The sequence below is a fragment of the Streptomyces cacaoi genome (assembly GCF_006539165.1).
Classification (GTDB): domain Bacteria; phylum Actinomycetota; class Actinomycetes; order Streptomycetales; family Streptomycetaceae; genus Streptomyces; species Streptomyces cacaoi.
This window is the reverse complement of the sequence record NZ_BJMM01000032.1, coordinates 1-57671: the sequence shown is the minus strand read 5'-3', so window position 1 is coordinate 57671 and position 57671 is coordinate 1. Positions and strand designations below refer to the sequence as shown.

The window sequence follows — 57671 nt, the reverse complement described above, 5'->3', positions numbered from 1 at the left end:
GGCCCGTCGTCGACCTCTTCCGCGGCCTCGGCGACGCCCTGCCCGCCCCGCTCAACCCGGTGTGCGGTGCGCTGCGCGCCCATGTGCCCGAGCTGGCCGCCGCGCTGCCGCCGGCACCGGAGCCGCCGACCGACCACCGTGCGGCCCAGCACCGGCTGTTCCGCGCCGTCCGCGCCCTGCTCGAAGCCCTCGGCGAGACCGTCGTCGTCGTGGAGGACGTGCACTGGGCGGACGACGGGACCCGCGATCTGCTGCGGTTCCTGGCCGACGCGCCGCCCCCGGGGCTGTCGCTGCTGCTGACCTACCGGCGCGAGGACCTGCCCGGCGACGGCGGACTGCCGCTGGGGCGGGCGCACCGGTGCCCGCCGGGCACCACCGAGGTCCGGGTGCCGCTGCTGCCGCTCGGTCCGGCCGCCGTCCGCGAGCTGGCGGCGGCGATGGCCGAAGGGGCGGACATCACGGACGAGTTGGCGGCCGAACTGCACCGCCGTACCGCGGGGATCCCGTTCGTCCTGGAGGAGACCGTCCGGGCGCTGGCCGCCCGCGGCGCGAGAGGCCGCGCCCTGGACACCGACACCCTGGAGGCCATGCCCGTGCCCGCCCTGCTCCAGGAGGCCACCGCCGACCGGCTCGCCCAGCTGTCCCCCGACGCGGCGGAGGCCGTCCGGGCCGCGGCGGTCCTGCGGGTGCCCGCCGAGGAGGAGTTGCTGGCCGCCATGCTGGACGACGCGCCGCACACGGATCCCCACCCGGACCCCCGCCCGGGTCCGCCGCGCGGTGCCGGCTGCGCACACCCGGCCGACGGCACGCCCGCGCCCGCCCGGGACCCCTCGCTCGGAAACGCCTCCCGCCCGGCCCTCCCCGGCGACGCCGCACCCCGGACACACCTCCCCCGCCCGGCCCTCCCCGGCCCCTCCCGCACGGACGGCTCCCGCACGGACGGCACCTTCGCGGACGACTCCCTCGCGGACCTCCTCGGCGCGGACGTCCTCGGCGCCGGTCCCGGGCATCCCTACCGTCCCGCCCCGGTCCGGGCCCTCGCGCCTTCCCGCACCGACCCGGGCACGGATCCGGCCTCCGGGCAGCAGCCGTCCCGGGGCCGAAGACCCGGCCCGGGGCGGAGCCCCCGCCCCGGCTCCCCCACGGGCACGGATCCGGACGCGGGCGCCGACGGGCCGGGGGTGCGCGGGCCCGGTGGCGGTGGGCGGGCCGTCGCCGCGGTCCGGGAGGCGCTGCTGGCGGGGATGCTGCACGAGCAGGACGAGGGGCGCTACGGGTTCCGGCACGCCCTCGCGCAGCAGGCGGTCTACGCGATGCTGCCCGGGCCCGACCGGCACCAGCTGCACCGCCGGGCGCTGACGGCGCTGGCCCGCAGGGATCCGCCGCCGCTGGTGCGGCTCGCCTACCACGCGCGGATGTCGGGCGACTGGCGCGCCTGGTACCGGCACTGCGAACAGGCCGCCGAGGCCGCCCACGACATGGGCGACACGGCGCTCGCCGTCGAGCTGCTGGAGGAGCTGCTCAGCGACGACCGGATGCCGGCGGACGAGCGGGGCCGGCTCGCGGCCCGGCTCAGCAGGGAGGCGGCCGTCGGGCTGGCGCACCGCCGCGCGACCGGGCTGCTGCGCCGGGTCCTGCGCGACGCCCGGCTGCCGGCGGGGCTGCGCGGCGAGATCCGGCTCAATCTGGGGCTGCTGCTGAACAATCAGGCCGGCCGGTACCAGGAGGGCAGGGCGGACACCGAGACGGCCGTCGCGGAGCTGCACGAGCGGCCCGCCCTCGCGGCGCGCGGCATGGCGGCGCTGGCCATGCCCGGCTGGGGCGATCAGCCCCGCAGCACGCACGAGAAGTGGATCGCGCGGGCCGAGGAGCTGGTGGCCGGGGAGACCGACGGCGCGCTGCGCCTCGCCGTGCGGGGCAACCACCTGGCGCTGTTGATGTCCTGTGGTTCGCCGGCGGTGTGGCGGCAGGCGGAGACGCTGCTGGCGCAGGGCGGGACGGTCGCCGAGCGCCGTCAGGTCGCGCGGGCCTGCGGCAATCTGGCCGATGCCGCCACCTGTCTCGGCCACTACGCCGCTGCCCGCCGCTACCGGCGCGAGGGGCGGCGGCTGGCCGTGGAGTACGGCGCCCCGTATCTGGAGAACATCGTCGAGGGCACGGCGCTGCGCCTGGCCTGGTACACCGGCCGCTGGGACGGCCTGGCGGAGCGGGCACGCGCCGCGCTCGGGGTGGTCCGGGGCGTCTCCAGTGTGGCGGCCGACGCCCATCTGGTGCTGGGGCTGCTGGCGTCGGCCCGGGGCGAGTGGGAGGAGGCCGAGGCGCGGCTGCGGGACGCGGGGCTCGCCGATCCGGCCAACGCGCCGGCCAACATCCTGGCCGCGGCGTCCGCCGCCATGGCGCGGCTGCGCACGGCGTGCGGGGATCCGGAGGCGGGGTGTGCGGAGGCGCTGCGTGCCGTGGCACGGATCCGCCGGAAGGACATCTGGACCTGGGCGGCGGATCTGGCGCCGATGGCGGTGGCGGCCCTGGTGCGCTGTTCCCGGCACGAGGAGGCGGAGGCGCTCACGGCGGAGTTCGGTGAGCAGCTCGCGGGCCGGGACGCCCCGCTGGCGGCCGCGGCGCATCTCGCCTGCCAGGGCGTGCTGGCCACGGCGGCGGGGCGCGGCGCCGAGGCGGCGGCCACGTTCACCGCCGCGCGTGCCGCCTACGCCGTGCTGCCCCAGCCGTACTCGGCCGCGCGGGCCGGTGAGGCGGCGGCACGCAACCGGCTGGCGTTCGGCGATGCGGCCGCCGCGGCCCAACTGGCGGCGGCGGCGGAGGAGTTCGGTGCGCTGGGTGCCGTGCGGGACGCGGCGCGCTGCCGCAGTGTGCTGCGCCGCAGCGGCACCGCGACGCCGTCCCGGCGCGGCCGGCGCGGATACGGCGGCCGTCTCTCGCCGCGCGAGGGCGAGGTGGCCCGGCTGGTCTCGCTGGGCCGCACGAACCGGGAGATCGCCGAGGTGCTGTTCCTCTCGCCGCGCACCGTCGAGCAGCATGTGGCCCGGGTGCTGCGCAAGCTCAATCTGACCTCGCGCTCGCAGGTCCCCGCGCACCATCCGGCGTTCGGTGCGGCGGGGCCGGCCGGGGACCATCCGGGCGCCTGAGCCGCGGCCCGCGCCCCGGCCGCCGCGCCGCGCGGCGGTGCACGGCGCCCGCCCGCCGTCGGCGTCCGCCGGTCTCAGCCGTTGACGACCGCGTCCAGGAGGCCGGGGAAGCGGGCGTCGAGGTCGTCGCGGCGGAGGGTGGTGCGCAGGCAACGGCCCTCGCGGCGCTGGTGGATGACGCCGCTCTCGCGCAGCACCTTCCAGTGGTGGCTGGCGCTGCTCTTGGTCATGTCCGGAAGGATGTCCCGGCAGGCCATCTCGCGGCCGTCGGCGAGCGTGCGCACGACGCGCAGCCGGACGGGGTGCCCGAGCGCGATCAGGACCTCGTCGATCCGCAGTGCCTCCCTGGCGGGCAGGCGTAGCTCCTCAGCCATGGCACCACCGTACCGCCGAGACAGTACGACTCCAAACGAACCGAGCTGATCAGCCGGTGTGCAGAGCCGGCGGAACGCGGTGTACGGTTCGAATCAACTCGAACCATCGAAGGGAGTCGTCATGACCACCGACGCCACCAAGCAGCACCTCGCGGACACCTTCCACGCCGCGCTCACCCACCGCGACTGGGACCGGCTCCGCGCGGTGCTCAGCGAGGACGTGACCTGGACGCTGCCCGGGGACAACGTGATCTCCGGCACCGCCACCGGCCCGGACGGCGTCGTCGAGCGCGCCGAGCTGATCGCCTCCTACGGGCTGACGTTCACCCTGGAACACGTGCTGATGAGCCGGGACAACATGGCGCTGGCCCTGCACAACACGGCCGCCCGCGAGGACGCCGTGCTCGACGAGCACCTGGCCACCGTGTGCCGGATCGCCGACGGCCGGATCGCCTCCATCGAGACGTACCTCTCCGACGTCCCGGGCATGAACCGGTTCTTCGTCCCGCTCCCGGCCGCCTGATCCCCGGGCCCGGGGCGGCGGAACACACCGACGGTGCCGAAGCCGAATACGTATACCTACCTATGCACTTCCGGATTGTTTTGGTCCGGACCCCCGCAGAGGGTGTGTGCCACATGACCGGGCGCGGGACGCCCGGTCCGACACCCCCACGACGGAGGAGCAGCATCCATGGGTACTCGTACGCGCACCAGACGCTTCGCCGCCCTGGGCATCGGAGCGCTGACCGCGACGGTGCTGGGGCTGGGCCAGGCCGCCACCGCCGGCGCGTCCACGCCCGACGCGCAGCAGGGCACCATCCGTAACGCCGACGCGCCCGGCGCGACGGCCGGCCGGTACATCGTGGCGCTGGACGGCGAGGCGTCGGCGTCCGGCACCGCGCGGGCGCAGGCCCGCACCGCCGCCGAGCGGCTCACCGACGCGCACGGCGGCAAGGTCGACCAGGTCTACTCGGCGGCCTTCCGCGGGTTCTCCCTGCGCGCGAGCGAGGAGCAGGCCGAGGAGCTGGCGAAGGCCCCCGGCGTGCGCTTCGTCGAGGCCGACGGCACGGCGCGGGTCAGCGGCACCCAGCCCAACCCGCCCTCCTGGGGCATCGACCGGATAGACGGCGCGCTCAACAGCTCCTACAGCTACCCCAACGACGGCTCCGGTGTGACGGCGTACATCGTCGACACGGGCGTCGACATGACCCACCCGGACTTCGGCGGACGCGCGCGCAGCGGCCGGGACTTCATCGACAACGACAACGACGCCAGCGACTGCCAGGGCCACGGCACCCACGTGGCCGGCACCGTCGGCGGCAAGACGTACGGCGTGGCCAAGAACGTCGACATCGTCTCCGTGCGGGTGCTCAACTGCTCGGGCTCCGGCCAGTGGTCGCAGGTGATCGGCGGCATCGACTGGGTGGCGCAGAACGCCGACGGCCCGTCCGTGGCCAACATGAGCCTCGGCGGCGCGGCCAGCTCCTCCGTGGACGCCGCCGTCCAGGGCGCCATCGACAAGGGCGTCAGCTTCGCCGTGGCCGCGGGCAACGACTCCAGCAACGCGTGCAACACCAGCCCCGCCCGGGTGCCGGCCGCCATCACCCTCGGCTCGACGGACCGCGGTGACGGGCGCTCGTACTTCTCCAACTACGGCCGCTGCCTGGACCTGTTCGCGCCCGGCGGCAGCATCACCTCCACCCGCAACGGTGGCGGCTCCACCACCATGAGCGGCACCTCCATGGCCTCCCCGCACGCGGCCGGCGCCGCCGCCCTCTACCTCTCCGCCCACCCCGGCGCCTCCCCGGCGCAGGTGCGCAACGCGCTGGTGAACTCCGCCCAGACCGGCGTCGTCGGCAACCCGGGCTCCGGTTCCCCCAACGCCCTGCTGAACGTCTCCTCCCTCGGCTGATCCCCGGCCGGACCGCCACCCACCCCGTGGGGCCGTCCCGCGACGGCCCCACGGGGCTGTGCACGCCCGGCCGGCGTCAGTCGGGGGCGGGTCCGGTGCCGACCGGCCGGGTGCGGCCGGCACCGCCCGACGCCGGCCCGGGTACGTCCCGGGGCGCACCGGAGGGGGCAGCCGGCTCGAAGTGGCGCCGCGCGGTGCGGTGCGCCTCCGGGCCGGCGCCGAGCGCGTCGAGGCCCAGCAGCGCGGCCCCCAGCACCGGACGGGCCCGCACCACGCGGGGCACGGCCAGCGGGGCACGCCGGGCGAGGAGCCCGGTGATGCGGTCGTCGAGCAGCGGATGGCCGGCGGCGAGGATGCTGCCGCCGAGGAGCACCGGCGCCGGCCGGCCGAGCAGATCGAGGCGGCGCAGCGCGACCACCGCCATGGTGACGACCTCCTCGGCCATCCGCGCCACCAGGGAGTCGGCGACGGCGTCGCCCTCGGCGGCCACCCGGAACAGCACGGGGGTCAGCTCCAGCCGCCGGGCGTAGGGGATGCGTCCCAGGTGGAGGGCCTCGATCAGCGCGTACATCGAGTCGAGTCCGAAGTGCGCGGGCAGCGCGGTGCGCAGCCGGGTGGGCTCGCCCCGGCCGTCCTCGGCGCGGGCCGCGTGCCACAGCGCCTCCTCGCTCAGGCCGCCCCCGCCGCCCCAGTCGCCGGAGAGCCGGCCGATGGCCGGGAACCTGGCGGTGCGGCCGTCGGGCAGCAGCCCGGCACAGTTGATCCCGGCGCCGCACACGACGGCGACGCCGCGCGGGGCGCCGTCGCCGTCGTCCTCGGTCAGCCCGGCGCGCAGGATCGCGAACGTGTCGTTCTGCACGGTGACCTCGTCGCCCCAGCCGCGCCCGGTCAGCGCCGCCGCCAACTGCTCCTCCTCGACGGGCAGGTCGGCGTTGGCCAGACACGCCATCACCTGCCGCACGGGCGGGAGGGCGCCGCCGGGCGCGGCCGCGTCCCCGGTCGCGTCCGCGTGGGCGCGGGCGACGGTCTCGGCCAGCGCGTCGACGGCCGCCGCCACGCCGACGACCGGCGGCCGGAAGCCGCCGCCGCGCGCGGCACCCAGCACGGTGCCGTCCGCGGCGAGCAGCGCCACATCGGTCTTGCTGTTGCCGGCGTCGACGGCGAGCACCGCCGGAACGCCGGGAGCCGGCCCGCCCGCGGGCGCGGCCGGCCGGGGTTCGCTCAGGCCCACGCGAGGTGCTCCTTGTTGTGCGCGAGGAGCAGATCGGTGAGCTGCTCGGCGTATGCGGTCTGGCCGACGAGGGGGTGGGCGAGGAGCGCGGCGAAGACCCGGTCGCGCCCGCCGTGCAGGGCGGCCCGCAGGGCGAGTTCCTCGTACGCGCTCACATGCGCGATCAGCCCGGTGAACTGCGGGTCGAGCGGGGGCACCGGCAGCGGGTGCGCGCCGTCCCGGTCGATGCGTGCCTGGGTCTCGATCACCGCGTCGTCGGGCAGGAAGGGCAGGGTGCCGTTGTTGCGGGTGTTGACCGCCTGGTGGCGGCTGCCGCCCTCGCGCAGCAGCGAGGCGGCCAGGTCGACGGCGGCCTCGGAGTAGTAGGCGCCGCCGCGGCGGGCCAGCAGCTCGGGCTTCTCGTCCAGCGCCGGGTCGGCGTACATGCCCAGCAACTCCTCTTCCAGCGCGGCCACTTCGGACGCCCGGGTGGGCTTCTCGCGCTGGGCGCCGACGACCTCGTCGTGTGCGTAGTAGTAGCGCAGGTAGTAGGAGGGGACGACGCCGAGCCGGTCGACGAGGGTGCGCGGCAGGTGCAGATCGTCGGCGACGGCGTCCCCGTGCTCGGTGAGCAGCTTCGGCAGCACGTCGGTGCCGTCCGGGCCGCCGAGGCGCACGCCCAGCTCCCAGGTGAGGTGGTTGAGCCCGACGTGGTCGAGGTGGACCTCGGCGGGGGCGACGTCCAGCAGCCGGGCGAACTTGCGCTGGAAGCCGATGGCGACGTTGCACAGGCCGACGGCCTTGTGCCCGGCGGACAGCAGCGCGCGGGTGACGATGCCGACGGGGTTGGTGAAGTCGATGATCCAGGCGTCCGGGTTGCTGCGGCGCACCCGCTCGGCGATGTCGAGGACGACCGGAACGGTGCGCAGCGCCTTGGCCAGGCCGCCCGCGCCGGTGGTCTCCTGGCCGACGCAGCCGCACTCCAGCGGCCAGGTCTCGTCCCGGTCGCGGGCCGCCTGCCCGCCGACGCGCAGCTGGAGGAGGACGGCGTCGGCGCCGTCCACCCCGGCGTCCAGGTCGGCGGTGGTGGTCACCGTGCCGGGGTGGCCCTGCTTGGCGAAGATGCGCCGGGCCAGGCCACCCACCAGCTCCAGGCGGTCGGCCGCGGGGTCGATCAGGACCAGCTCGTCGATGGGCAGCACGTCACTGAGCCGTGCGAATCCGTCGACGAGTTCGGGGGTGTAGGTCGAGCCTCCGCCGACCACTGCGAGCTTCATGTGTCTCAGCCCTTTACTCCGGTGAGGGTGACGCCTTCGACGAAGGCTTTCTGTGCGAAGAAGAAGACGAGGATGACCGGCGCCATGATCAACAGCGTGGCCGCCATCGTCAGGTTCCAGTCCACGCTGTGCGCGGACTTGAACGATTCGAGGCCGTAACTGAGCGTCCAGGCCCCGGGGTTCTGTGCCGCGTAGATCTGCGGGCCGAAGTAGTCGTTCCAGCAGTAGAAGAACTGGAAGAGCGCGACGGCCGCGATGCCCGGCTTCGCCATCGGGACGATGACGCGCAGCAGCGTGCGCAGCTCACCGCAGCCGTCGATCCGCGCCGACTCCATGTACTCCTTGGGGATCGTCAGCAGGAACTGCCGCAGCAGGAAGATGGAGTACGCGTCACCGAAGGCCATCGGGATGATCAGCGGCCACAGCGTGCCGGACAGATGGAACTGCTGCGCCCACACCAGGTACATGGGCACGACGACGACCTGCGGCGGCAGCATCATCGTGGAGATCACCAGCAGCATCGCCGTCCGCCGGCCGCGGAAGCGGAACTTGGCCAGCGCGTAGGCCACGGGCACCGACGAGCACACGGTGAACACGGTGCCGACCACCGCGTACATCAGCGAGTTGCGCCACCAGTCCAGGAAGCCGGGCGTGTGGAAGACCTTGCTGTAGTTCTCCCAGTGCCAGGACGCCGGCCACAGCTCGCCGCTCATGGCCTGCCCGTCGCTCATCACCGAGGTGAGGAACGCGAAGACGAACGGCAGCACGAAGGCCAGCGCCAGCGCGACGGCCACGGAGTGCACCGCGATCCAGTGCAGCACCCGGTTGCGGCGGGCCCGGCGCGCGGCGGCGGGCAGGGGCGCGGACGGGCCCGCGGCGGACCCGGCCCGGGCGGGGCGTACGGGGGCGACGGCGTCGGCCGCCGGGGAAGTGGGAGTCGTCATCGGTCAGTCCTCCGCCGACAGCAGGCCGCTCCTGCGGCGCATGAGCAGCATGGTGACGGCCATCGCGATCGCGAACAGCACGAGCGACAGCACGCACGCGGCACCGGTGTTGAAGTTCTGGAAGCCGAGCTGGTAGACGAGCTGCGGCACGGTGATCGTCGAGTGATCGGGGTAGCCGGGCTGGATGACCGTGCCGGGGCCGATCGTGACGCCCGAGGCCAGCTTCCCGGCGACGAGCGCCTGGGTGTAGTACTGCATCGTCTGCACCACACCGGTGACCACGGCGAACATCACGATCGGCGTGATGTTCGGCCAGGTGACGTACCGGAACCTGGCCAGCGGCCCGGCACCGTCCAACTCGGCCGCCTCGTACTGCTCCTTGGGGACGTCCAGCAGCGCGGCCATGAAGATGACCATCAGGTCCCCGATGCCCCACAGCGACAGCATCACCAGCGACGGCTTGGACCAGTCGGGGTCGTTGAACCAGTTCGGGCCGTCCAGGCCGATGGCGCCCAGCACCTCGTTGACGGGCCCCGTCGCCGGGTTGAGCAGGAAGACGAACGCGACCGTCGCGGCCACCGGCGGCGCCAGATAGGGCACGTAGAACGCGGTGCGGAAGAAGCCGACCCCGCTCTTGAGCTTCGTCACGAGCAGGCCGACGCCGATGCCGAACACCACCCGCAGCGCCACCATCACCACGACCAGCCACACCGTGTTCCACAGCGCCGGCCCGAACAGCGGCATCTGTGTGAACACGTACGACCAGTTCCGCAGCCCCACGAACTCCGGCTGCTTGATCTGGTTGTAGTGCATGAACGAGAAGTAGACGGTCGCGACCAGCGGATAGCCGAAGAAGACCGTGAAGCCCACGAGCCAGGGCGAGAGGAAGCCGATCGTGCGCAGCCGCTCCCGCCTGCGCCGGTGGCGCAGCGTGTGCGCACCGGGCGCCGGCCGGCCGGTCGAGCCCGTGCGGGCCCCGGATGTCAGGTCGAGTGCCATGGCCGGGCTCCTAGTTCTCCGCCTGAAGGGTGTCGGCATCGATCTGCCGGTCGAGTTCGCGCAACCCCTTGTCGAGGTCCTTCTCCCGGCCCGACTCGACGGAGTAGGAGAAGTCCTGGAAGGCCGTCACGTACTGGCCGCCGGTCGTCGACGGCGGCAGCGCCTGGCTGTGCGGGTTCTTCGCGATCCGCAGGAAGGTGCGGAAGGACGGATCGGCGTCCAGCCGGGGCGAGTCGAGCGCCGCCTTCGTGGACGGCACATTGTGGATCGCGTTCGCGAAGGCGACGACCTGGTCGGTGTCGGTGGTCAGGAACCGCAGCAGCTCCCAGGCGGCGTTCTGATGCCTGCTGCTGTGCGCGATGCCGGCGACCGTGCCGGTGAGATAGCCGCGCCCGTAGGTGTCCGCCTGGTCGTCGGGCACCGGCAGCGGCGCCACGCCCCAGTCGAAGTCGGGCTTCGCCTCCTTGAGCATCAGCCCGCGCCACTCCCCGTCGAGGTGCATCGCGAGCTTCCCCGTCATGAAGCCGGACTGCCGGGACATCTCGTCGCCGAAGCTCTGCCGCAGCCGCTCCAGCGCCCGGTAGCCGCCCTGCGCGTCGGCGAGCCGGCTCATCTCCCGGAAGAACTGCCGGGTGCGCGGCTCCTTCGCCAGGCGCGCCTTGCCGTCCTTGTCGAAGTAGCGCGGGCCCCACTGCGCGAACATCCGGTCCGGACTGTTCTGGTACAGCCGGAAGTTGGGCATGAACCCGGCCCGCTCCACCTGGCCGCCGTCCCGCCGCGTCAGCTTCTTCGCGTCCTCGCGGAACTCCGACATCGTGCGGGGCGGCCGGGTGATGCCGGCCTCGGCGAAGGCGTCCTTGTTGTAGTAGAGCCCGAACGCGTCGGCCAGCAGCGGCAGCGCGCACTGGGTGCCCTCGTACTGCGTGTACTCCAGCAGCGTGCGCGGGAAGACCTTCCGTTTGTCGATACCGCTCTTGCGCAGGAACGGATCGAGGTCGGCCCACATGCCCGAATCGCAGTACTGGCCCACGTTGTTGGTGGTGAAGGAGGACACCACATCGGGGGCCTTGTCGCCGCCGGCCCGCAGCGCCTGGTTGACGGTGGCGTCGCTGACGTTCCCCGTCGTCTTCACCTGGATGTTCGGGTGCAGCTTCTCGAAGCGCCGGATACTGGCGTCGATCGCCTTCACCTCGCCCGGCTCCGACCAGCCGTGCCAGAACTTCAGCGTGACGGGTGCTTTCGGATCGTCGTCGGCGCTGCCGACGCTCGGATTGGCGCAGCCGGACAGCAGCAGCCCGACGGCGAGCAGCACGGCCGGCCAGGCACGCGGACGCGGAGGCGACATGGCGGCTCCTTCACGAACAGGGATGGTTGGGAAGGGAGTTCGGACACGGACGGACACCACCCGGGCGGGACGCCGGGCGGCGCACGGCCACCGGCCGAGCGGCCGGACGGGCGAGGGCGGATGCCGCGGCGTCCGGCGCACACGGGGCACGGGCGGCACGGACCAGGACCGGAGGAGGGCAGCGAGGGCCGGGGGCCGGGGTCCGGTTCCAGGTTCGGGTTCGGTCGGGCGCGGGCCGTCAGGGCCCGGGGCGGGCGGGGCCCCGGCCCGGCACGGCCCGAGGGGGCAGGGGGCGGAGGAGCGGGGCTCGGGGCCGGGCTCAGGCGGTGTCGAAGACCTCGTTGCGCGCCTGGGCCAGGGCCGACAGCAGGGCTCCGCTCAGGATGGGATCGTCCTCGACCTCGCTGAGCCGCAGCAGCGGCCTGGGCAGCGCCAGCCCGGTCAACTCCCGCTCCACCAGGGCCCGTAGCTCCTCGCCGCCGGTGCGCGGCACCGCACCGGACAGCACGACCAGCTCCGGGTCGACGACCGCCACCACGGCGGCGATACCGCTGGCCAGCCGGCGCGCGACCTCCGCGCGCACCTGGGGATCGGCCAGCGCGTCGGCGAGCGGCTTGCCGCCCGCGAGGGCGCGCACCGCCGCGACGGAGACGAGGCTCTGGAAGCCGCCCCCGCCGTCCTCCGCCGCGTAGGCGCCGGGACCGCCGCGGGCCAGCGGGGCGCCCGGCAGCGGCATGTAGCCGATCTCCCCGGCGCCGCCGGTGGCCCCGCGCAGCAGCGTGCCGTCCACGACGACGGCGGCGCCGGTGCCGTCGTCCACCCATACGAGGGCGAAGTTGTCGTGGTCCTGGGCCGCGCCCTCGTGCTGCTCGGCCACGGCGGCGAGGTTCACGTCGTTGTCGATCGTCACGGTGGTGCCCAGCACCTCGGCCAGCTCGGCGCGGAGCGTACGGGAGTGCCAGCCGGGCAGGTGCGGCGCGTACCGCAGTTCGCCGGTGCGCGGGTCGATCGCGCCGGGCGTGCCGATGACCGTGGTGTGCGGCTCCCGCGCGGCGGGCGCGGCCTGCCGCAGGGCGCCGCCGACGGCCTCCTCGACCAGCCGGGCCGTGCGGTGGGGCACGTCCTCGGGGACGGACTCCGCCTCCACGCGGGCGCGGCCGACGACCGTGCCGGTGATGTCGGCGACCGCGGCGGAGATGCCGTGCGGGTCGGCCGACAGCGCGGCCACATGCGCGGCGGACGGCTCGATCTCGTAGAGCAGGGCGCTCGGCCCCGGCTTGCCGCGCACCTTGCTGCGGGCCCGGACGAGGCCCATCTCCTCCAGCCTGCCCAGGAGTTGGGAAGCGGTGGGTTTGGACAGGCCGGTCAGCTCGCTGAGCCGGGTGCGGGTGAGCGGTCCGTGTGCCGCGAGCAGGTCGAGTGCGGCGCGGTCGTTCATCGCGCGCAGCACCCGGGGGGTGCCCGGTGTTCCCGGTATCCCGCCGGAGTCGGCGTGTGTGGCCATGGCGTGACCCACCTTCGAGATCTGTCCGGCCCGCCCGGGCGACGGTGCACGGGCGCGCTTGATAGGAAACTTTCCTACCGATGCCGGGAACCTAGGTCTCCACGCCCGGGTACGTCAATGGGCGGGCACGCACCGGAAAAAGACGGGCCCGCTCGGGCGGACGAGCGGGCGGGCCGCGCGGAGGATCCGGGTCCGGATGCCGATGGGGCAACTGGCGCTGAAGTGGCGGGAGTTGATTGCTGAGCGATCGCTCGCGTGCCTATAGTGAACGCCGCGTATTCACGGTTCACGGCACCTCCACATCCGCCCACAGGCGCACGAAGGTGATCGACCTGCGCCCCGACCGAAGGGCACGCCATGGCAGCCTCCGCGCGGCCACCGCGGGAGTCCGGCAGCCCGGACGAACCGCCCGGCCCGGATGATTCCGGCCTCCCCGCCTACCCGTCGGCCCGGCAGTGCCCCTTCCACCCGCCCGCCGAGTACGGGCGGCTGCGGGAGACGCAGCCCGTCGCCCGGGTGCGGTTCCAGGAGCAGCCGCTGTGGCTGGTCACCTCTCACGAGGCCGCCAAGGCCGTGCTGCGCGACCCGCGGTTCAGCACCGACCCCGCCCGCGAGGGCTTCCCCACCGGATCGACCGCGCCGCGCCCCGCGCCGGACCCGGAACGCCGGCGTGCCCGCTCCTTCCTCACCATGGACGAGCCGGAACACGGCCGCTACCGGCGCATGCTCATCCCCGCCTTCGGCGCCCGCCGCACCGAGGACTTCCGCCCCCGGATCGAGGCCGTCGCCGACGACCTCATCGACCGCCTCACGGCCGGCGGCCGGAACCGGGCCGACTTCGTCGCGGAGTTCGCGCTGCCGCTGCCGTCCCGGGTGATCTGCTCGGTCCTCGGCATCGGCGACGAGGGCGCGGCCGTCTTCCAGGAGAAGAGCGCCGTCGCCATGGACCCGGCACGGACACCCGACGAACGCCTCGGCGCCGCGGCGGAGTTCACGTCCTACCTGGCCGACGTCATCGCCGACCGGCACCGCAGCCCCGGGGACGATCTGCTGAGCCGGCTCGTGGCCGAACAGGTCGACACCGGGCAGCTCGACGACGAGCAGCTGGGCGCGACCGCGATGGCCCTGCTCATCGCCGCCTCCGAGACCACCACCCACACCCTCGCGCTGGGACTCCTCACGGTCACCGGACGGTCCGGCCTGCTGGCCCGGATCCGCGAGGAGCCAACGGCCGCCGGCCCGGTCGTCGAAGAGGTGCTGCGGATGTGGACGGTGCCGCACCGCGGCCTGTACCGGGCGGCCGTCGAGGACGTCGAGGTGGGGGGCCGGACGATCCGGGCCGGCGAGGGCGTCGTCGTGTCCGTCGCCGCCGCCGACCGCGACCCCGCCGTCTTCGACGACCCCGACACCTTCGACCCCGACCGCACACCCCGGCCGCACCTCGCCTTCGGCCACGGGGCGCACCGCTGCCTCGGCGAACCCCTGGCCCGGCTGGAGCTGACCGTCGCGCTGCGCCGGCTCGCCGAACGGCTGCCCGGACTGCGCCCGGCCGTCCCCGCCGACGAACTCTCCTTCCGCGAGGACCACTTCATCTACGGGCTGGACCGGCTCCCCCTCATCTGGTGACGGCGCCCCGGGCCCCTCCCCGGCACCGCGCACCGCCCCGCCGTCTCCACCGCCCCGGTGCCCCGGCTCCCGGCTCCCGCCGGTCCGGCACCACGCCCCACCCCGGCCCCACCGGGCCCTGCCATGCACCTGTCGTCCCTCTCGTACCCGTCGTCCCTGTCCCTGTTCCACCCTGCCCACCCGGGCCCAGCCCTCTGGAGGTCGTGTGCACACGGTCGGCGTCGCGGCGCCCCCCACGTTTTCCGGACTCCTCCGCCGTCAGGTGCGCAGGGACCCGGACGCCGAGGCGGTCCGCTCCCCGGAGGAGAGCCTCAGCTACGCCGGGCTGGCCGAGCGTGCCGGCCGGCTCGCCGAGCGGCTGACGGCGGCCGGCGCGGGCGAGGGACGCATCGTGGCCGTCGCGCTGCCGCGCTCGACGGACCTGGTGGTGGCGCTCGTCGCGACCGAACTCGCGGGCGCCGCCTATCTGGCGCTCGACCCGGGGTACCCCGTCGAGCGGCTGCGCACCATGGTGGACGACGCCCGCCCCGTCTGCCTCGTCACCGAGGACGGCGGCCCCCTGCCCGCCGTCCCCTACGACGGCCCCCGGCTCGCCCCCGCGGACACGGCAGGAGCGGACGGCGCGGACGGGCCGAACCGCCCCGGCGGAAGCGGCAGTCGGGGCATCAGGCCGGACGGCGGCCGTACCGCGCCGGGCAGCGAGGGTTCCGGACGGCCGGGCGGCGGGATGCCGGGCGAGGGTGTCGACCCGCGTTCCACCGCGTACGTCATCTACACCTCGGGCTCCACGGGCCGCCCCAAGGGCGTCGAGGTGACCCACACCGGGATCGCCCCGCTGGCCGCCGCGCACCGGCGCGAGCTGGGTGCGGGACCCGGCGCCCGGGTGCTCCAGTTCGCCTCGCCCAGCTTCGACGCGGCGTTCTGGGAGCTGTGCCAGTCCCTGCTCACCGGCGGCACCCTGGTCGTGGCGCCGGAGAGCGCGCTGCTGCCCGGTCCCCCGCTGGCCGCCACCGTCGCGGAGCTGGGCGTCACCCATCTGACGCTGCCGCCCAGCGCCCTCGCCGCGCTGCCGGGGGACGCGCTGCCGCCCGGCACCACCCTGGTCGTCGCCGGTGAGCCCTGCGCTCCGGCGCTGGCCGCCCACTGGGCGGGCCGGGTACGGATGTTCAACGCGTACGGGCCGACCGAGACCACGGTGTGCGCGACCCTCTCCGCGCCGCTGACCGGCACCGGCACACCCCCGCTCGGGCACCCCTGCGCGGAGACCGGCGTGTACGTGCTGGACGCCGCGCTGCGCCCGGTCGGCCCGGGCGGCACCGGCGAGCTGTACCTCGCGGGCCCCGGCCTCGCCCGCGGCTACCTCGGCCGGGCCGGGCTCACCTGCGCACGCTTCGTCGCCGACCCGTTCGGCCCGGCCGGCGGCCGGATGTACCGCACCGGCGACCGGGTGCGGGTACGCGCCGACGGCGCCTGGGAGTTCGCCGGGCGCGCCGACGACCAGATCAAGGTGCGCGGCCACCGGGTGGAGCCGGGCGAGGTCGAGGCCGCGCTGGGCGCGCACGAGCAGGTGGCGCAGGCCGCCGTGGCCGTCCACGGGGACGCGCTCGTCGGCTACGTCGTCCCGCACGAGGAGGCACTCGCCGGGGCGGAGCCGGACGCCGCCGAGCAGATCGCCGCCTGGCAGCGGCTGTCCGACACCGTGTACACGGCGGGCGACTTCGAACTCTCCGGCTGGACCAGCACCTACGACGGCCGGCCCCTGCCCGAGGCGCAGATGCGCGAGTGGCAGCGCGGCACCGTGCGCCGGATCCGGGCCCTGCGTCCGCGCCGTGTGCTGGAGATCGGCGCCGGTACCGGGCTCGTGCTGGGCGGGATCGCCCCGGAGTGCGCGGAGTACTGGGCGACCGACGTGTCGGAGGCGGCCGTCGAGGCGCTGCGCCGGCGCACCGCGGACGACCCGCGGCTGGCCGGGAAGGTGCGGCTGTCGGCGCGGCCCGCGCACGACGTCGCCGGGCTGCCCGCCGGGCACTTCGACACCGTCGTGCTCAACTCCGTCGTCCAGTACTTCCCCGGGGCCGGGTACCTCGGCGAGGTGCTCGACGCCGCCTTCGGGCTGCTCGCGCCCGGCGGCCGGATCTTCGTCGGCGACGTGCGCCACCTCGGCCTGCTCGGCGCGCTGCGCACCGCCGTCGAGCTGGGCCGGGCCGACGACGGCGCCGGGCCGGAGCGGGTGCGCTCGGCGGTGGCCCGGGCGGTGCGCGAGGAGACCGAACTCCTGGTGGATCCGGGGTACTTCGCGACGGTGCCCGGCTGCGCGGGCGTGGACGTACGGCTGAAACCGGGCGCAGCGCACAACGAGCTGACCCGGCACCGCTACGACGTCGTCCTCCACAAGGCTCCGCTCTCCGGCCGGGACGTGGCCGCGCTGCCCACCCTGGTCTGGGGCGAGGAGGTGGACCGCCTCGACGGGCTCGCCCGGCGGGCGCCCGTCCGCGTCACCGGGGTGCCCAACGCGCGCCTCACCGGGGAGGTCCATGCCGCGCGCGCCCTCGCCCGCGGCGCCTCCGTCCCCGAGCTGCGCCGGGCGCTGCGGCGGCCCTGCCCGGAGGCGCTGGACCCGGACGAGGTCGAGGCGTGGGCGCGGCGCGCCGGGGTGCGGGCGCTGTGCACCTGGTCGCCGGACGACGAGGAGCAGTTCGAGGTGGTCCTGCTCCCCGACACCCCGGAACTCCGTCTCCCCCCGACGGGCGTCCACCGCGCCCCGACCGCCCCGGCCACCCGCACCGCGGCCGACCACGCCCCCGCGTCCGCCCGCCCGCGCCGGGACCCCGGCACCGGCGGCCGCCCCGCCCACTCCGCCGACCCCGCCGCCGGGCCCGCCACGGGCGCCCGGCCCGGGAGCGGCGCCGGGACCACCCCGCTCGTCAGCGATCCCGCGCGGGCCCGTGCGGTGCGCGCGCTGCCGGGCGCGGTACGGGAACGGCTCGCCGCGACGCTGCCGGGGTATCTGGTGCCGTCGGCCGTGGTGGTCGTGAACGCGCTGCCGCTCACCCCGGCGGGCAAGGTCGACCGCCGCGCGCTGCCCGCGCCCGCCACCGACGACGACCGCGGCCGGGAGCCGGCCACCGAGGGCGAACGGGCGGTGTGCGCGGCCTTCGCCGAGGTGCTGGGGCTGCGCCGGGTGGCGGCCGACGCCGACTTCTTCGCGCACGGCGGGCACTCGCTGCTCGCACCGCGCCTCGTCGAGAGCCTGCGCCGCACGACCGGCGCCGACCTGCCGTTGAGCGCGCTCTTCGACCACCCCACCCCGGCCGGGCTCGCCCCGCTGCTCACCGCGCCGGGGCCGGACTCCGGCGCGGACGGCGGCGCGGACTCCGGCTCCGCCCGCGGCCCGGCCGCGCCGCGTCCGCCGCTGGTCGCCGTCGAGCGGCCCGCGCGGGTCCCGCTGTCCCCCGCGCAGCACCGGCTGTGGTTCCTGTACCGGCTGGACGCGCAGGCGGCGTCCGCCTACCACGTGCCGCTCGCCTTCCGGCTGGAGGGCACCGTGGACACCGCCGCGCTGGAGGCGGCGCTGCGGGATGTGGCGGCCCGGCACGAGAGCCTGCGCACCGCGCTGCCCGAGGCCGCCGACGGCACGCCGTACCAACGGCTGCTGCCCCCGGAGGCGATACGGCTGTCCGTCGAGGACGCCGGCCCGGACGGGCCCGACCCCGACCGGTGGCTGCGCGAGGCCGCCCGGGCGCCCTTCGATCTGGCCGCCGAACCCCCGCTGCGCGCCCGCCTGTTGCGGGACGCGGACGGGCCCGGGGCGCATCTGCTGGCGCTCGTGCTGCACCATGTCGCCGCCGACGCCTGGTCGTGGCCGCTGCTCACCGACGACCTCGCCACCGCGTACCCGGCCCGGCTGGCGGGCACGGCCCCCTGCCTGCCCGAACTGCCCCTCGGCTACGCCGACTACGCGCTGTGGCAGCGGGCCGCGCCCGCCGACGGGCCCGGACTCGCCCACTGGCGGGAGGCGCTGCGCGGTGTGCCCGAGCGGCTGCCGCTGCCCTGCGACCGGCCCGAGCCCGCACACGCCGACCACCGTGGCGACCGCGTCGCGCTGCGTCTGGAGCCCGGGCCGCTGGCGGCGCTGGAGGAGCTGGCGAAGGAGACGGGCACCAGCCTGTTCATGGTGCTGCACGCGGGCCTGGCCGCGCTGCTCACCCGGCTCGGCTGCGGCACGGACATCCCCGTCGGCACCGCCGTGGCGGGCCGCACGGACCCGGCGCTGGACGGGCTGGTCGGCTTCTTCGTCAACACGCTCGTGCTGCGCGCCGACACCGGCGGCGACCCCGGCTTCCGGACACTGCTGGAGCGGGTACGCGCCGTCGACCTGGCCGCCTGGGCCCATCAGGACGTGCCCTTCGAGCAGGTCGTCGAGGCGGTGCGGCCGGCCCGCTCGGCGCACCGCAACCCGCTGTTCCAGATCATGCTCGTGCTCCAGAACGCCCCGGGCGGCGGTGAGTTGCGGCTCGGCCCGCTGCGGGTGGAGCGCCGGCACGTCGACGTCGAGCACGCCAAGTTCGACCTCACCGTGGAGGCCGAGCGGCGGCAGGACCCGGACGGCCGGGCGGCGGGGCTCGAACTGCGGCTGGAGTACCGGACGGCGCTGTTCGACGCGGAGACCGTGCGGGCGCTCGGCGAGCGGCTGGTGCGGCTGCTGTCCGGCGCCGCCGCCGCGCCGGACACCCCGATCGGCGCCCTCGACCTGCTCGCGCCCGGCGAGCGGGCCGAGCTGACCGGCCCGCCACCGCCCGCCCGGCCGGTGACCGGCACCCTCCCGGAGCTGTTCGCCCGCCAGGCCGCCCGCACCCCACGGCGTGTCGCCGTCACCGACCCCGGCAGCCCCGAAGACCAACCGGCGGACGACGCCGAGGAGTTGACGTACGCCGAGCTGAACGCGCGGGCCAACCGGCTCGCCCGCCACCTGATCGCGCTCGGCGCCGGGCCCGAGCGGCTGGTCGCACTCGCCCTGCCGCGCTCCGCCGCACAGGTGGTGGCGCTCCTCGCCGTGCTCAAGGCGGGCGCCGCCTACCTCCCGCTGGACCTCGGGCACCCGCCGGCCCGGCTCGCCGCCACCCTCGACGACGCCCGCCCGCACCTCGTCCTCACCTCCGGCGGCCCCGGACCGGCCGGCCCGGCAGGCGTGCCCCACCTCGACCTGGACGCGCCCGCGACCCGGGACGCGCTCGCCGGGCTGCCCGGCCACGACCCGGACGACCGGGAACGCACCGCACCGCTGCGGCCCGAGCACCCTGCCTACGTCATCCACACCTCGGGCTCCACCGGCCGGCCCAAGGGCGTGCTCGTCCCGCACGCCAACGCTGTCCGCCTGTTCGACGCCACCCGCACGCTGGGCTTCGGCCCCGACGACGTGTGGACGCTGTTCCACTCCCCCGCCTTCGACTTCTCCGTCTGGGAGCTGTGGGGGCCGCTGCTGCACGGCGGCCGGCTCGTCGTCGTACCGCCCGGGACGGCCCGCGCGCCGGACGACTTCCACCGGCTGCTGGTGCGGGAGCGGGTGACCGTGCTGAGCCAGACGCCGTCCGCGTTCGCCGAACTGATCGCCGCGGACGCGGAGCGCGACGACGGCCACAGCGGAGGCGAGGACCGCGCACAACTGGCCCTGCGGCTGGTGGTGTTCGGGGGCGAGGCGCTCGATCCGGGCCGGCTCGTCCCCTGGTACGAGCGGCATCCGGACGGCCCGCTCCTGGTGAACATGTACGGCATCACCGAGACCACCGTCCATGTCACCCGGCTCGCACTGGACGCCACCGTCGCGACCGGGGCCGCCGGGAGCCCGATCGGCGAGGAGCTGCCCGATCTGCGGGTGTACGTCCTCGACGAGTGGCTGCGGCCGGTGCCGCACGGGGTGCCCGGGGAGATGTACGTCGCCGGGGCCGGGCTCGCCCGCGGCTACCGCGACCGGCCGGGGCTGACCGCGGGCCGGTTCCTCGCCGACCCGTTCGGCCCGCCCGGCGGACGCATGTACCGCACCGGCGACCGGGCGCGGCGGCTGCGCACCGGCGGCCTGGAGTACCTGGGCCGCACCGACGACCAGGTCAAGATCCGCGGCTACCGCGTCGAACCGGCGGAGACCGCCGCGGCGTTGCGCCGCCACCCGGGCGTGGCCGACGCCGCGGTCGTCGCCCGCGAGGACCGGCCCGGCGAGGTGCGGCTGGTCGGCTACGCCGTGCCCGCGCCCGGGCGGCCCGCGCCCGCCCCGGCCGAGCTGCGCCGGCACACGCTCGCGCTGCTGCCCGCGCACCAGGTTCCGGCCGCCGTCGTCCTCGTCGAACGGCTGCCGCTGACCGCCAACGGCAAGCTGGACCGGGCAGCCCTGCCGCGGCCCGACGACACGGCGGCCGCAGCGGACACGGCGGCCACGGCCCGGCGGGCCCCGCGCACCCCCGTCGAGGAGATCCTGTGCGAGCTGTTCGCCGAGGTCCTGGGCGTGCCCGAAGTCGGCGTCGACGACGGCTTCTTCGAGCGGGGCGGGCACTCGCTGACCGCGACCCGGCTGGCCAACCGCGTCCGGCGCACCCTCGGCGTGGAGCTTCCGGTGCGCGAGGTGTTCGCGGCGCCGACCGTGGCCGGGCTCGCGGCCCGTGTGACGGAGGCGGCCGGCACCGCCGCCCGGCCCGCGCTGTGCGCCCGGCCCCGGCCCGAGCGGCTGCCGCTCTCCTACGGGCAGCGCCGGCTGTGGTTCCTCGCCGGGCTCGAAGGGCCCTCGGCGACCTACCACATCCCGCTGGTGCTGCGGCTGCGCGGCCCGCTCGACGTGGCCGCGCTGGAGGCGGCGCTCGGCGATGTGACGGACCGCCACGAGATACTGCGCACCGTCCTGACCACCGCGGCCACCGACTCCGCCGATTCCGCCGCCACCGACTCCGCCGCCACCGACCCGGCCGCCACCGACTCCGCTGCCACCAGCTCCGCTGCTTCCAGGGCCCTTTCCGCCGCCTCCACTGCCTCCACGGCCCCCTTCACCGACTCCGCTGACTCCAGGGCCCTCTCCGCCGCCTCTGCCGCCTCGGCCGCCTCCGACGAGTCCGAGGGGTCCGACGGGGCCGACGGGGCCGACGGGGCCGACGGGGCCGAGGCTGCCCACGGCTCGCGCGCGGGCAGCTCCCCCGACGGCAGCTCCCCCGACGGCGGCTCCCCCGACGGTGGGGCGGAGCCCTGCCAACGCATCCTTCGGGCGGCCGGGCACCCGCTCGTCCCCGCCGAGGTGTCCGAGGCGGCGCTGCCCGACGCGTTGGCGCGGGCCACCGCCCGCCCCTTCGACCTGGCCTCCGAGCCCCCGCTGCGGGCCCGGCTGTGGCGCACCGCGCCCGAGGAGCACACCCTGCTGCTGCTCCTCCACCATGTCGCGGCCGACGGCTGGTCGCTCCGTCCGCTCTGCGACGACCTCGCGCTCGCCTACCGTGCCCGCCGCCGCGGACACGCCCCGCGGCAGCCCCGCCTGCCCGTGCAGTACGCCGACTTCGCACTGTGGCAGCGTGCGCTGCTGGAGGACGACGGCGGTCAGTCGCCTCTCGCCGCCGCGCAGTCGGCCTTCTGGGCCCGCACGCTGCACGGCCTGCCCGACCAACTGCCGCTGCCCTTCGACCGGCCGCGCGGCGCGACGACCGACCACCGCTCCGGCACGGTGGAGTTCACCGTCCCCGCCGATCTGCTCACCGAGCTGCGCGCACTGGCCGACGGGGCGGACGCCAGCCTCTTCATGGTGGTGCACGCCGCGCTGGCCGCACTGCTGACCCGGCTCGGCGCCGGCACCGACATCCCCGTCGGCACGCCCGTCGGCGGCCGGGGCGACGACGCGCTCGACGGCCTCGTCGGACTGTTCGTCAACACCCTTGTCCTGCGCACCGACACCGGCGGCAGCCCCACCTTCCACACGCTGCTGGAGCGGGTGCGCGCCACCGACCTGGCGGCCTACGCGCACCAGGACCTGCCCTTCGAGCGCGTCGTCGAACTCGTCGGCCCCGAGCGGTCGTTGGCCCGGCACCCGCTCTTCCAGGTGATGCTCGCCTTCGAGCACGAGGCGCTCGCGGTGCCCGCGCTGGACGGCCTCACGGTGACGGCGGAGCCCGGCGCGCTGCCCACCACCAAGTTCGATCTGACGGTGGGCCTGCGCCCGTCCGGCGACGCGCTCGCCGGCACCGTCGAGTACCGGCGCGATCTCTTCGACCACGCCACCGTGGCGGCGCTCGCCACACGCCTGGTGCGGCTGCTGGCCGCCGTCGCCGCCGAGCCCGGCCGCCCCGTGGACGACCTCGATCTGACGACGGGGCCCGAACGGGCCCGGCTAGCCGAGGAGTTGACCGGATACGAGGCCGCACCGGCGCCCGATGTGGTGGCCGCCGTCGACCGGATGGCGGCCCGGCACCCCGACCGCGTCGCCGCCTCCGGGGACGACGGCGACCTCTCGTACGCCGCACTCGTCGCCCGCGCCGACCGCCTCGCCCGGCGGCTCACCGCGCTCGGCGCCGCACCCGAGCGGCGCGTCGCCGTCCTTCTGCCGCGCGGCCCCGGCCTGCTGGTGGCGCTGCTGGCCGTGCTCCGCACCGGCGCCGCCTATGTGCCCCTCGACCCCGCACACCCGGCGCCCCGGCTGGAGTCGACGCTGGCCGCCGCCCGGCCCGTCTGCCTCGTCACCGTGCCCGGCATGCCGCCCCTGGCGGGCGTCCCCGTCGTCCGCCCGGACACCGGCCAGGCCGAGCCGCCCGGCGGGGACGGGGCCCGCCCGGACCACGGCGTGCTGCCGGACACCCCGGCCTATGTCATCCACACCTCCGGTTCGTCCGGCACGCCCAAGGGTGTGGTCGTCACCCGCGGCGGGCTCGCCAACCATCTGCGCTGGCAGGCCGAGGGCTCCGGGCTCGGCCCCGACGACACCGTCCTCGCCCTCACCTCCGTCGCCTTCGACGCCGCCGCCTTCGAACTGTGGCTGCCGCTCACCCTCGGCGCGCGCACCGTGTTCGCCGGCCCGGAGGTGGCCCGCGACCCGGACCGGCTGCGCACCCTCGTCGCCGAACGCGGGGTGACGGCCGCGCACTTCGTGCCGTCGATGCTGGACGTGGCGGGCCCCCGACCGATGCCGCCGCTGCGTCTGGTGTGCTCGGGCGGCGAGGCGCTCCCCGTCGATCTGGCCCGCGACGTGGTGCACCGCTGGGGTGTCCGCCTGATCAACCTGTACGGGCCGACGGAGACCTCCGTGGGCGTCACCCGCGGCACCTGGCCCGCCCCGCCGGAAGTGCCGTCCACCGCGAAGCCGTCCACCGCGAAGCCGTCCACCGAAGGCCCGTCCGCCGAAGGCCCGGCTGCCGAAGGTCCGCCCGTCGCGGAGCCGCCAGCCGTGGAACCGTCCGGCCCCGAGCCCTCCGTCGCGGAGCCGTCCACCGAAGGCCCGTCCGCCGCGGGGCCGTCCGGCGCCGAGCCCTCGCCCGGCGGTACCGTGCCGATCGGCCGCCCCGCGTGGAACACCCGGCTGCATGTGCTGGACGCCCGGCTGCACCCCGTCCCGCCCGGCGTACCGGGCGAACTGTACGTCGCCGGGCCGCAGTTGGCGCGGGGCTATCTCGACCGGCCGGGCGCGACGGCCGAGCGGTTCGTCGCCGACCCGTTCGGCCCCGCCGGCGGACGGCTCTACCGCACCGGCGATCTGGTGCGGCTGCGCGCCGACGGCGACCTGGAGTACCTGGGCCGCCTCGACGACCAGGTCAAGATCCGCGGCCACCGGGTCGAACCGGCCGAGACCGCCGCGGCGCTCCGCGCCCTCGACGGCGTCGCGGACGCGGCGGTCGTCGTACGCGAGGACCGCCCCGGCGACCGCCGGCTGACGGCGTACGCCGTGCCGGACACCCGCTCCGGGGGCCCGGAGCCGGACACACCCGACGGTGCCGGGCTGCGCCGGCGCCTCGCCGAGCGGCTGCCCGCCCATCTGGTGCCCGCCGCCGTCGTCCTCGTCGACGCGCTGCCGCTGACGGTCAACGGCAAGCTCGACCGGCGCGCCCTGCCCGCACCGACGGTGGAGCGGGCCCGCACCGGACGCGCCCCGCGCGGCCCGGTCGAGACCCGCCTGGCCCGGATCTTCGCCGAGGTGCTCGGCCTGGACACACCCCGGGCGAACGGTGCCAACGGCGCGGAGAGCGCCGCCCGTTCGGGGAACGCCACCCGTTCGGGAGGCGGAGCCCGTTCGGGAAGCGGAGCCCGCTCGGGAAGCGGAGCCCGTTCGGGAGGCGGCGTCGGCGCGGACAGTGCCGCCGAAGCCGAATCCACAGGCGCCGTCACAGCCGCCGAAGCTGCCGGAGCCGTCGACGCCATGGGGGCCGTCGAGGCCGTCGAGGCCGCCGGTGCCGTCGAGGCTGCCGGGGCCGTCGAGGCTGCCGGGGCCGTCGAGGCTGCCGGGGCCGTCGGGGCCGATGACGGCTTCTTCGACCTGGGCGGGGACAGCATCTCCTCCATCCAACTCGTCGGCCGCGCCCGCGCCGAGGGCATCGCCCTCACACCGCGCGATGTCTTCCTGGACGGCACGGTGGCCGGGCTGGCCGCTGTCGCGGCGGCCCGCGGTGCGGAGGAACCGGCCCCGGCCGAGACGGCGGCGGCCGAGGGCCCGGTACCGGCCACGCCCATCATGTACGCGCTGCGCGAGCGCGGCGGCCCCGCCGACGGCTACCACCAGGCGGTGCTCCTGCACACCCCGGCGGGCGCCACCCTCGGTCAACTCACCGCCGTCCTGCGGACGTTGGCCGACCACCACCCGATGCTGCGGGCCCACCGCACCGGACCCGGGTCCGGGCCTTCCCACGGCACCGCGCCGGAGGACGCCTCGCCGGAGCCCGGCACACCGGGCTCGCCGGAGCCCGGCACCTCGGCGTACATCCCGCTGACGGTGGGGCCGGACGCCGTGCCCCGGCCGGTGCGCGTACCGGTCGCCGGACTCGGCACGCGGGAGCTGCGGGCCGCCGTCGCCGCCGAGGCCGAGGCGCTGCCCGGGCGGCTCGCCGCGGGCCCGGAGGTGCTGCGCGCGGTGTGGTTCGACGCGGGCCCCGACGCCCGGGGACGGCTGCTGCTCGCCGTGCACCACCTCGCGGTCGACGGGGTCTCCTGGCGCATCCTCGCCGAGGACCTCGCCCGTGTCTGGGCCGAGGGACCGGCCGCTCTCCCCGAGCCCACCACGCCCTTCCGGCACTGGGCGCTCCAGCTGAGCGAGCGGGCGAAGGACCCGGGCCGGGCGGCGGCCGAGGCCGGGCTGTGGCGTTCCGTCGCAGGGGTGCCCGATCCGCCGCTCGGCGCCCGCCCGTTGGACCCGGCGGTGGACACGGTCGCCTCGTCCCGGTCCCTGGAGGTGACCCTGCCGCCGGAGCTGGCCCGGCCGCTGCTGACCCGGCTGCCGGCCGGCTACCACGCGGGCCCGCAGGACGTGCTCCTCACGGCCCTGGCACAGGCCCTCGCCGAGTGGCGCGGGCAGCCGGGCCCGGTGCTGATGGACGTCGAGGGGCACGGGCGTGAGGAACTGGTGCCGGGGGCCGATGTCTCGCGCACGGTCGGCTGGTTCACGACCCTCTATCCAGTGGCGGTCGACCCCGGCGCCGGCGGGCCCGGCCGCGCACTGCGCCGCGTCAAGGAGCAGTTGCGTGCGCTGCCCGACCACGGCGCGGGCCACGGGCTGCTGCGCCACCTCGCCCCGGGGGACCCGCTCGGGCCCGCCGCCCGGGTCCGGCCGCAGGTCTGCTTCAACTATCTCGGGCGCTTCCCCGCGGCCGACCCGGCGGGCGGCGACTGGAGCCCGGCGCCCGATCTGCCCGGCGGGACGGCGCTGGGCGGCGGCGCGGAGCCCGCGATGCCGGTGTCCCACCCGCTGACCGCGACGGCGGTGGCCTTCGACGGCGCGGACGGCCCCCGGCTGCGCCTCGCTCTCGCCCACCCGGCCGGGCTGTTCACCGAAGCGGAGACGGCCCGGCTGGCGTCCCTGTGGGAGGGGCGACTGCGGGAACTGGCCGCGCACACCGGCACCGGGCACAGCCCGTCCGACTGGCCGCTCGCGGCCCTCACCCAGGACGAGGTCGACCGCGTCGAGTCCCAACTGCCGCGTGTCACCGAGGTGTTGCCGCTGGCACCGCTCCAGGAGGGGTTGCTGTTCCAGAGCCTGCACGACACCGAGGGGCCGGACGTCTACACCGTTCAGCTCGTCCTGCGGCTGGCCGGCCCGCTGTCCGTGCCCCGGCTGCGCACGGCGGCCCGGGCCCTGCTGGCCCGCCATCCGCACCTCGGCGCCGCTTTCCTGCACCGCGACCTGTCCGCACCGGTGCAGGCCGTCGGCCCGGTGGACCTCCCCTTCGAGGTGCACGAAGCGCCCGAGGACACCCTGCCCCACGACGCCCTGCCCCACGACGCCCTGCCCCACGACGCCCTGCCCCACGACGACCGGGCCCACGACGACCGGGCCCACGACGACCGGGCCCACGACGACCGGGCCGACGAGCACCGGGCCGACAAGCTCCGGACCGACGAGCACCGGGCCGACGAGCACCGGGCCGACAAGCTCCGGGCCGACGGGGACGACCGCGCCCCGGACAAGCGTCACGCCCCGGAGGACGACCGCGCCAGGGACAGCCGCCCCGGCCCCGGCGAGGGCGGTCCGGCGCTCCCGGGCGACGGCGGGACGACGCTCCCGGACGGCGGCGGGCCGACGCTCCCGGGCGACGGCCGGACGGCGCGGCTGCTCGCGCGGGACCGCGCCCGCCGCTTCGACCCGGCACACCCGCCGCTGCTGCGCTTCACCCTGCTGCGGCACGGTTCCGACCGCCACTCACTGGTGCTGACCCACCATCACCTGCTGCTCGACGGCTGGTCGGCACCGATCCTCGTCCGTGAACTCTTCGCCCTGTACGCCGAGTCGGAGCCGGGGCGGCGCCCGGAGCCGCTGCCCCCGGCCGCCCCCTACCGTCGCTTCCTCGGGTGGCTGGCCCGGCAGGACAGGGACGCGGCCGTCCGGGCCTGGCGCGCGGCGCTGGACGGGCTGCGGGAGCCGACGCGGATCGCACCGCCGCGCCCGGCCGGTGATGCCGCCCGGCCGCGGCACACGGTGGCCGAGCTGTCCCCCGCCGCGACCGAGGCGCTGCGGGAGACCGCCCGCCGCTGCGGGCTGACGCTCAACACCGTGCTCCAGGGCGCCTGGGCGGTGCTGCTCGGGCTGCTGAGCGGGCGCACCGACGTGGTGTTCGGCACCGTGGTCTCCGGCCGCCCGCCGGAGGTGCCCGGCGTCGAGTCGATGGTGGGCCTGTTCATCAACACGGTGCCGGTGCGGGTACGGCTCGACCCGGCGCTGCCGCTGCGCGAGCTGCTCGCCCGGCTCCAGGAGCAGCAGTCGCGGCTCATCGCCCACCAGCACCTCGGCCTCACCGGGATCCAGGAGGCCGCCGGTCTCGGGCAGCTCTTCGACACGCTCGTCGTCTTCGAGAACTATCCGCTGGACCGCGCGTCCCTGCGCACCCTCGCGCCCGGCCTGCGGCTGGCGGACGTGGACAGCCACGACGCCACGCACTACCCGCTCGGGCTGCTGGTGCAGCCCGGCGAGCGGCTCCGGCTGCGGCTGGACCACCGGGACGACGCCCTCGCGCCGGACGAGGCGGGGCGGCTGCTGGAGCGGCTGCGGCTGCTGCTCGACCGGTTCGCCGCCGACCCGGGGGCCCGCACCGGCGCACTGGACCTGCTGCTGCCCGGCGAACGCGGCACGGCGGCCGAGCACGGCGACGGCGGGCCGCCCCGGGCGCCGGTGCCGTTCCCCGAGCTGCTGCGCCGGCAGATCGCCCGTACGCCGGGGGCGCCCGCGCTGATCACCGACGACGGCGAGCTGACGTACGCCGAACTGGGCGCGCGCGTAAGGGAGTTGGCGCATCGCCTGGTGGCGGAGCACGGGGCGGGGCCGGAACGACTGGTCGGCGTGGCGCTGCCGCGCTCGGCCGGGCTGGTCGTGGCGCTGCTCGCGGTGCTGGAGACGGGCGCCGCCTATGTGCCGCTCGACCCGGACCACCCGCCGGCCCGGCTCTCCCTCGTGCTGGCGGACACCACCCCGGTGTGCGTCGTCACGGACGGGCCGGGCGCGCGTGCCCTGCCGTACGAGGGGCCCGTGGTCCGCGTGGACCGGCCGGCGCCCCCGTGTGCCGTGCCCGGCGCCGGCCGGCCGGCGCCGCACCCGGACCACCCGGCGTATGTCATCCACACCTCGGGCTCCACGGGCCGGCCGAAGGGCGTCGTCGTCACCCACCGCGGGGTGGCGGGGCTGGCCGCCGGGCAGTCGGAGCGGCTCGGCACGGGCCCCGGCAGCCGGGTGCTGCTGTTCGCCTCGCCGTCCTTCGACGCGGCGTTCTCCGAGCTGTGCATGGCGCTGCTGTCCGGCGCGGCCCTGGTCGTCACGGACCGGGACGCGCTGCTGCCGGGCGCGCCGCTGGCCGGCACGCTGCGGCGGCACCGGATCACCCATCTCACGCTGCCGCCGTCGATGCTGCCGCTGCTGGCCGACGTCGGCGAGGCCGACGGCGTGCACAGCGGAGACGGCGGGGACGGCGGGGACGGCGGGGACCGCACGGGGCTGCCGCGTGGGCTGACACTGCTGACGGCGGGTGAGGCGGCGCCCGCCGATGTGGCCGCCCGCCGGCCGGGCCGGACCGTGTTCAACGCCTACGGGCCGACCGAGGCCACGGTGTGCGCCACGATGAGCGGCCCCCTCGGCCCGGCCGACGCGCCCATCGGCCGGCCGCTCGGCGGGGTGCGCACCCAGGTGCTGGACGCGGCCCTGCGGCCGGTACCGCCGGGCGTGCCGGGCGAGTTGCACCTCGCGGGGCCCGGCCTGGCCCGGGGCTACGCGGGCCGGCCCGGCGCCACGGCGGAACGCTTCGTCGCCGACCCGGCGGGCCCGCCCGGCACCCGGATGTACCGCACGGGCGACCTCGTGGTGCGCCGGGACGACGGGCAGCTGCACTTCGTGGGACGCACCGACGCACAGGTGAAGATCCGGGGCTTCCGGATCGAGCCGGAGGAGACGGCCGCCGCGCTGCGCTCGCTGGAGGGCGTCGCCGAGGCCGTGGTCGTCGTCCGGGAGGACCGCCCCGGCGACCGGCGGCTCACCGCGTACGCCGTACCGTCCGCGGGCTCCGCACCCGAACCGGCCGCGCTGCGGGACGCGTTGACGGCGCTGCTGCCGGAGTACCTGGTGCCCGCGGCCGTGCTGCTCGTCGACGCGCTGCCGCGCACGCCCACCGGGAAGCTGGACCGCGCCGCCCTGCCCGCGCCCGAAGGAGGCGGCGGGCGCCCGCCGGTGACGCCGCGTCAGGAGTTGCTGTGCACGCTGTTCGCCGAGGTCCTGGGGGCCGGGCGGGTCGGCGTCGACGACGACTTCTTCGCGCTCGGCGGCAACTCGCTGCTCGCCGTGCGGGCCGTCAGCCGGATCAGGACCGCGCTCGGCGTGGAGCCGAGCGTGCGCGATCTGTTCGAGGCGCCGACCGTCGAACTGCTCGCCGAGCGGCTCGGGCGCGAGGCCGAGGACGGCCCCTACGACGTGCTCCTGCCGCTGCGCGGCCGGGGCAGCCGTCCCCCGCTGTTCTGCTTCCACCCGGCGGGCGGCATCAGCTGGTGCTACACGGGGCTGCTCGGACACCTCGGACCGGAGCGGCCCGTCCTCGGGCTCCAGGCGCGCGGCCTCGCCCGCGAGGAGCCGATGGCGCAGTCCCTGGCCGAGATGGCGGACGACTACATCCAGCAGATCCGCAAGGCCGGCCCGTCCGGCCCCTACCATCTGCTCGGCTGGTCGCTGGGCGGGCTCGTCGCCCACGCCGCCGCCGTCCGGCTACGTGAACAGGGCGAGCAGGTCGGCCTGTTGGCCCTGCTGGACACGGCACCGCCGGACGCCCCGCCCCCGGCCGGGAGCGAACTCGCGGAGGGCAGATTCCTGCTGGCCCTCCTGGAGGCCGCCGGCTACGACACCCGCGAGCTGCGCGCCCGGGGCGAGCCCACCCGCGCCGAGGCCGTGGAGATCCTGCGCCGGGGGGACAGCGCGCTGGCCGACCTCGTCGAGCACCGGCTCGCGTCGATCATCGCCGTCTACCGCAACAACAGCCGCCTCGTGGGCGGTTTCGAGCGCCGCCCCTTCGACGGGGACGCCGTCCTGTTCGTGGCGACGGAGAACCGCGCGACACCGCCGCCCACGGCCGCCGACTGGCGCCCGTACGTCACCGGAACCGTGACGGTGCGCGAAGTCCCCTGCGAACACCAGCACATGACCCGCCCCGCCCCCCTGGCCCTCATCGGCCACACCCTGACAGAACTGTTCGACACCCGCGCCGACGGCTGACGCCCGGAGATGACTTACGCCTGGAAGTGGCTGACGCCCGGCGGCGGCTGACGCCCGGCGCCGGCTGACGCCTGGAGGTGGCGAGGCCCGGCGGCGAATGACGCCCGACGGCGGCAGATAGCACGCGACGGTGGCCAGGCCCAGCGACGGCAGCCAACACCCAGTGGTGTGGCAGGACTCGGCGGCGACAGCCGACGCGTTGCGGTGACAGCCGACACCCGGCGCGGCCCAGCGGCGACAGCCGACGCCCGGCAAGCTGTCGCCAAGAAGTGGCTGACGCCCGGCGGCGGCTGTCGCCCGGCGCCGGCTGACGCCTGGAGGTGGCGGGGGTGCGGCGGTAGCGGCTGACACCCGGAGGCAGCCGCTGCCCCCCCCGGCCGCGCCAACCGACGCCCGCAGGGGTGCCAGGACCCGAGGGGGCAGCAGACGCCTGGCGGTAGCCGCTGACACCCGCAGCGGCTGACGCCCGGCGCTGGCTAACGCCCGGCGGTGGCGGGGCCCGGCGATGGCCACTGACGCCCGGAGGTCGCGCATGACGCCCGGCCGCAGCAGAGCACGCGCGGAGGTGGCGAGGCCCGGCGGTGGCGGGATCCGGCGGTGGCGGCTGACGTCCGGCCGTGGCAGCCGACCCCAGCGGTGTGGCGGGACCCAGCGCGGACAGCCGACACCCGGCGGTGGCAGCCGACCCCCAGCGGTGGCAGGGCCCGGGCGGCCCCGCCACCGGGGCGTTCGGAAACTCCGAACCCCGGCCGGGAGGCTGCCCCCACCGACACGCGCGGCGCCGCGCGGTGGGATGGCGGCAGGGGGAGACGACCGCTCCCCCACCGCCGCTTCCCACCTGGAGAGACCATGCGATCCCGCCGGTTCCCCGTCGTCTGCGCCCTGGCCCTCGCGGCCGTCGCCGCACCGCTGCCGCCCGCGGCGGCCGCCCCCGCCCCTCCCCGGGCCGCGCCCGGCGGGCACGAGTCGATCCGGCAGCACCTCGCCGACCTCACCCGCAGCGGCGCCGTCGGCGCCCAGGTGCGCGTCACCGACGGGTCGCGCACCTGGCGCGCCCGCGCGGGCAGGGCCCGGACGCAGGCGCCCGGCCCGGTGCCGCGGCGGGCGGCGTTCCGGATCGGCAGCGCCACCAAGATGTTCACCGCGGTCGCCCTGCTGCGTCTGGTGGGCGAGGGGAAGGTGGCGCTGGACGCGCCGGTCTCCCGCTATCTGTCCCCGCGCGTGGTGCCGGACGGCGACCGGATCACCGTGCGCATGGCCCTCCGGCACACCAGCGGCCTGCACGATGTGGCCCGCGACCTCCCGCAGGGCGAACGGCTGGTCCGCACCCGCTTCCGCCACCACGACACGGAGCGCCGGGTACGCGAAGCCGCCGCCCGGCCGGCGGACTTCCCGCCCGGCAGCCGCTACGGCTACTCGAACACCAACTACCTCGTCGCCGCGCTGATCATCGAGCGGGTCACGGGCCGCCCGTACGGCGAGGAGGTGCGGCGCGCTGTCATCCGCCCGCTGGGCCTGCGGCGCACGTTCGTGCCCGGCGACCGCCCGGACATCCCCGGCCCGCACGCGCACGGCTACCTGCGCCACACCGCGCACGGCACCGCCCGGCAGGCGGACGTCACCGCGCTCAACCCGTCCCTGGCGGGCGCCGCCGGGGAGATCGTCTCCACGGCGGACGATCTCGACGCGCTGCTGGCCGCACTCGCCGACGGCCGGCTGCTGCGCCCGGCCGAGCAGCGGGAGATGCGCCGCACCGTGTCCACCGGGGAGCCCGGCACGCGCTACGGCCTCGGGCTCAAGCAGCGGAAGCTGAGCTGCGGGCGGACGGTGCTCGGCCACACCGGCGGCATCCCCGGCTTCGCGACGCTGGCGTTCACCACGCCGGACGGCCGCCACCGCGTCGTCCTCTCCGCCAACCTCGACGACTGGCCCGCCGACCCGCGCATCGGCGCACCGATCGACGCCGTCCTCGACGACGCCGTCTGCCGCCCGGGCGCCTGACGGCCGCACGGACGCCGGGCGGCGGGCGGCGGGCGGCGGGCGCGGAACGGCGCGCAGCCGGACGGCGGGACAGCGAGCCGGGGACGGCGGCCAGGTGGACGGCGGGCAGAGGGACGGCGGCAGCCGGGCGCGGGTGCGGCGGGCCGTCGGTCACTTCTCGTCGACGGGGACGCCGTCCAGCCCGTCCGGCACGGCCACGCCCTCGTGCTTGAGCGCGGTGGCGGCGATGTCGACGATCTCCACGTCGTCCCGGGTGGTGCCGGGCCGGAAGCCCGGGCCGGTGCCGATGACGTAGGTGGCGCGCTCCTCGTCGCTGTTGCCGCCGTGCCCGCCCTCGGGCCGGTGCCCGTGGTCGGCGGTGACCATGATCTGCCAGCTCTCCTCGTCGTAGGTGGCGCGGGAGCGCACCGCGTCGAGCATGCGGCCGATCTGCTCGTCGACACCGGCGATGGCGTCCAGGTACTCCTGGCTGTCCGAGCCGCTGCTGTGCCCGGCGTGGTCGATGTTGTCGAGCTGGACGAAGGTCGCGTCGGGGTTCTCGCTGCCCAGGTAGTGCACGGCGCGCTCGGTGGTGCCCGCGTCGTACTCGTCGCCCGGGGTGGCGATCCGCACGTCCACGTCGCCGCCGACGATCTCCCCGTTGCCCTCGGCCGAGGTGATCGGCGCCCACGAGGCGATCGCCAGCGTGGACAGCTCGGGGTCCGCCTGCTCCATGCGCGTCAGGAAGTCGGGGTAGGTCCCGAAGTCCTTGCCGTCGAAGCTGTTGTCCCGCACCCCGTGCTTGTCGGGCCAGGTGCCGGTCAGGACGGTCGCCCAGCCGGGTCCCGACTCGGTCTTCGCCACCGAGGTGTCGTAGAGGCTGCTCGGCGCCCGGGTGCCCTGTGCGATGAGGGACTTCAGATGCGGGGCCTCGGCCTGCTCGATCTTCTCCAGCATCGAGCCGTCGAGGCCGATCACGAGTGTCTTCTCCGCCCGGCTGCCGTCGGGCAGCTCGGGGTACGCGGCGGCGGACGGCGCAGTGGCCGCGTGGCCCGGGGCGGCGGGGGCCGCTGCGGCGGCCGGCGCGGTGAGCGCCACCGGTGTCAGGACGGCCGCGACGGCGATCGCGGCCAGGGCTCTGCGGCGGTGGGCGGTACGGCCGCTCGGGCGGGCCTCGCTGATGTGCATGGCAGCTCCTCGTGGGGGTCCGGCACTGCTGACGACGGACCCGCACCGGCCTTCCCGGTCCGGACCCGTTATCCGACGGTGACCTCAACTCCCCCGGGGAGAAGCGCGTTTGGGGGGAAGCGGCGACCGCCGCGCCCAGTATCCGGCCCGCCCCCACCCGGCACCAGACCCCGTCAGCCGCTACTCGGGCACCTCTCGGGCACCTAGCTTGCTAGGATGCTAGCATCGACGGCATGGCCGACGAGGACGTCAAGCAGTTCAACGTGTACCTGCCGATCGGGCTGATCAAGCAGGTCAAGTACCGCGCCGTCGAGTCGGGTTCCTCACTGTCGGCGCTGGTCGCCGACGCGCTGCGCGCCTACCTCGACGACACCCCCGGACACGGACAGCAAGCCACCGAGAAGGAGTCCTGACATGGCGACCGAAGGCATCGAAGCCCTCTTCCTGACCACCCACAACTGGGGAAAGGCGGCACGCTTCTTCCAGACGCTCGGCTACGAGCTGGAGTTCGAGACCGGCCACGCCTCCGGACAGCTGCGCAACGGCGACGGACCGTACGTCTTCATCGCCGAGGTCCCCGAGGACCAGGAGCCCGAGACCCGGGTCGTGCTGCGGGCCCGGGACGCCGAGGCGCTGCCCGCCGACCCCTCCGTGGAGGTCGTCACCCCCTACGAGGACACCCACTACGGCACCCGCGAGGCCACCGTCCGCGGCCCCGACGGCCGCCTGTGGACCCTCCAGGCGCCCACCGCGCACTGACCACCGCCCACCGCACAGCCCCCAAGAGAGCCGACCGAGCAGACCGGGCCGAGGAATCCCAGGAGACCGACATGGCAGACGCACAGCACACCGGCGAACCCGACAACACCGCGGTACGGACGGCTCTCTGGCGGGCCCTGCACGTCCGCGCCGACCCGCCGCCGCACGTACTCGACGACGAGATCGGCCTCCGCCTCGTGGACCCCGCCGACGACTGGCGCGACCGCCCCGACATGGACCCGGACACCACCCGCGGCTTCCGTGCCGCGATGGTGGCCCGGGCCCGCTTCATCGAGGAGCTGGTCGCCGAACAGGCCGACCACGGCGTCACCCAGTACGTCCTCCTCGGCGCCGGCCTGGACACCTTCGTCCAGCGCAGACCCGAACTGGCCGCCCGGCTGCGGGTCTTCGAGATCGACCAGCCCCGCACCCAGGCGTGGAAGCGCGACCGCCTGGACGCCCTCGGCTACGGCGTCCCCGAAGCGCTGCACCTCGTCCCCGTCGACTTCGAGGCGGAGGAGGACTGGCTGGAGCCGCTGACCGCCGCCGGCTTCGACCCCGGCCGCCCCGCCGTCCTCGCCTCCACCGGCGTCTCCATGTACCTCACCGAGGAGACCACCACCGCCACCCTGCGCCGCATCGCCGGCCTCGCCCCCGGCTCGACGCTCGCCATGACCTTCCTGCTGCCGCCCGAACTCCTCGACGAGGCCGACCGCCCCGGCCTCCGCCGCAGCAAGGAGGGCGCCCAGGCGTCCGGCACCCCGTTCATCAGCTTCTACACCCCGTCCCGGATGCTGGCCCTGGCCCGCGAAGCAGGCTTCGCCACCGCCCGGCACGTCCCCGGCACAGACCTCGCCGACCGCTGGTTCGCCCACCGCCCCGACGGCCTCCGCCCCTCGACGGGCGAGGACTTCCTGGTGGCCACGGTCTGACCCCTCGCCCCCGGCCCCCACGCGGCCGGACGCGGCCCCGCCCCCGCCGTCGGGCACGGCGGGGGCGGGGCCGGGTCGTGTGCGGGGTCAGCTCTGTTCGGTGGAGTTCGTCGCGGTCGTGGTGGTCTCGGGGTCGGAGGGGCGCTCGCCGTCCTTGTCGGCGACGCCGTGGGCCAGCTCCGCCTCGCTGGACAGCAGCGTGCCCGCCTTGCCGTACGGACGGTCCTTGATCAGGTAGCTGCGGGAGCCGAGGTAGGTGTAGTCCTTCTCGTCGAAGACCCACTCGGTCCGGACACCGGCCTTGGTGTCGTTCCTGGCGATGCCGAGCCCCGTGCGGCCGATCGCGTCGTGTGCCTTCGGCGCCTCGGTGACGCCGGGGATCCGGGCGGCGGCCTGGTACAGGGCGGCGGCCGTGCGCGGCGGCATCAGCCCCCCGAGCAGGTTGCCGATCTCCTCGAAGACCTCCTGGTCCTGCTCGCGGCCCTGCTCTCCCCGGGCGTGCTCGCTCAGATAGTCCAGCAGCTTGTCGGGGTCGGTGGGCAGCGAGCTGAGCCACCGGTAGGTGGGCCGGTGGAGACCGGGCTTCGTGCCGTCCTCGTCGCCGAGTTCGGCGTTGAGCGGGATGGTCTCCCCGCCCCTCCGCACGGTGCCGAGCCGCTTCACCGGTCCGGGCTTTTGCACCTGCCAGCTCTCGGACGTCTCCAGCGGGCCGATCTCGGCCTTCCCGCTGCCGAGTTCGGCGCCGTTGCTCTTCTCCTTCGTGTAGACGAACTGGTCGTCGCGCACCGTGGGGGCCTCCTTCTTCCCCGCGACGTCGGAGATCCGGTGCAGGAGGGCGGCGGCGGGCCGCATGTCCGTGGCCTGCTGCGAGGTGCCCGGCTTGCCGTCGTCCCCGCTGAAGGCGAGGCCGGCGGTGACGGCGCAGGCGACGGCCAGCGCGGTGGCGGGCGCCAGGAGGGCGGGGCGCAGCAGCCGGCGGGCGGGGCGTGCGGACTGTGTCTGTTCGCGGTCGATCTCGTGCATGAGCAGTTCCTTGTGACGGAGGTGCTGCTCGCGCGGAAGTTCCACATCGGCCGGAGCCGGCAGCAGACGGGCCAGTTCGGCCCGGTCGTCGTGCCGCTCCGGGGGCCGGGAAGCGGAGGTGGTCCTGTCGGTCATGTGAGCTCCTCCCGCACGGGCAGGGCCGCGATCGCGGCCGCACTTGTCATCTCTCCGCGGGCGGTGGGTGGTTCCATGTTCTCCTCGGCGAGCCGGGCGAGCTTCTTGCGGGCGCGCGAGAGCCGGGAGCGCACGGTGCCGACGGCGATACCGAGGGCCTGCGCGGTCTGCTGGTAGTCCAGCCCGGACCACACGCACAGCGACAGCACCTCCCGCTCCTGCCGCCGCAGCCGCCCGAGCGCCGCCTGCACGGCGCGCAGCCGCCGCTCGTCGTCGATACGGCCGACGGTGCGGGGCGCGAAGTCCTCCTCGGCGCGCGGCTCGGGCTGGCGCGCCAGGAACAGCCGGCGTCTGCGCTGTCCGCGCCGCGCGTTGTCGGCCTTGTGGGTGGCGATGCCCAGCAGCCAGGGGCGCAGCGAGCCGCCGTCCTCGTGCACGCGTTCCCGGGTCCGCCACGCGGTCAGGAACGTCTCGGACATGATCTCTTCGGCCGTCGACCAGTCGCCGGTCAGCCGCAGCCCGTGGTTGTACACGGCCCGGGCGTGCTCCTCGTACAGCTGGGCGAACGCCGCACGTTCACCAGCGCGCACCCGTCGGCGCACCTCGTTGTCTGAGTCCCTCACATCCCCTTGCTCTCCGCATCCCGGAGGGAGTTCCTATGGCCTGCGTCACGTCCGCTCCGAACCGGCGGCGGCCCTCATGCGACGTCCGGCGGCTCGCGGCCCATTGTCGTGGCACCTGTTCCCGGCGCTTGCTGCGGGGCCGTCACAGGCGCCGGGTGTCGGGTTCGCCGGGCTGCCGGGGCCGCCGGGGCCGCCGCGCGTCAGGAACCGGCCGCCGGGTCCGCCGGGTCCGCCGGTGATGACGCAGCAGGGTCCGCCGCTGACGGGACGCTCCCGATACGGTGGCCGGCCGCCGTCAGCCCCTCGATGACGGCCTCGGCGAACGCCGCCACCGCCTCGTTGTGCCGGCTCGGCACCCACACCACCGACGTCGTCCACGCCAGCGCCGCGCCCGCCAGCGGCCGCCACACCAGGCCCTCCGGCAGCGGGGCGGCCGGGGCCTCGTTGAGATGGACGCCCCGCCCCGCGAGCACCAGCCCGTGCACGAAGTGCGGGTTGCGGGCGTGCCGGATCGCCCCGGGGAGGAAGCCCTCGTCGCGGCAGACGGTCTGCATGTGGTCGTAGAGCCGGGGCGCCATCACCCGCGGAAAGATCACCAGCGGCGCCCCGTTGAGGCTGCGCAGCCGCACCGGCTCGGCGGAGTCCGCCAGCGGATGCCCGGCGGGCAGCACGACACCCAGCTCACGGCGCGCGGTCGGCCCCGACTCCAGGCCCATCGTGTCCGCGGGGTGCCGCACCACGCCCGCGTCCAGCTCGCCCTCCCGTAGCCGCGCCAACTGCTCGTCGGTGGTCAGCTCGTGCAGATCGATGAGCACGTCCGGCACCCGCCGCGCGAACCCCGCGGTCAGCGTCGGCAGCACCACCGGGTTGGTGTCCGGCGGCACCCCGGCCCGCAGTACGCCCGCCTCGCCGGGCCGGATGCGCCGCATGGCCTCCCGCGCGGTGTCCACCCCTTCCAGGACGGGCCGTACGTGTTCGAGGAGGAGCGCACCGGCCTCGGTGAGCCGGACCCGCTGCCGGGTGCGGTCGAACAGCCGCACCCCCAGGTCGCGTTCGAGATCGCGGATCCGCTGCGACAGCGGGGGCTGGGCCATGTGCAGCCGTTCCGCGGCCCTGCCGAAGTGCAGTTCCTCGGCCAGCACGGCGAAATAGCGCAGGTGGCGAAGCTCCATGCGCGGACCATATCGCCGCGATATCAACGAGGGTCCCCATTGGTCTTGGCGGCCCGCTGCCCGGCGGTGCTTGCATGGCTGCCGACGGACGGAGCGGCCCGGCGAGACCCGCCATCCACCGCCCCGGCACCCGTACCACGCCGGTCCCTCCCGCACGTGTGCCGCGGGACGGACCGCACCCCGCGGCACAGCCCGGCACAGCAGGCAGGTCGAGCGCACCGCGATCAGCCGGACGGCGGTGCACGGCCGGCCGGCACAGCGAACGCCTCGCACATTCCGCATATGTCGAGCATTCCGCGCAGTCCGCGTGCTCCCAGTGCCCCGAGCACGCCGGGTGCGCCGAGTGCTCCGCGATTCCGAGCACTCCACGCGCTCGATGCGCTCCACGCGCTCGATGCGCTCCGCACACCGAGCCCCGGCCCCCGTACGAGAAAGGCCAGACCCATGCCCGAGTCCCCGTCCTCCCCCGCCACCGGTCCGGACGCCACCCACGTCGTCGTCGAACGCCGTCCCCTGACCGGCGACAGCGGCGCCGCGGCCGGCGGCTACGTCGGCGAGATCACCCTCGACCGGCCGGACAAGCTCAACGCCTGGACGGCCGGTATGCGGGCCGCGATCGTCGCGGCCCTGGAGGAGTTCACCGCCGACGAGCAGTGCCGCGCCATCATCCTCACGGGCTCCGGCCGCGCCTTCTGCGCCGGGCAGGACCTGGGCGAGACCGCGGCCATCGAGCCGGACGACCACGCGGCGGCCGAGGCGTGGATCGACGACTTCGGGCGCCTGTACCGGGCGGTGCGCGCCGCCGACAAGCCGACGATCGCCGCCGTGAACGGCGTCGCCGCCGGGTCGGGCTTCCAGTTCGCGCTCCTCGCCGATCTGCGCATCGGGCACCCGGGCGTACGGATGGGACAGCCCGAGGTGCTCTCCGGCATCCCGAGCATCACCGGAATCTGGGCGATGTGGGGCATTCTGGGGCGCGCGAAGACCACCGAATTCGCCCTCACCGGGCGGCTGGTGGACGGCGCCGAAGCCGAGCGGCTGGGGCTGCTCACCCGACTCGTCGAAGCCGGGGCCGACGGCGCGGGGGTGCTGGCCGAGGCCCGCGCCGAGGCGGACCGGCTCGCGCAGCTCCCGCCCGGGGCGGTCGCGCTCACCAAGGGCCGGATCCGCGAGCTGGACGACGCCGACCTGGACGAGGCGATCGCCGCGGCCAAGAAGGTGCACACGGCCGCGTACGCGACCGGCGAACCGCAGCGCGAGATGGCCCGCTTCCTCGACGGCACCCGCCGCTGACCCGGGCCCGGCACCGCACCCGCCACCGGTCCCCCGGCAGCACCCGGCGAAGCCCCGCACCACAAGCCCGCACAACCCGCGGTGGGCCGCGAGGGGCCGCAAGTCCCCCGCGGCCGAAGGCCGCAACGGGCCGCCCCCGCAGCGCACTTCCCGCCCCCAGCACTTCCTCGCACCGCACTTCCCCGCACCGCACTTCCCCGTACAGGAAAGGACGCCCAGATGAGCACCAGCGCCAGCGCCTCGCCGTTCACGGCCGGCGGCGCCGACGAGTCCGAACCCGCCGAGCCGGCCGGCCATCCCACGGGCCGCCCCGGCGGGGTCGTCTCCCCGGTGGGCCCGGCCCCCTACCGCGCGCTCTGCGCCGGCCACCGCTGGGACGTCCCCGAGCGGTACAACATGGCGGCCGATGTCGCGGACCGGCACCCCGGCGACCGGCTCGCGCTGATCTTCGAGGACCACACCGGCCGGCACGACGAGGTCGACTGGCAGCAGATACAGGACCGTTCGCGGCGGATCGCCGCCCGGCTGCACGCGCTGGGCGTACGCAAGGGCGACCGGGTGGCGGTGCTGCTGCCGCAGCGTCCCGACACCCCGGCCACCTATCTCGGGGTCCTGCGCACGGGCGCCGTCCTCGTCACGATGTCGCTGCTGTGGGCGGACGAGCCGATCCGCTACCGGCTGGCCGACTCCGGCACGAGCGTGCTGGTCACCGAGGGCAGCGCGCTGGGGCGGGTGGGGGCGCCCGGCGCACCGGACGGGCTGCTCGGCGCGGGGGTCGAGGTCGTCGACGTCGACGATCCGTCGATCGCCGCGCTGCCGCCGGAGTTCGAGACGGCCGACACCGCGCCGGACGACCCCGCACTGATCTTCTACACGTCCGGCACCACCGGCCCGGCCAAGGGCATCGTGCACGCGCACCGCACGCTGCTGGGGCACAACGAGTTCCGGTACTGCCACGATCTACGGCCCGGCGACGTCTTCCACGGGGCGGGCGACTGGGCCTGGTCCATGGCGAAGCTGCTGGGGCCGCTGCGGGCCGGCGCCGTGCACTACGTGTACCGGCCGGCGAAGGGCTTCGACCCGGCCGGGCTGCTGGCCGGCATGGCACGCAACGGCGTCACCACGGCCCTGGTCAACCCGACGTTCCTGCGCAAGATGCGGCAGGACGTGCCCGACGCGGGCAGCCGCTTCCCGCAGTCGCTGCGCGTGGTCTGCTCGTCCAACGAGCCGCTCACCGGCGACCTCATCGACTGGTTCCGCGAGCAGTTCGGCGTCACCCTGCTCGACTACTACGGCTCGACCGAGTCGTATCCGCTGCTGGGCAACTTCCCCGGGGTGCCCGTCAAGCCGGGCTCCATGGGGCTGCCGCTGCCCGGCTGGCACGTCGCCCTGCTCGACGAGGACGACCGGGAGGTACCGGTCGGCGAGCCCGGCGAGATCTGTCTGCGGGCCGGCTCCAACCCCCAGTTCCCGCTCGGCTACTGGGGCCGGCCCGAGGCGTCCGAGGAGACGTTCGGCGGCGCCTGGTACCGGACGAAGGACCAGGCCGTGCGCGACGAGGACGGCTACCACTGGTTCCTGGGCCGCACCGACGACGTGATCAAGACCTCCGGCTACCGGGTCGGCCCCTACGAGGTGGAGGCCGCCCTGCGCGAGCACCCGGCGGTCGCCGACGCGGGGGTCGTGGGAGTGCCCGACCCGGTGCGCGGCCAGGCCGTGAAGGCGTACATCGAGCTGTGCGCCGGTCACACGCCGGGCGGCGGACTCGCCGACGAGATCGCGGCGTTCGCGCGCGACACCCACTCCCGCTTCGCCTACCCCCGGCACGTGGAGTTCGTCGCCGAACTGCCCCGTTCGGCCACCGGCAAGATCCAGCGCGCGGCACTGCGCGCCCGGGCCGCCGCGCCCGCACCCGAGACACCACTCACCCCCGCCAGTGCCGGACCACGGCCCGACCAGGAGGATTCCGCACATGACGACGGAGCACCCGGGACCGGAGGCGGCGCCACCGGCACAGCAGACCGCACCGGCACAGCAGGCGGCGCCGCGCGCGACGACAGCGGACAAGGCCGCCGCGCGGACGACGAACCCGGACCCCGCCACGCCTGACACCTCCCCGGGCACGGTCTCCCCCGGCACAGCCGCCCCTGGCGCGACCGCACCCGGCACCGCCGTATCCGACGCGAGCGCCCCCGGCGGCAGCGGGAGCGGCGACGCCGGGCAGGACCCGAACGCTCGGGCGGTGCGCCGCAAGGTCACGGCCGCGACCGCCGTCGGCAACTTCGTCGAGTGGTTCGACTCCGGTGCGTACGCCGTCATGTCGGCCACCATCGCCGGACTGTTCTTCCCGCAGTACGACAAGACGGCCTCGCTGCTGGCCACCTGGGCGGTCTTCGCCGGCGGCTTCATCGCCAGGCCGCTCGGCGCCGCCTTCTTCGGCCGGTACGGCGACCGGATCGGCCGCAACCGGATGCTGGCGCTCAGCGTGCTGTGCATGAGCGGTTCGACGTTCCTCATCGGGCTGCTGCCGGGCTACGCCACCGTCGGGATCGCGGCGCCGCTGCTGCTGTTCCTCTTCCGCGCCGTGCAGGGCTTCTCCACCGGCGGCGAGTACACCGGCGCCGCGGCGTTCATCATGGAGTACGCCCCGGACGACCGCCGCGCCCGCTACGCCTGCGTGGTGCCGCTCACCGTCGGGATCGCGTCCGTCGCCGGGTCCCTGGTGGGCCTCGCGCTCACCTCGCTGCTGGACGAGGGCGATCTGCGCACCTGGGGCTGGCGGGTCCCGTTCCTGCTCGCGGGTCCGCTGGGGCTGATCGGCCTGTATCTGCGCTCCCGGCTCCAGGACACGCCCGTCTTCCGGTCCATGGAGCGGCGCGAGGCGGTGCAGAAGGCGCCGCTGCGGGAGGCCGCCCGGGTGTGCCGGCGACAGGTGCTGACGCTGTTCGGCTACAGCATCACCAACGCCGTCGGCTACTACCTCATGAGCAGCTACATGATCTCGTACATGTCGGAGGAGGTCGGCTACAGCAAGGCGGAGTCGATGTTCGCCAGCCTGGTGGCGATGCTCGCCTACAGCGCGGCCTGCCCGCCGGCCGCCGCGGCCAGCGACCGCTGGGGCCGCAAACCCTTGCTGCTGCTCGCCTGTACGGGCTTCGCGGTGCTCACGGCCCCGGCCTTCTGGCTGATCGGCACCGGGCTGCCGGGCGCCGTGGTGGGCGGTTCGGTCCTCGCGGTCCTGGTCGCGGTGATCGGCACCTCCAACGTGCCGGCGATGGTGGAGATGTTCCCCGCGCAGCTGCGGGCGAGCGGCTCGGCGATCGGCTACACGGCCGCCTATGTGCTCCTCGGCGGCACGGCCCCGTTCGTCGCCACCGGCCTGGTCTCGCTCTCCGGCACCCCCGTCGCCCCGGGCTTCTATCTGATGGGCCTGGGCGCGGTGTCCGCACTGGTGGTCCTCCTCGCCTTCCGGGAGACCTTCCGGCTCCCGCTGAACCGCACGACGGTCCTGGAGGACTGAACCGGACGGCGGGCCCGCCGGGCCGGCGGCTCTCAGCGGATTCTCAGCCACCGCACAGGGTGCTCTCAGTCTCCGGAGCGAACCTTGGAGCATGTCCGAGTCCGCGGTACCGCCCTCCGGGCCCGCTCCGTCTCCCCGCCCAGCACCGTTTCCGGCGTCCCCGACGTCCCCGGCGTTCCCGGCCCCGCCCCCGTCCTGCGACAACACTCCCGCCGCGGGGGCGAATCCGGACCTGCGCCGGCCGGACGGGTCCCCGGTACGGGTGCTCGTCGTCGACGACGAGCCGGCGCTGGCGGACCTGCTGGCGATGGCGCTGCGGTACGAGGGCTGGGAGGTGCGGACGGCCGGGGACGGGGCGGGCGCGGTGCGGTGCGCGGGCCGGTGGCGGCCGGACGCCGTGGTACTCGACGTCATGCTGCCGGACGTCGACGGGCTCGGTGTACTGGCCCGGCTGCGGCGGGAGTCGCCCGGGCTGCCCGTGCTGTTCCTCACCTCGCGGGACGCCGTCGAGGACAGGGTCGCCGGGCTGACCGCCGGGGGCGACGACTATGTGACCAAGCCGTTCAGCCTGGAGGAGGTCGTCGCCCGGCTGCGTGGGCTGCTGCGCCGCGCCGGCGCCGCCGCGGTCCGTGACGCGTCGCTCCTGGTGGTCGGCGATCTCGTGCTGGACGAGGACAGCCACGAGGTTCGCCGCGGTGACGAGGAGATACGGCTGACGGCCACGGAATTCGAGCTGCTGCGCTTCCTGATGCGCAATCCACGGCGGGTGCTCAGCAAGGCGCAGATCCTCGACCGGGTCTGGTCCTACGACTTCGGCGGCCAGGCCAACATCGTCGAGCTGTACATCTCGTATCTACGCCGCAAGATCGACGCCGGGCGGACGCCGATGATCCACACCCGGCGCGGCGCCGGCTATCTGCTCAAGCCTGCCTGACAGCGGTGTCCGCTCCCGTGCCCCCGTCCTCCTCCGCGCGGTTCCGCGCGGCGGCCACCGCACGGCTCGGTGCCGTGCTCCGCGCCCCGGCCGCCGTGCCGCGCTCGCTGCGCGGCCGGCTGGTGCTCGCCTCGGTGGCGCTGACCGCGGTGGTGGCCGCCGTCATCAGCGCGGTCACCGCGGTGGCCCTCCACTCGCATCTCCAGCGGCAGTTGGACAGGCAGCTCGCCGACGTGGCGCACCGGGCCGCAGGCCCGCCCGGCGCGGGACCGCCGCCGGGCGATCCGCTCGGCTTCCTCACCCGCGGCGGCCAGCCCGTCGGCACGGTCGGTGCCGTCGCGGACGAGGGCTCGGGCGAGGCCGGCGAGGCGGCCGTCAGCGTCCAGCGCCGACACGGGGCCGGGCCGGGCGGCGTCACCGCGCGGCGCCTGTCCCGGGAGCAGTCCTCGGCGCTGACCGGGGTGGCGCACGACGGCCGCCCGCACACCGTGGAACTGCCCGGCCTGGGCGACCACCGGGTCGAGGCGGTGTCCGTGGACGGCGGCCCCGTCCTGCTCGTGGGGCTGCCGACGAGCCCGGTCACCGGCACCGTCGACACCCTCGTCGTCGTCGAGCTGTGCGTCTCCGCGACCGGAGTGGTCGCCGCCGGGCTCGCCGCGGCCGGCTCGGTGCGGCTCGCGCTGCGTCCGCTGCGGCGGATGGCACGGACGGCCACCCGGGTCGCCGAACTGCCGCTGCACCACGGCGAGGTGCGCCTCAGCGAGCGGGTCCCCGCCGCCGACACCGATCCGCGTACCGAGACCGGCCAGGTCGGCGCCGCCCTCAACCGCATGCTGGGGCACGTCGGTTCGGCGCTGACCGCCCGCCACGAGAGCGAGACGCGGGTGCGGCGGTTCGTCGCCGACGCGGGGCACGAGCTGCGCACCCCGCTCGCTTCGGTGCGCGGCTACGCGGAGCTGACCCGGCGCGGGCGCGAGGAGATCGGCCCGGACACCCGGTACGCGCTCAGCCGTATCGAGTCGGAGTCGGCGCGGATGTCGGAGCTGGTCGAGGATCTGCTCCTGCTCGCCCGGCTGGACACGGGACGCCCCGTCCAGCGCACCACCGTCGACCTGGTACAGCTCGTCGTCGACGCCGTCAGCGACGCACGCGCCGCCGGGCCGGGGCACCGCTGGCGGCTGGCGCTGCCGACGGCGCCGGCAGTGGTGTGCGGCGCGCCGGACCGGCTCCACCAAGTGCTCGTCAATCTGCTGGCGAACGCCCGGACGCACACGCCCCGGGGGACCACCGTCACCGCCCGGGTGCACTCACCGGACGCGGCCGGAGCGGTGCGGATCGAGGTGTCGGACGACGGGCCGGGTATCCCGCCCGCGTTCCTGCCGCACGTGTTCGAACGGTTCGCGCGCGGTGACGCGTCCCGCTCCCGCGCCCACGGCAGCACCGGGCTGGGACTGGCCATCGTGCGGGCCGTCGTCGGCGCGCACGGCGGTACCGTGACCGTCGCCTCCCGGCCGGGCAGCACGGTCTTCACCGTCACCCTGCCGACCGCCGCCCCGGGCCCCCCGGCCGGCCTCGTCTGACCCCGGCCGCCTCCGCACCGGGACGAGCAAGCACTCCCTGCCCGCACATCCGCCCTGCCCGAGGACCGCTCCCGCCGAACGGTTCCGCACAGGCCCCGCCGTTCCCGTGCCACGCGAGGGCACCGGCAGCATGCCGCTCGCACGCACGGGACGGCGCCCCGGCCGAGGAACCGCCTCGCGCGGTGGATTCACAGCGGGCGCACAGCGCAGGCACATCGGTCGGACAGCGCGGGACGCAACGGTGCGGGCATGCCCATCGAGACGACCGGCGGCGGAGCACTGCCGCCCGACCCTGCGGCCTTCCTGCCGGCACGCCGGCATCTGCCCGCCGCGCGCCCCGGTGCCCACACCGGGACCGTCCTCGACGTGGTCGTGCCCGTCCACAACGAGGAGGCCGGGCTGGAGCCCTGCGTCCGCCGACTGCACTCCTTCCTCCGCGGAGCCTTTCCCTACGGTTTCCGCATCACCGTCGCGGACAACGCCAGCACCGACCGCACCCCGCGGATCGCCGGCCGGCTGGCCCGCGAGTACGCCGAGGTGGAGGCCGTACGGCTGGAACAGAAGGGCCGCGGCCGGGCGCTGCGCCAGGTGTGGGGCGGCTCCTCGGCGCCGGTGCGCGCCTATATGGACGTCGACCTGTCCACGGACCTCAACGCCCTCCTCCCGTTGGTCGCGCCGCTCATCTCCGGCCACTCCGACCTGGCCGTCGGCACCCGGCTGGCGGCCGGGGCGCGGGTGGTGCGCGGTGCGAAGCGGGAATTCCTCTCCCGCTCCTACAATCTGCTGCTGCGCCGTTCGCTCGCGGCCCGGTTCAGCGACGCGCAGTGCGGCTTCAAGGCGGTGCGGGGCGAGGTCGCCGACCGACTGCTGCCTCTCGTCGAGGACACCGGCTGGTTCTTCGACACCGAGCTGCTGGTGCTCGCCGAGCGGGCGGGGCTGCGCATCCACGAGGTGCCCGTCGACTGGGTGGACGATCCGGACAGCCGGGTCGACATCCTGCGGACGGCCGTCGACGACCTCAAGGGCATCTGGCGGCTCGGCCGCGCACTGGCGGTCGGCGCCCTGCCGCTGAACGCGCTGCGCCGCCCCTCGGGGGACGATCCGCGTGAGCGGCGGCTCGCGGGCGTGCCCCGTGAACTGCCGTGGCGGCTGGCGGGGTTCTGTCTGGTCGGCGCCTTCAGCACCCTGCTGTATCTGGGGCTGTACGCGCTGCTGCGGCAAGTGGCCGCCGCCCAGCTCGCCAACGGGCTGGCGCTGCTGCTGTCGGCGCTCGCCAACACGGCGGCGAACCGGCGGCTCACCTTCGGTGTCTCCGGCCGCGCGCACGCCGTGCGCCACCAGGCGCAGGGCCTGCTGGTGTTCGGTGTCGGCCTGCTGCTCACCAGCGGCTCGCTGGCGGCGCTCGCCGCCGCCGACCCGCACGCCTCACCCGGCGCCGAACTGTCCGTGCTCGTCGTCGCCAACCTGGCCGCGACGGTGCTGCGCTTCCTCCTCTTCCGCGCCTGGGTCTTCCCCGAGCCGGACGGGGGCCCGCGAGAGGCGGACGGCCCCGCAACGGCTGCGGCGGCCGACACCCCCGGCTCGGGACCCGGCCCCGTGACCCGCCGGCCCCACCTCCCGGGTGGGGGCGCCACCGGCAACTCGTCCGACACGACAGGGAGTTCACCGTCATGACCGTCCTCTCCGGCCGGGCCGCGACTGCCTCGTCCCACCCGTTCCGTGAAGGGACCGGGCTCCGTGCGCGGGACCGACTGCGTGCGCGCCGGGCCGGACGGCCCCGCTGGGAGCGGCCGGCGTTCTGGGCGCTGCTCGCCGTCACCGCGGGGCTGTACCTGTGGCACCTGGGTGCCTCCGGCTACGCCAACTCCTTCTACTCGGCGGCCGCGCAGGCCGGCGGGGCAGACGGGAAGGCGTTCCTGTTCGGCTCGCTGGACGCGGGCAACGCCATCACCGTCGACAAGCCGCCGGCCGCGCTGTGGCCGATGGCCCTGTCGGTGCGGCTCTTCGGGCTGGGGCACTGGCAGATCCTGGTGCCGCAGGCCCTGATGGGCGTGGCCTCGGTCGGTGTGCTGTTCGGTGCCGTGCGCCGCCGCACCGGCCCGGTGGCGGGCCTGCTCGCCGGAGCGCTGCTGGCGCTCACCCCGGTCGCCGCGCTGATGTTCCGGTTCAACAACCCGGACGCGCTGCTGTGTCTGCTGCTGGTGTGCGCGCTGTACTTCCTGGAGCGGGCGCTGGAGGACGCCCGGGCCCGGTGGCTCGTCCTCGCGGGCGCCTGTTTCGGTTGTGCCTTTCTGGTCAAGACGCTCCAGGCGTGGCTGATCCTGCCGGTCGCCGCGCTGGTGTATCTGGCGTGCGGGCCGGGCCGGATGGCGCGCCGGGTGGGTGGGCTGCTCCTCGGCGGCCTGGCCGCCCTGGTGACGGCGGGCTGGTGGGTGGCGCTCGTCGAGCTGTGGCCCGCCTCGTCCCGCCCGTACATCGGCGGTTCGCAGACGAACAGCTTTCTCGAACTGACTTTGGGCTACAACGGGTTGGGCCGGATCACCGGCGACGAGACGGGCAGCGTCGGCGGTGGCGGCGGGCCGGGCGGCGGTGGCGGCTGGGGGGACACGGGCCTCACCCGGCTGTTCGGGGCGGAGACGGGCGGGCAGATCTCCTGGCTGCTGCCGGCGGCCCTGCTGCTGCTCGTCGCCGGTCTCGTGCTGACCCGCGGGGCGCCGCGCACGGACCCGCAGCGCGGCTCGCTGCTGCTGTGGGGCGGCTCGTTGCTGCTCACCGGCGGGGTCTTCAGCTTCATGTCCGGGATCTTCCACGCCTACTACACGGTCGCGCTGGCGCCGTACGTGGCGGCCGTGACGGCCATGGGCGGTGTGCTGCTGTGGCGCTCCCGCGACCGGGCCCGCTGGTGCCTGCCCGTCCTCGCGGTGGCCGTCGCCGGGACGGCGGCGTGGGCGGCCGTGCTGCTGGCCCGTTCGCCGGAGTGGCTGCCGTGGCTGCGCCGGGCGGTGGTGGTGGCGGGCGTCCTCGCCGCGTGCGGGCTGCTGCTGTCGGGGTGGCGGTCGCGGCGGCTGCCCCGGTGGTTCGGCGCGGGTGCCGTGCTGACCGGGCTGCTGACGGCGGTGGCCGGACCGGTGGCGTACACGCTCGACACGGTGGGCACACCGAAGAGCGGCTCGATCGTCTCGGCGGGCCCGGCCGTCGGCGGCGGCCCCGGCGGCGGGCCGGCCGCACCGCCCGGCGGCGGCCCCGGCACCCGGCAGGGCCGGGCCGCCGAAGGCCACCGGGCCACCGGCCCGGGTGCCCCCGTCGGCCCGCAGACACCCGGTACGCGACAGGGCCTGCCGGCGCGGGGCGGGCCGTCCCCGGACGGAACCCCGCGAGGCCGGCCCCAGCAGGGCCGCGCGCCCCGGGGCGCAGGCGTGCCGCCCGGCGGCTCAGGCGGCGGTGAGGCGCGGCGCGGGCCCGACGGCGCGGGCGGCGGCATGCGCGGCCTGCTCAACGGCACCGAGGTCTCCGCACGGGCCACGGCGCTGCTGCGGCGGGACGCCGCGCGCTACACCTGGGCGGCGGCGACGGTCGGTTCGCAGAACGCGGCGAGCCATCAACTGGCCACGGGAGAGCCGGTGATGGCCGTCGGCGGCTTCAACGGCAGCGATCCGTCGCCGACACCGGCACAGTTCCGGCGGTACGTCGCCCAGGGCCGGATCCACTACTTCCTGGCCGGCGGCGGGGCCGGCGGTCCCGGCGGGAACCGGGGCACGGCAGCGGAGATCACCACCTGGGTCGAGCGGCACTTCACACCGGTGCGGGCGGGGGACGCCACGTTCTACGACCTGACGAAGCCGAAGTCCTCGTCCTGACCCGGCCGTCCGGCACCGGGGCGGGGCCCGGGCCGGAGCCGGGTCCGGGAGGCCGGTCCCCGGCCGCCCGCGCGTTCACCCCCGCGCCGGTGCCGCCTCCCGTTCCGTCTCCCGGCCCGTCCCCGGCCCCTCCCCGCCGGCCGCCTCGCGTGCGGCGGGGATGAGGGCGGCCGTCGCCGTGGCGACGAGGGCGATGCCGCAGCCGAGCAGGAGTCCGGCGCGGAAGCCGTTCTCGGAGGTGAGGGTGTGGCCGCCGAGGGTGGTGGTCATCTGGGCGAGGACGACGCCGACCACGGCGGCGCCGACGGAGGTGCCGAGGGCGCGCATGAGGGTGTTGAAGCCGTTGGCCGCCGCGGTCTCGGACAGCGGTACGGAGCCCATGATGAGGGCGGGCATGGCGCCGTAGGCGAGGCCCACCCCGCCGTTGATGACCATGACGGCGAGCATGATGCCGGGCGCGGAGCCCATCAGGACGAGGGTGAGGCCGTAGCCCAGCGCGATGACCAACGTGCCGGAGATCAGGGTGAACTTGGGGCCGCGTGCGTTGGTGAGCTTTCCGCCGAGCGGCGAGACGAGCATCATCACGATGCCGCCGGGCGCCATCCACAGCCCGGCGGCGAGGATCGTCTGGCCCAGCCCGTAGCCGGTGGCCTCGGGGAACTGGAGCAGCTGCGGCAGCACGAGCATCGCGGCGTACATGCCGAATCCGGTGAAGACGGAGGCGGCGTTGGTCAGCAGGACGCGGGGCCGGGCGGCGGTGCGCAGGTCGACGAGCGGGTCGGTGACGCGCACCTCCCACCGGCCCCAGGCCAGCAGGATCAGCACGGCGGCGGCGAACAGTCCGAGCGTGGTGCCGGAGGCCCAGCCCCAGTCGCCGCCCTTGGAGACGGCGAGCAGCAGGCACACCAGTCCGGCGCCGAGCCCGGCGGCGCCCAGCAGGTCGAAGCGCTGTCCCTGCGCGGAGGCGGGCACGCGCGGCACGGTGATCCACATCAGGACGGCGATGACGGCGGCCAGGACGGCCGAACCCCAGAAGAGGGCACGCCAGTCGGCGTACTGGACGACGGCGGCGGACAGCGGCAGCCCGAGCCCGCCGCCGATGCCCATGGAGGCGCTGACGAGCGCGATGGAGGAGCTGAGCCGCTCGGCGGGCACGACGTCGCGCAGCAGGGCGATGCCCAGCGGGACCATGCCCATGCCGATGCCCTGGAGCCCACGGCCGATGATCATCGGTACGACGCCGGAGGAGAGCGCGCACAGCACCGAGCCGACGATCAGCGGGACGGAACAGGCCAGCAGCATCCGCCGTTTGCCGAGCATGTCGCCGAGCCGTCCGGTGACGGGGACGCAGACGGCGGAGACGAGCAGGGTGACGGTGACGACCCAGGTCGCATTGGCGGGTCCGGTGTGCAGGATCTGCGGCAGCCTCGGCAGGAGCGGCGTGACCAGCGTCTGCATGACGGCCGCCGTGGTTCCGGCGAGCGCCAGAACGGCGACCACGCCGCCGCCACGGGACCCGCCGCCGGCGCGGGACTCTCCTCGCGAATCGTTCACAACGCAGCTCTCCTCGACGCTCAACGCGGCCTCGCGGACCGGGGGTTGGTGGGAAGACGGGGAAGGGTGCCCGGCGCGGGCGCCCGGGGAACGGGCACCGGGGGCGACCCAGGTGGTTGCTCGCGGCAACAGTAATTCAGTCGATTGACTTAGGCCAGTTCGGGGAGGTTGACTGACCCGGCACGCCATCACCGACAGCGGATCCGCACCGGGAGGACGTGAGTGACCGACGTACCGCACCGCACCGCCGAAACCACGGTGAGCAGCGCATGAGCACCGCAGCGGGAAGCACCCGCCCGGACCGCGCCGCCGAGACGCGGCAGGTCATCATGGCCGCCGCCGAGCGGCTGTTCGCCGAGCACGGGCTGTCCGCCGTCTCCAGCCGGCAGATCGCCGAGGCGGCGGGACAGCGCAATGTCACCGCCGTCAGCTACCACTTCGGCAGCAGGCCGGGGCTGGTGCGGGCGCTCATGGCCCGGCACGGCGAGCAGGTCGACGTGTTGCGCGAACGCCATCTGCGCACGGCCGCGGGGAGCACCGACGTCCGCGACTGGGTGGACTGCCTGGTGCGGCCCACCTCCGAACACCTCGCGGCGCTCGGCACACCCTCCTGGCACGCGCGGTGCGCCGCACAGGTCATGACCGACCCCACCCTGCGGGTCCTCGTCATCGACGAGGCGCTCACCCGGCCGCCGCTGACGCGCACCCTGGAAGGGCTGCACCGCTGCCTCGCACACCTGCCCTCCCAAGTCCTCGCCGAACGCGGGGACATGGCACGTCAACTGATCGTCCACACCTGCGCGGAGCGCGAACGGGCCCTCGCCGAGGGCACCGCACCACCGCACACCTCCTGGGAGCGCACGGCAGGCTCCCTCACCGACGCGCTCGTCGGCCTGTTCACCGCGCCCGTCAGCTGAGCACTCCGCCCCGGCCCCCGGCCGCCCCCTCGGAGAAAGGCACAAGGCACCCGTATGCCCACCAGCTCCAGCCCCAGCCCCAGCTCCCCCGCACGCTCCGGCACCGGCTCCGACTCCGGTACGGCATCGAGGAATTCCCCGCCCGGCGGCGCCGAGCAGCTCGGCTTCGACATCGAGGAGGTACGCGCCCGCTACCGCGCCGAACGCGACCGCCGTATCCGCCCCGAGGGCAGAAAGCAGTACCGGCGCGCCGAGGGCGAGTTCGGCTACTACGCCGAAGATCCGTACGCGGAGGGCGAGTTCGCCCGTGAGCCGCTGGAGGACCGCGTCGAGGCGCTGATCGTCGGCGGCGGGTTCGGCGGGCTGCTGGCCGGGGCGCGGCTGCGGCAGGCCGGTCTGGCGTCGATCCGGGTCGTCGAGAAGGGCTCGGACTTCGGCGGCACCTGGTACTGGAACCGGTACCCCGGCATCCACTGCGACGTCGAGTCGTACGTCTACATGCCGCTGCTCGAAGAGGTCGGCTACATCCCCCGCTGGAAATACGCGCCCGGCGAGGAGATCCGCGAGCACGCCCGGGCCATCGGCCGCACCTTCGGCCTGTACCGGGACGCCTGCTTCCGTACGTCGGTGACCGGTCTGCGCTGGGACGACGACGCGGCGGAATGGCTCGTGAGCACCGACAGGGGCGACCGGATACGCGCCCGCTGGGTGATCACCGCGAGCGGCACGCTCAGCGAGGCCAAGCTGCCCGGCATCCCCGGCATCCAGACGTTCCGGGGCCACACCTTCCACACCAGCCGCTGGGACTACGCGTACACCGGCGGGGACGCCGACGGGAACCTGCACCGGCTGGCCGACAAGCGCGTCGCCGTGATCGGCACCGGCGCCACCGCCATCCAGTGCGTGCCGCACCTCGGCGAACACGCCGCGCACCTCTACGTGTTCCAGCGCACCCCCTCCTCCGTCGACGTACGGAACAACCGCCCCACGGACCCGGAGTGGGCGGCCTCGCTCTCCCCCGGCTGGCAGCGCCGCCGCCGGGACAACTTCCTCACGCTGTCCACCGGGGGCCGCGCCGAGGTCGACCTCGTCGACGACGGGTGGACGCACACCGCGCGGCTCCTGGAGAAGCTGATCCCCACCGACAGCTACCAGGACGTGACGCCCGAGGAGCGCGAACGGGCCTACGAGGCGGCCGACTTCCAGAAGATGCACGAGATCCGCGAGCGCGTCTCCCGGGTCGTCGAGGACCCGGAGACCGCCGAGCTGCTCATGCCCTGGTACCGCTACATGTGCAAGCGGCCCACCTTCAGCGACTTCTACCTCCAGACCTTCAACCGGCCGAACGTCACCCTCGTCGACACCGTCGACAGCCACGGCGTCGAGGAGATCACCGAGAACGCGGTCGTCGTCGGGGGACGGTCCTACGAGGTCGACTGCATCATCTTCGCCACGGGGTTCGACGTCGGCGTCACGGGCATCCTCTCCGGCCGGCTGCCCGTCCACGGCCGGGGTGGCCGCTCGCTCACCGACACCTGGCGCGAGGACGGACCGCGCACCCTGCACGGCTTCTACAGCCACGGCTTCCCCAACCTCTTCCAGCTCGGCCCGCTCCAGAACGCCTCGTCGTTCAACTACGTCCACATCCTGGACGAACAGGCCACGCACGTCGCCTCGGTGATCGACGCGGCACGGCAGCGGGACGCCGCCCGGGTGGAGCCCACCGCCGAGGCCGAGTCGGCCTGGGTCGCGCACATCCGCGAGAACGCCGTCGACCTGCACGCCTTCCAGGCCGAATGCACCCCCGGCTACTACAACAACGAGGGCATGCCCAGCGAACGGCGGGAGTCCTTCGCCGACGGCCCGGTCGCCTTCCACCGGCTGCTGCGCGACTGGCGCGAAGGCGGCGGCCTCGCGGAGGTCCTCCCCGACGGCGCCGCGGCCGACGACACGGCCGCCGCCTCCTCGGCCGCCCCCGCCACGCACACCCGGGAGGCGCGCCCGTGACGAGCCGGCACAGCCGCTACGGCGGGACGCCCGCTGCCCCGGCCACCGGCGACCGCTGGTCGGCCACCCGCCTCAACTCCCCCAATCCGCTGTGGGGTTCGAACGGCGTCGCCTTCGGTCCCGACGGGCGGCTGTACATCGCCCAGTTCCTCGCCGGCCGGATCAGCGCCGTCGATCCGGCGGACGGCGATCTGGAGGTCGTCGTCCCCATGGACGGCCCGGTCCGCTCCCCCGACGACCTGGCGTTCGGCGCCGACGGCTCGATGTACATCGCCGACCTGGTGCCCGGCAAGGTGTGGCGGCGCGACCCGCGGGGCGTCTACAGCGTGGTCTCCGACGAGGTACGGGTGCCCAACGGCATCACCTGCGTCGGCGACCGGCTCTTCGTCAACGAGATGCGGCCCGGCGGCCGGCTGCTGGAGCTGTTCCCCGACGGCGGCGAGCCCGTCGTCCTCACCGAGGGCCTCGCCCTGGGCAACGCCATGCAGCGCGGACCCGACGGATACCTGTACTACCCGCACATGGTCACCGGCCAGGTCTGGCGCATCCCGCCGGACGGCGGCACACCCGAACTGGTCGCCGAGGACGTGCACGAGCCGGTCGCGGTCCGCTTCGACCAAGGCGGCGTCCTGCATGTGCTCTCCCGCGGCGTCGCCGGCCTCGTCACCCGCATCGACCTGCACGGCACCGGCTCCCGCTCCCTGGTCACCAGCGGCATCACCGGGCTGGACAACGCCGCGTTCGACGCCGAGAACCGCATGTTCGTCTCCAGCTACGCCAGCGGCGGCATCAACGAACTGCGCCCCGACGGCAGCACCCGCACGCTGGTGCCGCGCGGCCTCACCGGCCCCTTCGGGGTGACCGTCGACCTCAAGGGCACGGTGTACGCCGCCGACCACTACCGGCTCTCCCGCCCCGCGCCCGACGCGCCGGCCGGCGTCGCCACCGACGCCCTGATGCCCTTCGCGCACGGCATCGCCGCCGACAGCACGGGGCTGCTGCACCTCACCTCCCAGTACGGCGACGTACGCACCCACGACCCCGCCGCCGGCACCACCCGCACCCGTGCCTCCGGCCTGAGCCGTCCCACCGGCATCGACATCGCCCCGGACGGCACGCTCGTCGTCGCCGAGACCGACGCGGGACGCCTCCTGGCCATCGACGGGGACGACACCGTCACCGTCCTCGCCGACGGCCTCACCCGGCCCGTGGACGTCACCCACGACACCGAGGGCCACTGCTATGTGAGCGACGCGTCCCTCGGCGCCGTCCTGCGCGTCGAGCCCGCCGACGGAGGCGCAGGGGAGGACTCCGGACAGGGCCGTACCGCCCGGGTCACCGTGCTGGCCGACGGGCTCGACGCCCCGCACGGTGTGGCCGTCCACGGCACGGAACTGTTCACCGTGGAGTCCGGCGCGGGCCGGCTGTGTGCCGTCTCGCTCACCACCGGACGGTGCCGCACCGAGGCCGAGGGGCTGGCCACCGGCGCACCCCCGGGCACCGCCGTACGCCCCGAACCCGCCCTGTTCACCCACGGCATGCCGGGCCTCCCCCGCTCCTTCGCCGGCCTCGCCGCGGCGCCGGACGGCTCGCTCCTCGTCTCCGCCGACGGCGAGGGCACCGTCCTGCGGCTGACCCCGGCCGCCCCGCACCCCGACGCCGCGCAGGAACCGCACGACCCGCACACCCCGCAGGCCCCCGAGGAGCAGACGCCATGACGACGCCCACCGGACTCGCCGGCCGCAGCGTCCTGCTCACCGGAGCCGCCTCCGGCATCGGCCGGGCCGCGGCCCTCCGCTTCGCCCGCGAGGGCGCGCGGCTGCTCCTCGCCGACCTGGACGCGGACGGCACCGCGACGACCGTCGAGCAGATCACCGCCGACGGGGGCGAGGCGGCGGCCGTCATCGGCGACCTCGGCGACCAGCGGACCGTCGACGAAGCCGTCGCACGGGCCGTCGAACTCCACGGCGGACTGGACGTGTTGGTGAACAACGCCGGTGTGATGGACCGGATGTCCGCGCTCGGCGAGACCGACGACGCCGAGTGGGAGAAGGTGCTGGGCACCAACCTCACCGCGCCGTTCCGGCTCACCCGCGCCGCCCTGCCGCACATGCTCGCGGCCGGCCGCGGAGCGATCGTCTTCACCGCCTCCGAGGCGGCCCTGCGCGGATCCTCCGCCGGGGCCGCCTACACGGCCGCGAAGCACGGCATCGTCGGCCTGACCCGGAACCTCGCCGTGATGTACCGCAAGCAGGGCATCCGCACCAACGCCATAGCCCCCGGCCCGACCGCCACCGGCATCCGGGTCGACGCCGCGCCCGAGGCACACGGCCCCGGCGTGGTCGGCCCCCTCACCGGCGCCACCATGGGCCGCCTCGGCACGGCCGACGAACAGGCCGCCGCCCTCGTCTTCCTCGCCTCGGACGCCGCGAGCTTCGTCAACGGCGCGATCCTGCCGGTGGACGACGCCTGGTCGGCGGTCTGAGCCCGGGCCTCGGCCGCCCCGGTCCCGTCCTGTTCCGTCTCCTCCCGCCCCGGTCCCGTCCGGTTCCGCCCGGCCCCCGCACCCGCGCCCGCACGCGGGGGCCGAACGGGCCGCGGCCCTTCCCAGGTGCTAGCTTCCCCTCCCGTGACGGAGCACCAGGACGAGACCAGGGCGGGCTACGACGGAGTCGTCGAGCTGTACGCCTCGCTGTTCGCGGACCGGATGGAGACCCAGCCGTTCGCACGGAACATGATCGCCACCTTCGCCGAACTGGTGCGCGCCACAGGGAATGTGCGCACGGCCGACCTCGGCTGCGGGCCGGGCCACCTCACGGCCCTGCTGCACGAGTTCGGCCTGGACGCCTTCGGACTCGACCTCTCCCCGGGCATGGTCGACCACGCCCGACGGGCCCACCCGGCACTGCGGTTCGACGAGGCACGGATGGAGTCCCTGCCCGTCGAGGACGGCGCACTCGGCGGCGTACTGGCCCACTACTCGATGATCCACACCCCGCCCGCCGAGGTCCCCGCGCTCCTCGCCGAACAGGTACGCGTCCTCGCGCCGGGCGGTCTGCTCCTCGCCTCCTTCTTCGGCACGGAGGCCCCCGAGCCCGTCCCCTTCGACCACAAGGTGGCCCCCGCCTACGCCTGGCCCCCCGACCGCTTCGCCGCCCTCCTCACCGAGGCGGGCCTCACCGTCGTCTCCCGTCTGCTCTACGACCCCGCCTCCGAACGGGGCTTCCTGGACACCCACTTGGTGGCCCGGCGCGACTAGGGGCTGTTGGGGGTTGGGATCTTGTGGTTGAGGTGAGGAGTTTCCGCCACATGATCGATCCGCGGAGGTGGAGTCCGGCCTCGTAGCTCTCGGGTGCCTTGTCGTAGCGGGTGGCCAGGCCGCGCCAGGTCTTGATCTTCTGGAAGCAGCGCTCGATGGTGTTGCGTTGCTTGTAGCGCTCGGGGTCGTAGGTGACCGCCCGCCC

Annotated in this window: 33 protein-coding genes and 1 pseudogene (1 of these 34 running past the window's edge); 21 read left to right on the top strand and 13 right to left on the bottom strand. The window is 75.5% G+C overall.

Going from position 1 to position 57671, the window contains the following annotated elements; translation table 11 throughout:
• Positions 1 to 3143: the 3' portion of an AAA family ATPase gene (locus SCA03_RS36460; protein ID WP_230988898.1), read on the top strand. 229 nt of this gene lie to the left of the window's left edge; 3143 of the gene's 3372 nt are visible here — the last part of the coding sequence; the start codon falls outside the window, past its left edge; the stop codon is at positions 3141 to 3143.
• Positions 3144 to 3217: 74 nt separating this feature from the next.
• On the opposite strand, the gene SCA03_RS24905 is transcribed toward SCA03_RS36460, so the two are convergent.
• Positions 3218 to 3517: an ArsR/SmtB family transcription factor gene (locus SCA03_RS24905; RefSeq protein WP_030885919.1), complete on the bottom strand. Its 300-nt coding sequence runs from the start codon at positions 3515 to 3517 to the stop codon at positions 3218 to 3220.
• Positions 3518 to 3638: 121 nt separating this feature from the next.
• Between SCA03_RS24905 and SCA03_RS24900 the strand changes: the two genes are divergently transcribed.
• A complete protein-coding gene (locus SCA03_RS24900; RefSeq protein WP_030885922.1) occupies positions 3639 to 4040 on the top strand; it encodes a nuclear transport factor 2 family protein in 402 nt (133 codons plus the stop codon).
• A 168-nt stretch (positions 4041 to 4208) separates the two neighbouring features.
• The gene (locus SCA03_RS24895) at positions 4209 to 5429 is read left to right on the top strand and encodes a S8 family peptidase (RefSeq protein ID WP_030894394.1); all 1221 of its coding nucleotides are present in this window, start codon (positions 4209 to 4211) and stop codon (positions 5427 to 5429) included.
• 76 nt (positions 5430 to 5505) lie between these two features.
• On the opposite strand, the gene SCA03_RS24890 is transcribed toward SCA03_RS24895, so the two are convergent.
• The 6 genes from SCA03_RS24890 to SCA03_RS24865 all read right to left on the bottom strand — a co-directional run bounded on the left by SCA03_RS24890 (position 5506) and on the right by SCA03_RS24865 (position 12708).
• Positions 5506 to 6660: an N-acetylglucosamine kinase gene (locus tag SCA03_RS24890; RefSeq protein WP_086817392.1), complete on the bottom strand. Its 1155-nt coding sequence runs from the start codon at positions 6658 to 6660 to the stop codon at positions 5506 to 5508.
• Positions 6651 to 7916: a 6-phospho-beta-glucosidase gene (locus SCA03_RS24885; protein ID WP_030885932.1), complete on the bottom strand. Its 1266-nt coding sequence runs from the start codon at positions 7914 to 7916 to the stop codon at positions 6651 to 6653. Before SCA03_RS24885 ends, SCA03_RS24890 begins: the two co-directional genes overlap by 10 nt.
• A 5-nt stretch (positions 7917 to 7921) precedes the next feature.
• Positions 7922 to 8860 (bottom strand): carbohydrate ABC transporter permease, encoded by a 939-nt coding sequence (locus SCA03_RS24880; RefSeq protein WP_030885936.1) that lies wholly within the window; start codon positions 8858 to 8860, stop codon positions 7922 to 7924.
• Between the two features lie 3 nt (positions 8861 to 8863).
• Positions 8864 to 9859, bottom strand: coding sequence for a carbohydrate ABC transporter permease (locus SCA03_RS24875; protein WP_030885939.1), 996 nt, complete (start codon positions 9857 to 9859; stop codon positions 8864 to 8866).
• A gap of 10 nt (positions 9860 to 9869) precedes the next feature.
• A complete protein-coding gene (locus SCA03_RS24870; protein ID WP_030885941.1) occupies positions 9870 to 11204 on the bottom strand; it encodes an ABC transporter substrate-binding protein in 1335 nt (444 codons plus the stop codon).
• 319 nt (positions 11205 to 11523) lie between these two features.
• Positions 11524 to 12708 (bottom strand): ROK family transcriptional regulator, encoded by a 1185-nt coding sequence (locus tag SCA03_RS24865; protein WP_030885944.1) that lies wholly within the window; start codon positions 12706 to 12708, stop codon positions 11524 to 11526.
• A 357-nt stretch (positions 12709 to 13065) separates the two neighbouring features.
• Here SCA03_RS24865 and SCA03_RS24860 point away from each other — a divergent pair, with 357 nt between their 5' ends.
• From SCA03_RS24860 to SCA03_RS24850, 3 genes are all read left to right on the top strand, one after another.
• Complete coding sequence (locus SCA03_RS24860) at positions 13066 to 14334, top strand: cytochrome P450 (RefSeq protein WP_086817216.1); 1269 nt, start codon at positions 13066 to 13068, stop codon at positions 14332 to 14334.
• A gap of 262 nt (positions 14335 to 14596) precedes the next feature.
• Positions 14597 to 30733: a non-ribosomal peptide synthetase gene (locus SCA03_RS37040; protein ID WP_170223854.1), complete on the top strand. Its 16137-nt coding sequence runs from the start codon at positions 14597 to 14599 to the stop codon at positions 30731 to 30733.
• Between the two features lie 849 nt (positions 30734 to 31582).
• Positions 31583 to 32734: a serine hydrolase domain-containing protein gene (locus SCA03_RS24850; RefSeq protein ID WP_051856863.1), complete on the top strand. Its 1152-nt coding sequence runs from the start codon at positions 31583 to 31585 to the stop codon at positions 32732 to 32734.
• Positions 32735 to 32884: 150 nt separating this feature from the next.
• Here SCA03_RS24850 and SCA03_RS24845 read toward each other — a convergent pair whose 3' ends face one another.
• On the bottom strand, positions 32885 to 33901 hold the full coding sequence (locus SCA03_RS24845) for an alkaline phosphatase family protein (RefSeq protein ID WP_051856843.1): 1017 nt from the start codon (positions 33899 to 33901) through the stop codon (positions 32885 to 32887).
• 233 nt (positions 33902 to 34134) lie between these two features.
• Here SCA03_RS24845 and SCA03_RS24840 point away from each other — a divergent pair, with 233 nt between their 5' ends.
• From SCA03_RS24840 to SCA03_RS24830, 3 genes are all read left to right on the top strand, one after another.
• Entirely contained in the window at positions 34135 to 34314 is a 180-nt protein-coding gene (locus SCA03_RS24840; protein ID WP_030885672.1) for a ribbon-helix-helix domain-containing protein, read from the top strand.
• A 1-nt stretch (position 34315) separates the two neighbouring features.
• Entirely contained in the window at positions 34316 to 34660 is a 345-nt protein-coding gene (locus SCA03_RS24835; RefSeq protein ID WP_086815624.1) for a VOC family protein, read from the top strand.
• Positions 34661 to 34731: 71 nt separating this feature from the next.
• Complete coding sequence (locus SCA03_RS24830; protein ID WP_086815623.1) at positions 34732 to 35592, top strand: class I SAM-dependent methyltransferase; 861 nt, start codon at positions 34732 to 34734, stop codon at positions 35590 to 35592.
• 87 nt (positions 35593 to 35679) lie between these two features.
• On the opposite strand, the gene SCA03_RS24825 is transcribed toward SCA03_RS24830, so the two are convergent.
• The 3 genes from SCA03_RS24825 to SCA03_RS24815 form a co-directional block, all read right to left on the bottom strand.
• A complete protein-coding gene (locus SCA03_RS24825) occupies positions 35680 to 36750 on the bottom strand; it encodes a CU044_5270 family protein (protein WP_141275663.1) in 1071 nt (356 codons plus the stop codon).
• Positions 36747 to 37352: an RNA polymerase sigma factor gene (locus tag SCA03_RS24820; RefSeq protein WP_030885683.1), complete on the bottom strand. Its 606-nt coding sequence runs from the start codon at positions 37350 to 37352 to the stop codon at positions 36747 to 36749. The genes SCA03_RS24825 and SCA03_RS24820 overlap by 4 nt, the downstream gene beginning before the upstream one ends.
• 221 nt (positions 37353 to 37573) lie before the next feature.
• Positions 37574 to 38545, bottom strand: a complete 972-nt coding sequence (locus SCA03_RS24815; protein WP_086817205.1) for a LysR substrate-binding domain-containing protein — start codon at positions 38543 to 38545, stop codon at positions 37574 to 37576.
• A gap of 444 nt (positions 38546 to 38989) precedes the next feature.
• Between SCA03_RS24815 and SCA03_RS24810 the strand changes: the two genes are divergently transcribed.
• From SCA03_RS24810 to SCA03_RS24780, 7 genes are all read left to right on the top strand, one after another.
• Positions 38990 to 39838 carry an enoyl-CoA hydratase/isomerase family protein gene (locus SCA03_RS24810; RefSeq protein ID WP_078873687.1) on the top strand — a complete coding sequence of 283 codons (849 nt, stop codon included), beginning with the start codon at positions 38990 to 38992 and terminating at the stop codon, positions 39836 to 39838.
• Positions 39839 to 40057: 219 nt separating this feature from the next.
• Positions 40058 to 41947: an acetate--CoA ligase gene (locus SCA03_RS24805; RefSeq protein WP_230988897.1), complete on the top strand. Its 1890-nt coding sequence runs from the start codon at positions 40058 to 40060 to the stop codon at positions 41945 to 41947.
• Between the two features lie 133 nt (positions 41948 to 42080).
• Positions 42081 to 43358 carry an MFS transporter gene (locus SCA03_RS24800; RefSeq protein WP_051856853.1) on the top strand — a complete coding sequence of 426 codons (1278 nt, stop codon included), beginning with the start codon at positions 42081 to 42083 and terminating at the stop codon, positions 43356 to 43358.
• A gap of 91 nt (positions 43359 to 43449) precedes the next feature.
• A complete protein-coding gene (locus SCA03_RS24795; protein WP_141275662.1) occupies positions 43450 to 44292 on the top strand; it encodes a response regulator transcription factor in 843 nt (280 codons plus the stop codon).
• A gap of 74 nt (positions 44293 to 44366) precedes the next feature.
• Positions 44367 to 45872 (top strand): sensor histidine kinase, encoded by a 1506-nt coding sequence (locus SCA03_RS24790; protein WP_230988899.1) that lies wholly within the window; start codon positions 44367 to 44369, stop codon positions 45870 to 45872.
• A gap of 249 nt (positions 45873 to 46121) precedes the next feature.
• A complete protein-coding gene (locus tag SCA03_RS24785; RefSeq protein WP_078875333.1) occupies positions 46122 to 47546 on the top strand; it encodes a dolichyl-phosphate beta-glucosyltransferase in 1425 nt (474 codons plus the stop codon).
• Positions 47543 to 49729 carry a glycosyltransferase family 39 protein gene (locus tag SCA03_RS24780; RefSeq protein ID WP_141275661.1) on the top strand — a complete coding sequence of 729 codons (2187 nt, stop codon included), beginning with the start codon at positions 47543 to 47545 and terminating at the stop codon, positions 49727 to 49729. Before SCA03_RS24785 ends, SCA03_RS24780 begins: the two co-directional genes overlap by 4 nt.
• A gap of 75 nt (positions 49730 to 49804) precedes the next feature.
• Here the strand turns inward: SCA03_RS24780 and SCA03_RS24775 are convergent, their stop codons facing one another.
• Positions 49805 to 51187: an MFS transporter gene (locus tag SCA03_RS24775; protein ID WP_212767407.1), complete on the bottom strand. Its 1383-nt coding sequence runs from the start codon at positions 51185 to 51187 to the stop codon at positions 49805 to 49807.
• A gap of 365 nt (positions 51188 to 51552) precedes the next feature.
• Here SCA03_RS24775 and SCA03_RS24770 point away from each other — a divergent pair, with 365 nt between their 5' ends.
• The 5 genes from SCA03_RS24770 (at position 51553) to SCA03_RS24750 (ending at position 57466) form a co-directional block, all read left to right on the top strand.
• A complete protein-coding gene (locus SCA03_RS24770) occupies positions 51553 to 52200 on the top strand; it encodes a TetR/AcrR family transcriptional regulator (protein ID WP_030885708.1) in 648 nt (215 codons plus the stop codon).
• Between the two features lie 54 nt (positions 52201 to 52254).
• The gene (locus tag SCA03_RS24765; protein ID WP_086816627.1) at positions 52255 to 54207 is read left to right on the top strand and encodes a flavin-containing monooxygenase; all 1953 of its coding nucleotides are present in this window, start codon (positions 52255 to 52257) and stop codon (positions 54205 to 54207) included.
• Positions 54204 to 55925 carry an NHL repeat-containing protein gene (locus SCA03_RS24760; RefSeq protein ID WP_230988896.1) on the top strand — a complete coding sequence of 574 codons (1722 nt, stop codon included), beginning with the start codon at positions 54204 to 54206 and terminating at the stop codon, positions 55923 to 55925. The genes SCA03_RS24765 and SCA03_RS24760 overlap by 4 nt, the downstream gene beginning before the upstream one ends.
• On the top strand, positions 55922 to 56692 hold the full coding sequence (locus SCA03_RS24755; RefSeq protein WP_030885719.1) for an SDR family NAD(P)-dependent oxidoreductase: 771 nt from the start codon (positions 55922 to 55924) through the stop codon (positions 56690 to 56692). The genes SCA03_RS24760 and SCA03_RS24755 overlap by 4 nt, the downstream gene beginning before the upstream one ends.
• A 144-nt stretch (positions 56693 to 56836) precedes the next feature.
• Entirely contained in the window at positions 56837 to 57466 is a 630-nt protein-coding gene (locus tag SCA03_RS24750) for a class I SAM-dependent methyltransferase (RefSeq protein WP_030885722.1), read from the top strand.
• A 46-nt stretch (positions 57467 to 57512) separates the two neighbouring features.
• On the opposite strand, the pseudogene SCA03_RS36440 reads toward SCA03_RS24750, so the two are convergent.
• Positions 57513 to 57671 (bottom strand): annotated as a pseudogene (locus SCA03_RS36440) (IS5/IS1182 family transposase); the annotation flags it as partial.

Bases quoted from the DNA above. Each gene is read 5' to 3' on its own strand.
- SCA03_RS24905 (WP_030885919.1), bottom strand. From the start codon at position 3,517: ATGGCTGAGGAGCTACGCCTGCCCGCCAGGGAGGCACTGCGGATCGAC.
- SCA03_RS24900 (WP_030885922.1), top strand. From the start codon at position 3,639: ATGACCACCGACGCCACCAAGCAGCACCTCGCGGACACCTTCCACGCC.
- SCA03_RS24895 (WP_030894394.1), top strand. From the start codon at position 4,209: ATGGGTACTCGTACGCGCACCAGACGCTTCGCCGCCCTGGGCATCGGA.
- SCA03_RS24885 (WP_030885932.1), bottom strand. From the start codon at position 7,916: ATGAAGCTCGCAGTGGTCGGCGGAGGCTCGACCTACACCCCCGAACTC.
- SCA03_RS24880 (WP_030885936.1), bottom strand. From the start codon at position 8,860: ATGACGACTCCCACTTCCCCGGCGGCCGACGCCGTCGCCCCCGTACGC.
- SCA03_RS24875 (WP_030885939.1), bottom strand. From the start codon at position 9,859: ATGGCACTCGACCTGACATCCGGGGCCCGCACGGGCTCGACCGGCCGG.
- SCA03_RS24870 (WP_030885941.1), bottom strand. From the start codon at position 11,204: ATGTCGCCTCCGCGTCCGCGTGCCTGGCCGGCCGTGCTGCTCGCCGTC.
- SCA03_RS24865 (WP_030885944.1), bottom strand. From the start codon at position 12,708: ATGGCCACACACGCCGACTCCGGCGGGATACCGGGAACACCGGGCACC.
- SCA03_RS24860 (WP_086817216.1), top strand. From the start codon at position 13,066: ATGGCAGCCTCCGCGCGGCCACCGCGGGAGTCCGGCAGCCCGGACGAA.
- SCA03_RS24850 (WP_051856863.1), top strand. From the start codon at position 31,583: ATGCGATCCCGCCGGTTCCCCGTCGTCTGCGCCCTGGCCCTCGCGGCC.
- SCA03_RS24845 (WP_051856843.1), bottom strand. From the start codon at position 33,901: ATGCACATCAGCGAGGCCCGCCCGAGCGGCCGTACCGCCCACCGCCGC.
- SCA03_RS24840 (WP_030885672.1), top strand. From the start codon at position 34,135: ATGGCCGACGAGGACGTCAAGCAGTTCAACGTGTACCTGCCGATCGGG.
- SCA03_RS24835 (WP_086815624.1), top strand. From the start codon at position 34,316: ATGGCGACCGAAGGCATCGAAGCCCTCTTCCTGACCACCCACAACTGG.
- SCA03_RS24830 (WP_086815623.1), top strand. From the start codon at position 34,732: ATGGCAGACGCACAGCACACCGGCGAACCCGACAACACCGCGGTACGG.
- SCA03_RS24825 (WP_141275663.1), bottom strand. From the start codon at position 36,750: ATGACCGACAGGACCACCTCCGCTTCCCGGCCCCCGGAGCGGCACGAC.
- SCA03_RS24815 (WP_086817205.1), bottom strand. From the start codon at position 38,545: ATGGAGCTTCGCCACCTGCGCTATTTCGCCGTGCTGGCCGAGGAACTG.
- SCA03_RS24810 (WP_078873687.1), top strand. From the start codon at position 38,990: ATGCCCGAGTCCCCGTCCTCCCCCGCCACCGGTCCGGACGCCACCCAC.
- SCA03_RS24805 (WP_230988897.1), top strand. From the start codon at position 40,058: ATGAGCACCAGCGCCAGCGCCTCGCCGTTCACGGCCGGCGGCGCCGAC.
- SCA03_RS24795 (WP_141275662.1), top strand. From the start codon at position 43,450: ATGTCCGAGTCCGCGGTACCGCCCTCCGGGCCCGCTCCGTCTCCCCGC.
- SCA03_RS24785 (WP_078875333.1), top strand. From the start codon at position 46,122: ATGCCCATCGAGACGACCGGCGGCGGAGCACTGCCGCCCGACCCTGCG.
- SCA03_RS24780 (WP_141275661.1), top strand. From the start codon at position 47,543: ATGACCGTCCTCTCCGGCCGGGCCGCGACTGCCTCGTCCCACCCGTTC.
- SCA03_RS24775 (WP_212767407.1), bottom strand. From the start codon at position 51,187: ATGCAGACGCTGGTCACGCCGCTCCTGCCGAGGCTGCCGCAGATCCTG.
- SCA03_RS24770 (WP_030885708.1), top strand. From the start codon at position 51,553: ATGAGCACCGCAGCGGGAAGCACCCGCCCGGACCGCGCCGCCGAGACG.
- SCA03_RS24765 (WP_086816627.1), top strand. From the start codon at position 52,255: ATGCCCACCAGCTCCAGCCCCAGCCCCAGCTCCCCCGCACGCTCCGGC.
- SCA03_RS24755 (WP_030885719.1), top strand. From the start codon at position 55,922: ATGACGACGCCCACCGGACTCGCCGGCCGCAGCGTCCTGCTCACCGGA.